Consider the following 57,671-nt stretch of genomic DNA (forward strand, 5'->3'; position numbering starts at 1 on the left):
TGGCGACGCGGGCGGCGGCGGCAACGGTCTTGTCGGCATGCGTGAGCGGGCCGCCGCGCTCGGTGGCACGATCGAGGCCGGTCCGCGTCCGGACGGCGGATTCCGCGTACGGGCCACGCTCCCGCTGAACCCCGACGACTGAACCCCGAGGTCTGAACCCCGAGGTCTGAACAACCCAGGGCCCGCGCCGGGCCCGAACGCCTAGGAGACACCGTGATCCGTGTACTGCTCGCCGACGACCAGTCGCTGGTACGGGCGGGCTTTCGCGCGCTGCTCGCCGCCCAGCCGGACATCGAGGTCGCGGGCGAGGCCGCGGACGGCGAGGAGGCGCTGCTCAGAGTGCGTGAACTGAGCCCCGATGTCGTGCTGATGGACATCAGGATGCCACTGCTCGACGGCCTCGCCGCCACCCGCCGGATCACCGAGGACGCCCGGCTCGACCAGGTGAAGGTGGTCATGCTCACCACCTTCGAACTCGACGAGTACGTCTTCGAGGCGATCCGCTCCGGCGCCTCCGGATTCCTTGTCAAGGACACCGAACCGGAGGAACTGCTGCGCGCGGTCAGGGCGGTGGTGGGCGGCGACGCGCTGCTGTCACCTGGAGTCACCCGCCGGCTCATCGCGGAGTTCGCGTCCCGCTCCAAGGCGCCGACGGGCCTCGCGGAGCTGGGCGCGCTCACCGAGCGGGAGCGGGAGGTGATGGCGCTGGTCGGGATCGGTCTCTCCAACGAGGAGATCGCCCGCCGACTGGTCGTCAGCCCCCTCACGGCCAAGACGCATGTCAGCAGGACAATGGTGAAGCTCGGCGCCCGCGACCGGGCCCAACTGGTCGTCCTCGCCTATGAGTCGGGGCTGGTACGGCCGGGCTGGCTCGGCTGATCGGTCCGCGTGCCCGGCTGCCGGCCCGGGAGTTGTCCCGGTGCGCCCGGTCCGGACCGCGGGAAGCGCCACAGGACCTGAACGACACGCCCCACGAACGCGAGACCCGCTGCTACGGCGGCGACCTGCCCGAACACGTCCGGCAGGTCGAAGTACCACGCGGGTCCCGCGATGACGCCGTACACCAGCGCCGCCGCGAACGCACCCGTCAGTACGGCGAAGCCGATCTCGACCGTGATGGCGTCCCGTTCCGCGTTGCCGCGCGTGGTTCCCCCGATCCGTGTCCCCATGGCCCGAGTCTGAACTCGCCCGGGTCCCGGGGCAAGACGCCACTCCACAGAGGAGTCCGCTCTCAGGCGCGGTGGGGGTGCGCCGAACCCTGCGTGTGACGCAGCAGCCGTACGAACGCCCCGATGGCCGCCGCCTGGATCAGCACCGAGAGCACGAGCGCGGGATAGAGGAATCCGGCGGACTCCGCGACCGCGTCGCCCAACAGCCCGCCGCCGACGAAGAACCCGAAGATGGTGGGCGCGGCGAGGAAGAACAGCCACACCCCGGCGAACGAGGCGTCCTCGTGGTGGACGAAGAGGGTGTCGGCCGCGACGAACACCGTCGCCGCGGCGACCAGGCCCAGATAGACCTGCGACGCGCGATTGCCGAAGGTCAGCCGCGCGAGTCCGGTGAGCCGTCCTGAGTTCATTGCTCGTTCTCCCCTGAAGTGGTGGTCCCTCCAGGGTGATTCAGCCCGAACGGATGTGCCTGAGTACGGCTACTCATCCGCCGGGCGCGCGAACTCAGGCCGGTTCCGCCGACGCGTTCCGCGCCGAGTAGCCGATGAGCGCGGCGGCGCCCGCCAGCAGGGCCACCGTGGTCAGGGCGAGCGGCAGCGTGAACCAGTCGGCGAGGAAGCCGATCGCGGGCGGCCCCAGCAGCATCCCGCCGTATCCCAGGGTGGAGGCGGCGGCGACCCCACCGGGTCCCGCCAGCGCCCCCGCGCGGCCGATGGCGACGGGAAAGATATTGGCGAGGCCGAGACCGGCCACGGCGAAGCCGGCCAGGGCCTGCCAGGCGGTGGGGGCGAGCGCGCCGACCAGCATGCCGAGCGCGGCCGTGACGCCTCCCGCGACGAGGGCGCGGGTCTGGCCGAGGCGCTCCAGCAGGACCGTACCGGACAGCCGACCCGCCGTCATGGCGAGGGCGAAGAGCGAGTAACCGGCCGCCGCCAGACCAGGGGTCGCGTCCAGGTCCTGGGTGAGATGGAGCGCGCTCCAGTCGGCCATGGCGCCCTCGCCGTACGCCGTGCACAGGGCGATCACACCGAAGAGAAGGACCAGGCGCCGGGTGCGACGGTCGAGCCGTCGAGGAGGGGACGCCGTCCCCGCCGCGGTCGCCCCCGGCCCCGTGCGCTCCGGGACGGGCGCCGGGTGCCGCAGCAGCGTGGGGCCGGTGACGGCGGTGACGAGCAGACCGGCCCCGGTCAGGAGGGACAGATGGACGGCGGGGGAGAGGCCGCCCGCGACCAGCCCGCCCAGTCCCGCCCCGATCATGCCGCCCAGGCTGAACGCGGCGTGGAAGCTGGAGATGACCGGGCGGCGCAGGGCGGCCACGAGGTCTACGGCCGCGCTGTTCATCGCGACGTTCAGGCCGCCGTAGGCGGCGCCGAACACCAGCAGCACCAGACCGAGGGTCAGGGCCGAGTGGGTCTGCGGCGGCAGCACGATGCTGAACGAGAGCAGTACGGCACACACCACCGTCACCGGATGGCTGCCGAAGCGCCGGCAGAGTCGGCCGGTGAACACCATCGTCACGACCGCGCCCGCGGAGATACCGAGCAGCGCGAGTCCGAGAGCGCTCGCCGAGGCTCCCGTCTGCTGCTTGATGGCGGGGATACGGACCACCCAGCCGGCGAACATGAAACCGTCGAGGGCGAAGAACACGGTCAGCGCGATACGGAGGCGGGACAGCGAGGACCGGGAGCCGGGTTCTCCGGCTCCCGGTCCTCGCGAGAAGGCCGTCGTTACTTTGTTTAGGTGCGGCACAAAGTGAGCATAGGGGCCCCGGCGCGTCCTCACAAGCCGTCGGCATCGCGCGACGGGCCGTCGGCATCGGTCGCGGATCATGGGAGACTCGCCCCCATGAACGGCAAGGGGACGACCGCCAGGACGAGGCTGGAGAGAGGCCGCGGCGCACTCGGTCCGGCACTGGAACTGGTGCACACCGGCCGAGCGCCCACCCGCGCGGTACTGACCGCGGAGCTGGGGGTCACCCGGGCCACGGCGGGTGCGGTCGCCGCGGAGCTGGAGGCCCTCGGTCTGATCCGGGTCGACTCCCGTCCCGGCGCCGGCGCCGGTTCCCAGGGCAGGCCCTCGCACCGGCTGTCCGTCGACGACAAGGGGCCCGTCGCGCTCGCGGCACAGGTCCACGCGGACGGCTTCCGGGCCGCGTTGGTCGGGCTCGGCGGCCGGATCGTCGCCACCGCGCCCGTGCGGAGCACGGTCACCGCCGATCCGGCACAGGTCCTGGGGGAGGTCGTGGAGGCCGGGGCGGGGCTGCTGCGCGCCACCGGGCTGCGCTGTGTCGGCGCGGGGCTCGCCGTACCGTCGGCGGTCGCCGAGCCGGAGGGCACGGCGCTCAACCCGCTGCACCTCGCCTGGCCCGCCGGGGCGCCGGTACGGGAGATCTTCGCCGAGCGGGTACGCGCGGCGGGCATCGAGGGCCCCGCGTTCACCGGCAACGACGTCAACCTCGCCGCGCTCGCCGAGCACCGGCACGGCGCGGGACGCGGCGCCCAGCATCTGCTCTGTGTCGCGACCGGACACCGGGGGGTCGGTGGCGCGCTGGTGCTCGACGGCAGGCTGCACACCGGCAGTGCGGGCCTCGCCCTTGAGGTCGGCCATCTCACGGTCAACCCCGAGGGCCGGCCCTGCTATTGCGGCAGCAAGGGCTGTCTCGATGTCGAGGCCGACCCGCTCGCCTTCCTCACCGCGGCCGGGCGGGCCCCCGGCCCCGAGGTCTCGCTGCTCCAGCAGGCCCGTGATCTGCTCCGTACGGAGCACGCGGACCCCGCCGTACGCGGAGCCACCGAGGAGCTGATCGACCGGCTGGGCCTCGGGCTGGCGGGGCTGGTCAATATCCTCAACCCCGACCGCATCATCCTCGGCGGACTCCACCGGGAACTGCTCGACGCGGACCCGGAACGGCTGCGCGCCGTCGTCGCTGACCGTAGTTTGTGGGGCCGCAGCGGCGGCGTACCCATCCTGCCCTGCACCCTCGACCACAACAGCCTGGTGGGCGCGGCCGAGGTGGCGTGGCAGCCGGTGCTGGACGATCCGCTCGGCGCGCTGGCTCCGTGACCGGCCGGAGGTGAGACGCGGGCGTCCGTACCGCGTTCGGGCTCATGGCGCGCCGAAAGGTGGCCGTGCCTGGGCGCGGTGGGCCGTTCGGGTGGTTCGGGGATCCGTGCCGGTCAGCTGAGCGCGGCCGATCTGGCCCAGGCGTGCCCGTACTCCCTGGTCATGGCGCCGAACTCGGCCCCGGGAAAGGGGCCGTCCGTCGTCGCGCCGTACACCGGGCGCAGGGGCAGGGCGCGTGCGGCGGGCGGCGCGGGGAGGGTGAACCAGATGCTCTTTCCCGTGTCCCCCCGGGCGCGTATGCCCCAGCTTTCGCTCACCGCCGCTATCAGGGCGAGACCGCGTCCGCCGGTATCGAACAGACTCGCGTCGCGGACCGTGGGGAGCCGTGGATCGTGATCGCTGACCGAGACTATGAGTCGTTCGAGCAATAGTTCGACATCGACAGTGCACCGTTTGTCCGGCTGTGCGTGCCGGTGGACGTTGGTGAGCAGCTCGGTGACACCGAGCGCCGCGTAGTCGATCAAGGGATCGAGATGCCAGTAGCGCAATTGCGCCGAAATTATTCTGCGGACCTGTCCGATCCGCGACGGCAGGGCTTGGAGCTCCACCGTGCAGTGCCTGCTGGGCTGGCTGATCACGGCCACGACTCCCCGAAATGAGGTCCCGAAGAAGACGAAGATCGGATCCGGCAGCGGACGCGCTGCTGATCCCGTCCGGCGGGGGGCTGAATCGTAGCGTCACCACCGGTCGACCCTGAGTGAGGTGAGATCAGAGTGAACCCAGGGGTCAGGCTTCGCAACTCGGGCAGACCGGACCGCCGTTCGCGGCGAATTTCCGGTTTATACCGGAAAAATTCCGGACAGATGCCCAGCGGATCGAGGCACCTTCCGCGAGGCTCAGGTTTTGCTGTGGCTCGCCCTGCTGACGGTGTCCATGAAGCGCCCGGCGAGCGCTGTCGCGTCGGGCCTGCGACCGCGCTGGCCCATGGTCAGCCGGTAGCGGATCCCGTTCACGGTGGCGACCGCGCTACCGCTGCCCGCGAACCACGGCTTGGCCGTGCTCACGGCCCGCAGGGGCGCGCTGTCGATCACCCGGCCGTAGCTGGTCAGCAGGGCCAGTCTGCCGTCCTGGATCAGGACCTGGCCGGCCCTGGTGAGTGAGCGGGGCCATCGCTCGATCCGTACCCCGCGCGCGCTGAACTCCGGCTCAGCCATGGCTCTTCAGCCCCCTCCGTACCCGTTCCCCGTGCCCAGGTCCCCTCAAGTCCCCTCCAGGCAGTGTGCACAAGTATGCGGGCGGGCACCAGAGCGCGTTTCCGGCGGGGGCCAGAAGTGATCGCTATGGCTGCCCAAAGTCAACGTTTGCGCAGGTGGTGGCGGTACCTTTGGGGAACGGGGACCGGTTCGACGGACGAGGAACGGTACGTATGACTGGACGGGACGGAACCGGCACGGACGGGACGACGACGCCCCCGGACGGCCGGGCGACGGCGACCGTCGACGTGGACCGCAGCGATCCCGCCTACCGGGCATGGCTCAAAGAAGCCGTACGGAAGGTCCAGGCCGACGCCAATCGTTCCGCCGATACCCACCTGTTGCTCTTCCCGCTGCCCGAGCGGTGGGGAATCGATCTGTATCTGAAGGACGAGTCGACCCATCCGACCGGCAGCCTCAAGCACCGGCTCGCCCGCTCGCTCTTCCTCTACGGGCTGTGCAACGGCTGGATCAGGCCCGGCGCACCGGTGATCGAGGCGTCCAGCGGCTCGACGGCCGTGTCCGAGGCGTACTTCGCGAAGCTGATCGGGGTGCCGTTCATCGCCGTGATGCCGCGCACGACCAGTGCGGAGAAGTGCCGGCTCATCGAATTCCACGGCGGGCGCTGCCACTTTGTCGACGACTCCCGGAAGCTGTACGAGGAGTCGGCCGAGCTGGCGGCCAGGACCGGCGGCCACTACATGGATCAGTTCACCTACGCGGAGCGCGCCACCGACTGGCGCGGCAACAACAACATCGCCGAATCGATCTACCAGCAGCTGAGGCTGGAGCGCTATCCGGTGCCCACGTGGATCGTCGCCACGGCAGGCACCGGCGGTACCTCCGCGACCATCGCGCGCTACGTCCACTACATGCAGTTCGACACCCGTATCTGCGTCCCCGACCCGGAGAACTCCTGCTTCTTCGACGGCTGGACCCGGCACGACGCGCAGGCGTGCAGCGAGCGCGGCTCCCGGATCGAGGGCATCGGCCGGCCCCGGATGGAGCCGAGCTTCGTACCCGGCGCCATCGACCGGATGATGAAGGTGCCCGACGCGGCGAGCGTCGCCGCCGTGCGCGCCCTGGAGCGGGCCATCGGACGCAAGGCGGGCGGCTCCACCGGCACCGGGCTGTGGAGCGCGCTGAAGATCGTCGCGGAGATGGTCGCGGAGGGGCGCCAGGGCAGTGTGGTCACCCTGCTCTGCGATCCGGGCGACCGCTATCTCGACAAGTACTACTCGGACGCGTGGCTGGCCGAACAGGGCCTGGACATCGCGCCGTACACGGCGACGCTCGACCGCTTCCTGGAGAGCGGCGTCTGGCCGGACTGACGGCCGCCGTACCGCGTCCGGTTCTCTCAGCCCACCGCCCGGAGGCTGCCCCCGCCGGTGAGCCGCGCCGACAGCCGTACGGAACCCTCTCGGGGCGCCCGTACCGCCAGCGTCGTCGCCGACGTCTTCGCCCGTACGCTGCCGGTGGCCTCGATCCGCGTGATGTCGCGGCTGCCCGCCGCGAGCAGGAACCACTTCCCGGAGGGCGAGCGCCAGCGCGTCCCGGCCAGGATGTGCGGCCCGAACCTGCCGCAGGACGCGGTGTTCTCAGCCTCGGCCACCACCGTTCCCGGCGTCGTGGGCACGGGCGCTGGCCGCTGGAACTGCACCAGGATCCGGCCCGGACCGCGCCAGGTGTCGGCGCGGGTGCAGACCCAGGTGGACCGGCCGGCCGATTCCGGGAGCGACTGCTCGGCGAACGCCCAGTTGTTGACGTCCCGTACGCCGGAACCGCGCAGGTCCCGCAGCGAGCACGCGGTACGTGCCCAGCTGAGCAGCGCCGGTTCGCCGGTCACCTCCCTCGGGCGGCGTGCGGGCGCGCCGGTGCCGGGTGGCGGGGTGTAGGTGAGATGCGCCGGGGCCGTCTCGCCGAGGTCCGTGACGAGGAACGAGTGCCGCTCCACGATCCTCTCCGAGGAGCGCAGCACCAGCGCCGGCCAGGCCACGCAGTCGCCGCCGGACGCCGGGGCCGCTACGGCGGCGGTCACGCCGTCGGCGCTGACCCCGAGGCTCCGGGCGGGGGCGTCGGGTGCCAGCAGATCCCGGGTGGCCGCCCCCGCGATCCACGGGGCGAGCAGATAGCGGGCCCCGTCCGGGGTACGGCTGACCGTGAGCGCGGCGGCGGTCGTCATGTCGGCCTGGTCGGCACGGGCGAAGTCCAGGGACGGCGCGTCGCGGTCGGGCATCGGCACCCCTCGGTTCTCCGAGTCCGGCAGGGACGCCGAGTCCGGCAGTGCGGCCCCCTCCGGCAGCGGTCCCCGCTTCGGCAGCGGCACCCGCTTCGAAACCGGCTCCGCGTACCGTACGATCCGCTGCCCGTCGTGGAGCAGGACCACCGCCGTCCCGTCCTGGTCGCCCGCGTACAGCAGCCGCGGCGGCTGCGTGGGCGGCGCCGCAGTGGTGCCCGGAGTGGCGGACACCCGCACGGCGGGCCCCGGGCCGCCCCAGACGCGCAGCGCGCGCTTCAGCAGCGCGGTGTCGTCCGTACGGCCGCCCCTGGCGGGCCAGACGGAGAAGTCGATCCGGGAGGTGCCGGTCCACGCCGCCTCCGGCGCGCGTTCCAGCAGCGCCGGATCGAGAGCGCGGGCGAGCGCCGCCGTACCGGTCGGACCATAGAGTGCGCCGTCGCCGTGGGCTCCGGCGACGGGTCGTTCCGGAGGGCCGTCCTCGGGCAGGGACACCGCGAGCACCGTCCCGGCCAGCGCGATCGCGACGGCCGCCCCGGCGATCCGCGACCGCTGTCTGCGCCGCAGCAGATCGGTCGGCCGGGTCTGCACCGTACAGGGGTCGAACTCCGAGGTACCGAGCAGCTTTCCGGCGCGGCCGTCCCGATGGGCCGCGAGCCGCTGCGCCGTACGCACGGCGGCGGCCGGGTCCGCCACCCCCGCGTCCTCAAGCAGCGCGCGGACCGCCTGTTCGGACAGACCCTCAAGCACGCGCAGGGCGAGCGCGGCGCGCGCCGGCGCGTTGACCGTGGACAGGGCCTGGTCCAGGGCGAGTTCGTCGGTGCCGCCGGCCCTGGGGAAGAGCCGCAGCCCCACGACGAGCGGCAGGCCGGTCCGCGGCCGGACCGCCCGTACTCGCCACCAGGGGGACGGCTGCTCATGGGTGAGCGCGGCACGCAGCACCTGACCCCGTAGCCAGGCGAAGGCGGAGCCGCTCGGCATGCGCTGACCGGGCACCCGCGCCCGCGAGTCGCTTTTGCGCGCGCCCGGCAGCACATGCTGGACGGTGGCGTGCGCGGTGAGGACGCGTCGATGACGGCCCAGCGCGGGAGGGAGGGTGAGATAGGCCAGCCGGACCAGCCGAGGGTAGTGCTCGACGAGGGCGGCCTCGGCGTCATCGACGCCTGGACGCGGGCCCGTTGCGGCGTTGTCGGTCGGCTGTCGGTGGCTCGGCATGGGGACGGTGCCCTTCCGCATGTGCTGACGCGTCGTCGCGTCTTCGCTCGGCGCTGCTCATCAGGCCAAACGAGCGAGGAGTGCGAAGGATGCGAAGGTCATCGTAGGAGTGACCATGTCCGTTCCATGAGGCGGAAGTTGACGCCCTCCCGGTTGACACCGCGCGTGGTGGACGGATCATCGGTGGTGGACAGATCATCGGCCCCGCAGCAGCCGGTCGACGACGCGGCCGAACACCGTCCGTCCGGCCCGTGCGGTCAACGGGGCGAGCGGCCCGGGCAGCAGACCGATCCGCAACTCCTCCTCCCAACGCACCCGCGTCGCGGCGCCCTCCTCCCGCACGTGGATCTCGGCCCAGCCCGTGATGGCCCGGCCGCGCTTCTCCAGCCGGCAGTGACCGGGCACGCCCGGCGCGGGCGGCTGCCAGCGGACGACCTCCATCGGATCGTCGAAGCCGGCCCGGCCGATTCCGGTGCGGGCGACGAAGACGGTTCCGACGCGGGTGGGGCCCGGGGTCAGCACGGCGATCCTCGTCAGCGGCACCTGGTCCGCGTGGGCCGGCCAGTCGGTGAGCCGCCGCCAGACCTCGTCGGCGGACAGCGGTGAGGTGCGGTCGATACGGAAGGCGCTCACCCGGCGATCGTAAGCCGCGCACCACGGACCGCACGCAGGCCCGCACGGATCGCCCGCATGCCCGCACGCACGCACGCCCCGCACGTATCGCCCGCACGCCCCGCACGCCCCGCACGTATCGCCCGCACGCCCCGCGTGGATCGCCCGATCCGTGCGCGTGCGCGGTCAGTCGTCCTGCGGAACAGACCCTTCCGCGGACTCGCCCGCCACCACCAGCCCCGGCAGATACTCGGCGATCTCCGCGCGGGCCGCGGCCGACAGCCCCGAGTCCGTCACCAGCGTGTCGACCTGCTCCAGCGTCGCGAAGGAACTCAGCCCGACGGTGCCCCACTTGGTGTGGTCGGCGACCACCACCCGGCGCGCGGACCGTACGAAATGCCGGTTGGTCTCCGCCTCCCCGAGGTTCGGGGTGGACAGCCCGGCCTCGGCGGAGATGCCGTGCACGCCGAGGAAGAGCACATCGAAGTGGAGCGAGCGGATCGCCTGGTCCGCCACCGGGCCGACCAGCGAGTCCGACGGCGTACGGACCCCTCCCGTGAGCACCNCACCCGGCGCGCGGACCGTACGAAATGCCGGTTGGTCTCCGCCTCCCCGAGGAAGAGCACATCGAAGTGGAGCGAGCGGATCGCCTGGTCCGCCACCGGGCCGACCAGCGAGTCCGACGGCGTACGGACCCCTCCCGTGAGCACCACCATGGCCGCCCCGGGCCGCTGCCCGCCCGCGCCCCCGACGGCCCGCTGGCCCGTGTGGAACACATCGGCGACTCGCGTCGAGTTGGTCACCACGGTCAGATCCGGTACGTCCAGCAGATGGTGGGCCAGGGCGTATGTGGTCGTACCGCCGGACAGCGCGATGGCGCTGCCGGGCACCGCCATGGCCGCCGCCGCACGCGCGATGTCCTCCTTGGCGGTCAGCTCAAGCGCCGACTTCGCCTCGAAGCCCGGTTCGTGGGTACTGGCCTCGATCACCGGCACCGCGCCGCCGTGCACCTTCTCGATGACACCCTGGCGGGACAGCGCGTCCAGATCCCGGCGCACGGTCATGTCGGAGACGCTGAGCCTGCGCGTCAGCTCGTTGACCCGGACCCCGCCGCGCCTGCGCACCTCGTCCAGGATCAGGGCACGGCGCTGCTCCGCGAGAAGATTCTGGTTGTCGCTCACCGCAGTGCCGGTCCTTCCGCGTCGTGTTCGATCGTCAGGGGCCTCATACTCCCACGCGGTTCCGGCGCCCGCCGCAGTGGTTGACGGGGCGGAGGGGAGGGGAGGTTCAGTGAGGGCCGGGGACGGCCCGCCGTCGTGCCGAGTCTTTCCGAGAGCGAGCCATCGAAGTGTCCCCAGAAACACCGGATCCGCAGCCGCGCAGTGGCGGAGCCGCGCTCGAACTTCTGGTCCACGGCGTCGGCGGGGCCACTCCCCAGAAGATGCTCGATGATCCGCGTACGGTCAGGATCACCGGGGACGAGACGGCCGCCGTGTACCGGCGCGCGGACGATGTGGACGCCGAACTCCACCCCGAGCGCTACGAAGGCCGGCCGGTCCCCGAGGCGTACTGCTGGTCCAATCTCACCTCGGGCAACGGCTCACGGGCCCTGTGGCTGCTGCTGCTCCCGTTCATGGTGATCAACCTCGCGCACTGGATGCGGCCGGCCACGAAGGGCCTGGGCAGGTCGCAGCGGCTGTACGGGGTGCTCGTACGGCTGGTCGCCCTCACGCTCACCGTGCTGTTGACGGCCGCGGCCTGCGAGGTCGCGCTCGATCTGACGGCGTGGCAGTGCGCGGGATCGGCGCGGTGTGTCGCGGACCGCTCCTGGCTCGGCTTCCTGTCGCCGGAGCGGGGCGGCTGGTGGTCGCAGCCGGGGCGCCGGCTGGCCCTCGCCGCCGTGGTGCCGACGGCGCTGGTGGTGTTGTTGTGGTACCTCTCCAACCGCACATGGACCGCGTACGAGGCCCAGCGCCCGCCCACCGACGGGGCTCCGGGCACCGAGGGGGCTCCGGGCACCGGCGAGGCTCCGGGCATCGGCGAGGCTCCGGCCGCAGGTGAAGGCGGGGCCGCGAGCGACGACCCGGTGACGGTACGGCCCGCCCTCGGTCGTCCCGGCTTCTGGTACGGACGCCGACTGGTCGCCCGTCTCCGCGCCGCCCACACCGCCGCCGGCTTTCTCACCATCGCCGCCGCGCTCACGGCCGCCGCCACCGACCACGACCGCGGCACCGGCGGCGGACCGCTCGATCCGCTCGGGCCGCTGCTCCAGGTAACGCAGGCCGGGTGCGCGGCCGTTGTGCTCTGGGTGGTGTGCAGCCGGGGCCGCAGCGAACGCAAGCGCGACGGCTCCCTCGACAAGCTGCTGATCAGCGCCCTGCCCGCCACGGTGCTCTGCGTGCTCGCGCTGGCCGTCGTCCACGCCGCCTGGTCCAGGCCCGGCTGGGTCTCCACCGGCGGGCTCCCCGGCAATCTGTCCTTCCTGGTGCTCGCCCTGGCACAGATCGCCCTGATCGTCGTGCTCGTCGTCACGGCTCATGTCCTGCACCGCCGCGCGCCGCACCGACGGGTCGCGATGCGCGGCCTGGGCGGACCCGCCGTCGCGATGCTCGCCTGCGCCCTGGGCGGGGTGATGACCGGCGGTGTCGCCCAGCGCGTCGCCGACTGGCTGGACGGGGACGCCACGCCCGGCACGGGCGACGGCGCGATCGTGGGCCCGCCGGTGCTGCTGAGCTGGCAGGCCTCGGTCATTCCCGTACTGCTCGTACTGCTGCTGGTCCCTGTCGCCGTCCTCGGTATCCGTACGGTTCGGGCCGCCCGCCGGCTGGCCCCGCAGGTGGAGCGGGAGTACGGGGAGGAGACCGCGGACGCCCTCCGCACCCGCCAGGTGGCGGGCGCCCGGGCCACGGCCGAGCTCACCGACTACGCACCCCGGCTCGTCGGGACCGTCTCCGGGGCCTCGCTGCTGCTCGGCGCGGGCGCCGTCGCCGGGTCCTGGCTGAGCGGACAGGTGCCGGGGGAGGCCGCGAGAGGCACCGACTCCTTCATCGAGTCCGTGGCCGACACCGCGCAGTCGATCGGCTCCTGGCTGGTCGGCCTGGGCTTCCTGCTGTTCGTCACCTGGGGCCGCCGCGCCTACCGGGACGCCTCCGCCCGGCGCACCATCGGCATCCTCTGGGACGTCGGTACGTTCTGGCCGCGTGCCGCCCACCCCTTCGCGCCGCCCTGCTACGCCGAACGCGCGGTCCCCGACCTCACCTGGCGGATCCTCTCCTGGACCGGTCGCACCGGCGGCCGGCTCGTCCTCTCCGGCCACTCCCAGGGCAGTGTGCTGGCCGCCGCGGCCGTCTGGCAGCTGCGGTCCGCCACCCGCCACCGGGTCGCGCTGCTGACCTACGGCTCACCGCTTGAGCGGCTCTACGGCCGCTGGTTCCCCGCGTACTTCGGCGCCGAGCAGCTGCGGCAGTTGAGCACGGAGGTGCACTGCTGGCGCAATCTGTGGCGGTCCACCGACCCGATCGGCGGCCCGGTCCGCGTCCCCGAGGACGGCGACCGCCCGGAGGTGGACCGCGGGCCGCTGAAGGACCCGCTCGCCTACGGCCGTACGATGCTCCACCCGCTGCCCGAGCCGATCCTCGGCCACTCCGACTACCAGGCGGACCCGGTCTTCGCGGCGGAACGCACCGCGCTGCTCGACCGGTTGCCGCCGGCCGCGGTGCCCACGCAGCGGACCGAGAAGGAGGCCGGGAAGGCGGCCGGGGCGCAGCGGGCTCAGGGCAGTTCGGGCAGATCGTCCGCGTAGAGCAGGGTCAGGTCGTCCGTGCTGGTCTCCGGCAGCTGGGCGACCCGGCCCGCGTGCCGCTCCACCATCGACTCGAACGTCTGGCGCGCGGTACGGCCGTTGCCGAAGGCGGGCCCCTTGGGCAGCGCCGTGAAGTACTTCAGCAGCGCCTCGGCCGTACCCTCGCCCAGCCGGTACTCCTGCTCCTCGGACTGCTGCTCCACGATCCGCAGCAGTTCCTCCGGCACATAGTCGCTGAAGGTGATGGTCCGTGAGAACCGGGACGCGACACCGGGGTTGACGGTCAGGAACCGCTCCATCTCGACGGTGTACCCGGCCACGATCACCACCACCGCTTCCCGGTGGTCCTCCATCAGCTTCACCAGCGTGTCGATGGCCTCCTTGCCGAAGTCCCGGCCCGAGTCCTCGGGGGAGAGGGCATAGGCCTCGTCGATGAACAGCACACCGCCGCGGGCCCGGTCGAACGCCTCCTGCGTACGGATCGCGGTCGAGCCGATGTGCTCGCCGACCAGATCGACCCGGGAGACCTCGACGAGATGGCCCCGTTCCAGCACTCCGAGGGAGTGCAGGATCTCGCCGTACAGCCGGGCCACCGTCGTCTTGCCGGTGCCGGGGGAGCCGGTGAAGACCAGATGGCGGCGGACGGACGCCGCCTTGAGGCCCGCTTCCTTGCGGCGGCGGCCGACCTCGATCATGTCGGTGAGCGCGCGCACCTCGCGCTTGACGCTGTCGAGGCCGACGAGCGAGTCGAGTTCGCCGAGGACGGCCTCGGAGGCACGGGCGGGAGCCGTCGCCTCGGGGGCGGCGTCCGAGGGCCCCGCGGTGGCGCTCCGGGACGGGGCCGCGCCGAGGAGTCCGGTGGACTGCGTCGCGGTCAGCACCGCCGACGGTTCCAGGGACGGCGTCGGCGGGGTCAGCACGCCGCTCTCGTCGCTGGTGCAGTCCTCGACGGTCGGCCCGTCCTCCGCGAAGTCGTACCCGCCGCGCGCGCACCGTTCCGTACGGCACCGGGTGAGCGTCGTACGGCAGCCGTCCATCACATGGAAGCCGTATCCGCCGCTCCCCGTCACCCGGCAGCTGTGGAACGTGCCCCGGCCTTCGGCCGAGACATAGAAACCGGCCTCGGCGGGGGAGGTGACCGTGCAGCGCTCGATGGTGGGATCGGCGCCCTTGGTGACGATGACCCCGGTCTGGACGCCGTCGATGGTGCAGGAGTTGAGGGTGCCGCCGCTGCCGTGGTCACGGAACCAGGCCCCGGTGGACGCCTCCCTGATCCGGCAGTCGTCGAGCTGCGCGGTGGCCCCGTCGCTCACGGACACCGCCGTGTTGCGCACCTGCGAGATATCCGTGTCCACGACATCGGCGCGCGAGCCGCGGTCGAGGACGAAGAGCGCGTCGGGCACGTCATGCACCCGGCAGGAGTCGAGCACGACGGTCGCGCCGTCGCTGACCCAGACGGCCGGGTAGTCGCCCGTACTGTCATGGATCTCGCACTGGTTGGCGTCGACGCGCGTGCCCGGGTCCCAGACGGAGAGACCGTTGCGGCCGAACCGGCGCACCGTCGAGCGGGTCAGCGTCAGCACCGAGCGGGAGCGCAGATCGACGGCGTTCTCCGGGATGTCGTGGATGTCGCAGTCGGAGAGGGTCAGTACGGCGTCGGTGTCCAGGGTTATCCCGTCCGCCGAGGTGCGGTGCACGGAGGAGTCGGTGAGATGGGCCGCGCCCCGGGACGCGATCTGTACGCCGGTGCCCTTGATCTCGTACACCTCGCAGCCGACCGCCTCCAGACCGCTGCCCTCGCCGGTGACGGACAGCCCCGAGCCGGAGGCGTGATGGATCCGGCAGCGCTCCAGCCGTGGATGCGCGCCGCCGCGCACGGAGACACCGGACTGTCCCGCGGCGACGATCTCGCAGTCCTCGAACACCCCGCCCGCTCCGTCGAGTACGCCGATACCGACCCCGGCCGGATTGTCGACGGTGCAGCGGCGGACCGTCGGGCGGGCCGCGCCGCGCACCTCGAGACCGGCCGCGGAACGCGTCACGATCCGCAGGTCCGACAGCTCGGGCGTGCCGTCCTCGACGAGCAGCGCGGGAGCCGCCGAGTCCTGTCCCTCCACATGGAGGTCCTGGACGGTGGCGGAGGCGCGCACGGTCAGCGGCACCCCGTCGGCGGGCGCGATGCGTACGGAGCCGAGCGAGCCCTCCTGGCCGCGCAGCGTGACCGCTCGCGTGACGATGAGATTCTCCCGGTAGGTGCCCGGGGCGATCGTGAGGACGTCACCGTCACCCGCGGCCTCCAGGGCCGCGGCGAGGGAGGCGTATTCGCCCGTGCGGCGCCGCCAACGCGATGTTCCGGTGTGCGTCACCTGGACCGTGCCCTGTGCCATGGCGCTGCTGTGCCCCCACCTCGTGCGTGTGCGCGTGCTCTGCCGTCCCGGGTACCGGCCCCGGACCCCGGCCGCAACGGCGACCGGGCGGCACCACCGTAGCGCGCGTGGAGGCGCCGAGTTGACGCGAACGACTGGTCTCAGCTGCCGGAAGGCATCGTCTCAGCTGCCCGCGTCGGTACGTCCCCAGTCGGGACCGGTCGCGGCCCAGGCCCGGTCGAGCCGTTGGTAGCGCCGCTGTACGAGCCGCCATACGATCAGCCGCCGGGCGCACTCGACGAGTCCCCCGGCCAGCGCCGTCGCGCCGAATCCGGCCAGAACCGCGTGAACGCGCGCACTCGTCGCGTCCATCGGGCCCCGGACCTGCTTGTTGGTCCGCTGGTCGGTCCACATGCCGAACGTGTCGCCGGCGCGCGGTTCCCGCAGCGGGGCGGAGACCGTGCCCTTGTGCGCGCTGCCGTCCGCCGCGTACCACGTGGCCGTCACGCGGGTGCCCGAGGAGTGATCCGAGACCGACTCGGCGTCGTAGGCGATATGGCGTTGGTCCGCCGCGCGGCCGACGACCACGGCGGTGGTGCGATGCCGCTGTTCGTGCTGGACGCGTACGGTGTTCCGCAGTGATGTGTCAAGGGTGTTGGCGAAGATCCAGCCAACGGTGGGCGTGGCGAGGGCGAAGAGCAGCACCGCCGTCAGCGCGACCCACGCCTCCGCGAGGTCGGTGCCCCGGCGCAGGGGATTGTGCCGCCAGCGCCAGATTCCCACGATGATGCGCACGGTCCCGCACCTCCTTCCCGTGTCCGTTTTAGCCGCGGGGAGCAGGGTTTACCCGTACGGGACGGCAAGAGAGAGCAAGCTCACCTCGATGCCCCGTGCATGTAATACGCCGGATGCCGGGTGGTGTTCCTGTGACGCACGGGTTTCGCGCGGGTGTTCACGCCGGGGCGAACGGCTGTCCGGTCCGCCCCGGATCCGGGTCCCGGGAAGACATCATTCGAGAATGGTCACCGGATCGCCCACCCGGAGCGTGCCGGTGGACTCGGGCACGAGATTCTGTCCGAAGACCAACTTGCCGTCGAAGCGCCGGTAGTGGCCGAGGGTGCGCAGCGGCTCCTTGCCGCGCTCGCCGGTGCGCTGGTCCGTGGTGGTGATGACACACCGGCCGCACGGTTTGGCGACCCGGAAGGTGACCTCACCGACGGCGATGCGCCGCCAGTCGTCCTCCTCCCAGGGGCTCGCTCCGGCCACTACGAGATTCGGCCGGAACCGCTCCATGGGAAGCGGTCCCTCGTCCGGATGATCCCCTTGCGTGATCAGGGAGTTGAGGCAGTCCAGCGACGCGGTCGTGGTCACCAGCAGCGGAAACCCGTCCGCGAAACTCACCGTCTCCCCGGGCCGCGCGTAGGCCGGGTCGACGGGCCGGCGGACGGCGGGATCGTCGAGATGCACGAGCCGGACCTCCACCCCGAGGTACCTGCTCAGTGTCCTGTGCACGTCGTGCCGCGTACCGTCCGCGTCGCGCGCGCCGGGACCCGCGAGCACCGACTCGACCTTGGTCCCGAAGATGTCCGCCACCACGGTCTCGTCCGCCCGGGGCACACCGATGACCAGCGGATCGATGCCCGGCACGGTCAGCCGGATCCCGCCGTCCGGCCGTGGCTCCGCGCGGGCCGGCGCCATGCGCGGCTGCTGGCGCTGTGTGACCGCCTTCCCCGTCGCGTCGATCAGCGCCCAGCGGCGGTCCCCGGCAAGCCCCCAGGGCTCCACATCCGCGCTGTCCGGCGTACAGCCCGCCATCGACTTGACCGGATGGACCCGCAGGGCGTGCAGAACGAGACGGGCTGGCTTCGGCATGAAGCCATCCTGCCAGCCGCCCGGGACGCACAGCGGGTCAGTACCCCCCGTCGGTACTCCCGTGCCCGTCGATTACGCCCGCGCGGTCGATACGGCCGAGCTGTCGACGCCCCCGCGCTGTCAGTACCCCCGCGGCTGGTAGGGCCGGTTGTACGGGTCCTCGTAGTGCGGAGGCTGCGCGGCGGGCACGGGACGCGGCGCCGCCGGGCGCATCGCCTCGTAGCCCGTACCGGGCATGGGACGCCCCGGCTGCGCCTGCTGCTGGGGCTGCTGGCCCGGGTAGCCGCGGGGCGGAGCCTGCTGCGGGATGTAGGGCGCCGGCGCGTGCTGGAGCGGCATGGGCCCCGGCGCCGGCTGCTGCTGGTAGCCGTTCCCGTACGAGGAGTACGAGGAATTCGACGGGGAGGGACCCGCCGGAAGGGCGGGCAGCGCGGCGGGCAGCGCCGGCAGATAGCTGTTGCCCGTGTCGTAGGCGGAAGGCACTCGGATCGGGGCGATCTGAGGCGTGCCCCGCTCCGCGACCAGGGAGTCGTAGATCGGGGTGTCCGGGAACGACGGCGCGGTGTAGTAACCGCCGCCGTAGGTGGCGCGGGGGGAGGTCATAGGACATAAGTTAAGCCCACCATGTGCCGGTTGGGGAGTCCGATAAGGGGGTTGTTTCGGGAGCTCTAGGTGACTTCGGATCCCCAATGCGAGCGAACATGGGAAAAACGGTCGTCCGATGGTGTTCGGATCGTGTAAAGGGCAAGCTGGCGGGGGGTTGCGGCGGATCCCAGGGGGTCCGTCCGGCGTTCCAGCGATTAGGTTGGCCGCACGTAATCTTCGGGACACCGCGACTCGCGATGGGGGCGAGCATGTCCATGCTTAAGGGAGCCAATCTTCCGGTACAGGCGCAGGCCGTCCGGGTCGAATTGGGATGGCGTTCGGGACCGGGGGTGCCGGACGTCGACGCCTCGGCGCTCCTGCTCGTGTCGGGAAAGGTGCGCTCGGACGCGGACTTCGTCTTCTACAACCAGCCGGCACACGCGTCCGGTGCGGTACGCCACGAGGGCAAGAAGACCGGCCCGGACGGTGTCACGGACACGCTCGCCGTCGATCTCGCCCGGGTCGAGCCCGCCGTCGAGCGGATCGTGCTGGCGGCCTCGGCGGACGGGGGCAATTTCGGCAGGGTGCCCGGCCTGCGGGTGAGAGTCCTGGACGCGACGTCCGGCGCCGAGATCGCGCGGTACGAGAGCCAGGACGCGACCGTCGAGACGGCTTTCCTCCTCGGTGAGCTCTACCGACGCCAGGGGAGCTGGAAGTTCCGGGCGGTGGGCCAGGGTTACGGCAGCGGACTGGCGGGCCTGGCAACGGACTTCGGTATCTCCGTCGATGACCAGCCGGCGCCGCGCACCGCCCCGGCGGCCCCGGCGCCCACGCGCCCGGCGCCCGTACGTTCCGAGCCCGTACGCCCCCCGAGGCCCGCCGCCCCTCCGGCTCCGGCCGCTCCGGCGCCGTCACCCGCGCCCGCGCCCGTACGGCTGAGCAAGGTGACACTGACGAAGGACGCCCCGTCCGTCTCCCTGACCAAGCAGGGCGGCACCTCGGGTGCGATGCGCGTCAACCTCAACTGGCAGATGCGCAAACAGTTCAGGGGCTGGGGCGCCAAACTCGGCCGGGCCGTCGCCAACCACAGCGATCTCGATCTCGACCTGTGCGCGCTCTATGAACTGAGCGACGGACGCAAAGGCGTTGTCCAGGCGCTCGGCAATGCCTTTGGCGCGCTCAACCAGCCGCCGTACATCCATCTCGACGGCGACGACAGGACCGGCGCGGTCTCCAGCGGTGAGAACCTCACCATCAACCTCGACCACAAGGACCGGCTGCGGCGCGTCGTCATCTTCGTGACCATCTACGAAGGCGCGCGCAGTTTCGCGGATCTCGACGCGAGCGTCACTCTCCAGCCGCAGCACGGCGCCGCGATCGACTTCGCGCTCGGGGAATGCACGGTGCCCTCGACGGTCTGCTCGCTGGCCCTGATCACCAATACCGGCTCCGACCTCGTCGTCCAGCGTGAAGCGCGCTTTCTCGTACCGGAACGCGGAGTCAGCCCGCAGCGCACCATCGATTACGCCTATGGCTGGGGCATGAACTGGACACCCGGCAGGAAGTGACCGAGGAGCGAAGGCCGGTCGAATCCTCGGTGGCGGTGGGTCCGGTGGCGGGGGGTCAGCGGTCCTGGGCGGTCTCGGGACGGGTGTACGTACGCCCCTTCCAGGCCGCGCCCCGGCCCCGGTAGTGCCGCACCGCCGAGTCGACCGTCATCAGCAGATAGAGCAGCGCGGTGAACGGCAGCAGCGGTGCCAGCCACGGCGACACCCGGTAATAGCGCAGTATCGGCAGATATGTCCCGGTCATCACCGCCCACGCGGTGAACCCCAGCCACCCCGCCGCCTCGTCACCACCGAACACTCCGGCGCAGAGGGCGACGGGCGGCGCCAGATAGACCACCCCCAGGCCCGCCACCGTGAGCAGGAGCAGCAGCGGATTGTGCCGGAGCTGCGCGTAGGCGCTGCGCGAGACCATCCGCCAGAGATCGGCCAGCCGCGGATAGGGGCGCACGCTGTCCACCCGCTCCGCCAGCCCCAGCCAGATCCGCCCCCCGCTGTGTCTGACCGCCCGTGCCAGTGACACATCGTCGATCACCGCCTGCCGGATCGACTCCGGCACCCGAGCGCGCTCGGCGGCCTCCGTGCGCAGCAGTACGCAGCCACCGGCCGCCGCCGTCGTGCGCGCGCCCGGGCTGTTGATCCAGCGGAACGGATAGAGCTGCGCGAAGAAGTACACGAACGCGGGCACGATCAGCTTCTCCCAGGCGCTCGCCACCCGGAGCCGCGCCATCTGCGAGACCATGTCCAGTTCATGCGTCCTGGCCGCCATGACCAGTTCCCGCAGACTGTCGGGCTCATGCGCGATATCGGCGTCCGTCAGCAGCAGATACTCGGGATCGCGGGCGCGGGCCAGTCCGATGCCGTGCCGCAGCGCCCACAGCTTTCCGGTCCAGCCGGGCTCCGGTTCACCGGGCGTGGCCACCGTCAGCGGCAGCCCCCCGTATCGCGCGGACAACTCCCGGGCCAGTCTGCCCGTACCGTCCTCGCTGCCGTCATCGATGAGGAATATCTCCGCCCGGCCCGGATAGACCTGCGCCAGCAGGGACGGCAGGGACTCGGGCAGTACGGCCGCCTCGTCCCGCGCGGGGACGACGAGAGCGACGGACGGCCACCGCTTCGGATCGTCGTGGTCGGCGTCCTCCGGGCGGCCCTCGGGGTCACGGCCGCCGTCGTCGTGGCACGCACCCTCACCGGCGATACCGTCCTCGTGCGCGGGCAGCCGTTGATCGGTTCGCCAGAAGAACCCCTGACCCAGCAACAGCCAGCCCCAAGCGGCCAGCGAACCCACGGCGATCCAGGCAACGGTGCTCATTCGCCGCAGTCTGCACCACATCGACCGGACCGCACATGCTGTCGACTATGGTGACTGGGTGAAGATCGCACTCATGGACTCCGGCATCGGTCTGCTGGCGGCGGCCGGTGCGGTACGCCGACTGTGCCCCGAGGCCGATCTGGTCCTCTCCTCGGACCCCGACGGAATGCCCTGGGGTCCCCGTTCCCCACGAGATGTCACCGAGCGCGCGCTGGTCGTCGCGCGGGCCGCGGCCCAACACCGCCCCGACGCGCTGATCGTCGCCTGCAACACCGCGTCCGTACACGCCCTGCCCGCGCTGCGTGCCGAGCTGGAGCCGCGACTGCCGGTCATCGGTACGGTCCCGGCGATCAAGCCCGCGGCGGCGGGCGGCGTGCCCTTCGCGATCTGGGCCACTCCGGCCACCACGGGCAGCCCGTACCAGCGCGGTCTGATCCGCGAATTCGCCGCGTCCGCCGAGGTCACCGAAGTGCCCTGCCCCGGACTCGCGGACGCGGTGGAGAACGCGGACGACGACGCCATCGACCGCGCGGTGGCCGCCGCCGCCGCGCTGACCCCCCGTGATGTAAGGGTCGTCGTCCTGGGCTGCACCCATTACGAACTGGTCGCCGAGCGTATCCGTACCGCCCTCGGGCACCGTGGCCTGGCGGCCATCGTCCTGCACGGCTCGGCCGGCGCGGTCGCCGCACAGGCGCTGCGCCGCATCGGTGGCGTACGGGCCGTCGCGGCAGGGGTGGCGGAAGGGGCGGAAGGTTTGGGCCCCGCATCGGCGGCTCAGGGGACTGCCGGAGTGAGCGTTCCGCGGAACGGGCCCCTCGGTGGACGCCTCACCGGGCGCCTCACCGTCCTGCTCGGCGGGCGCGAGTCGGCACTGCCGGAACCCGCGTTGGCGTACGCAGAGGGGCGGCTGCTCGCCGCCGTCAGTCAGGTGCACTGACCGAGCGGGAACCGAGGACCGGGCCGCCGGTCCCGAGGACCGGGCCGCCGGTCCTTGTGACGTAGCCCTCCATTCGGCGGTCATCAAGCTCCCCCTTGGGTGGAATTTGAGTACGCTGCTTGCCATGAGGGAGTACCCCCGGCAGGAGGGCCAAGGCGCCGAGCCCCTGCCCGAGACCTGGACCGGACGCGCCACGAACCGTGTGCAGTGGCTGCTCGCCGCCGCGGGCGCCGGGTGCGTCGCGCTCGGGGTGGAGCTGGCCGTGGACTCCAACTGGACGTCCGGGGTCGCCGCGCTGCTGATGTCCGTCATCGGCTGCGTGGCGGCGGGCCTGCTCATCCTCTTCGGCACCTTGGCCTTCGTCCATGTGGCGGTCAAGGTCGACGGCGACTTCCTGGAAGTGCGCTGCGGCCACATGGGACTGCCGCGGCGCCGTATCGAACTGGCGCATGTGGTGGACGCGGACTTCGTCCCCCGGGTCACCCCGCGCCAGTGGGGCGGCTGGGGATACCGCTGGCGTCCCGAGATGGGCACCGCCGTGGTGGTGCGCCGAGGCGAGGCACTTGTCCTCAAGTTGGGGGACGGCAGGACCTTCACGGTGACGGTGGACGACGCCGAGTCGGCGGTGCGGATCATCCGCAGCCGGCTGCTGCTGCTCCCCGGGCCCAACGCGGCAGGCGTCTGAGCCGTCCTCTTCGTCCCGGCCCCTCAGATCGGGTCGGCCGCCCTTCTCGCCATCGCCAGACCCGCGAGCAGGCTCGCGCCCGTCGTCACCGGTGTGAAGCTCAGCGCGCTGCCCACGCTCGCCAGCGCGGCCAGTGCCGTCAGGGTGGCGCCGGCCGTCAGGACCACCGGAGTGGAGCAGGGCGAGCGCCCCAGTCCGTACAGCAGCCAGCAGAACACCGCCCCGAGGAGCAGAACCCCCACCACGCCCTGCTCCGCGGCCTGCTGGAGCGGCGCCGAGTGCGGCTTGCCGTCGGTGTCCAGCGACTGCGAGAGGGTGGGGCTGAGGTCGCCGAAGCGGTCCGGGCCCGCGCCCAGCACCGGATTCTCCTTCGCCAGCTCGGCCGCGTCGTGCCACAGCCCCACCCGGTACTGGGTGAGCTGCCCCTCCAGCGAGACCGACAGCCCCTCGGGCAGCGCCCGCTCCGCCACCGCCCAGGACATACCGACGACCAACGCCGTCGCCAGCCCGAAACCGGCGAGGGCGAGCAGCCGGCGGCGCATTCTGGCCGCCGCCAGCGAGCACAGCAGCACCCCGAGGGTCGCGACGAACCCCACGAAGGAGCCGAGCAGCGACGCGGTGCCCGCGACCGCCAGCGCCAGCAGCCGCAGCGCGGTGCGTACGGCCGGCCGCCGGGCCGCCGTGGCCGCGCAGCAGGCCGCGCCCGCCGCCAGGACGAGCAGCGCGGTGACCGCGCCGGTGTCGCCGGACGGAGAGACGACGGCCACGGCCGCGCCGAATGTCTCATGGCTCGTGACGAGCGCCGCCACGAGCGCGCCGACCGATAGGGCGGACGCGGTGGCGACCGGCACCAGCGACCCGCTGATCCGGCCGAACACATACCCCGCGGTGACGGCGAGCACCGCCAGCAGGGCGCCCTCCGGCCTGCCGTCCCGCTCCGCCGCGCTGATCAGGGGCCACACGGCGCAGCCGCCCAGGACCAGCGCGCCCAGCATGTCGGGTCCCCGGCCTCGTTCCCCCACGGGGTTGTGGACGTGTTCCCGTACGGCTTCCCGTGTCGCGGAGTGCTCCGCCCGCGCAGCCATCCCGTCGACCCCCTGAGCCGTGACGGACCCCGTCCGATGACGGCCGGATCCGGCCAGAAGGTCGTCAGAGCCGACGCACACGGTAACCGCCATCGTGGGGATGTGTGGAGACATTGTGGAGGAACGTTACTGCGTACAGCCGACCACCCGGTAGACGGGGTCACCCGACGGATCTCGCCGCCCGGCATCACTCGATCGGACTACTCGGCGCAGACAGTTCGGCGGGCACCCGACGGGACGCCCGGCGGACCTCTCGGCGGGACGCTCGGCGCACCGGTCGACGCGGAGCTCGGCGGACCGCCCCATGGATCACCGCGCTCCCGGCGCACAGCCGATCACCGTAGACTCCGCCGGGTGAGCGCCACCATGACCACCGTAGAGCCCCCGCCACCCGCCCCCGCGTCCAGCGGCGGGCAGCGTCTGCTGCGGAGGCTCGCCAGGCCCGGCGCCGCGGTGGTGTCGGGCGTACTGCTCTATGTGAGCTTCCCGCCGCGCACCCTGTGGTGGCTGGCGCTGCCCGGCTTCGCCCTGCTCGCCTGGAGCCTGCACGGGCGGCGGGCCCGCGCGGGGTTCGGCCTCGGCTACCTCGCCGGCCTGGGCTTCCTGCTGCCGCTGCTGTTCTGGACGGGCGCCGAGGTCGGGCCGGGGCCCTGGCTCGGGCTCGTCGCGATCGAGGCGCTGTTCATCGGCTTCACCGGACTCGGGATCGCGGTCGTCAGCCGACTGCCCCTGTGGCCGGTCTGGGCCGCGGCCGTCTGGATCCTCGGGGAGGCGGTCCGCGCCCGGGTGCCGTTCGGCGGCTTCCCCTGGGGCAAGATCGCCTTCGGCCAGGCCGACAGTGTCTTCCTTCCTCTCGCCGCGCTCGGCGGCACACCGGTGCTCGGCTTCGCCGTCGTGCTGTGCGGCTTCGGACTGTACGAGGCGCTGCGTCAGACCCTCGCGTACCGCCGGACCGGAACGCTCCCGCGCCGGGCCATGGCCGCCGCCGCGGCCACCGTGTTCGTCCCGCTCGCCGTGGCGTTCGCCGCGCTGCCGCTCGTCGACGACTCCGCGGAGGACGGCACCGCGACCGTCGCCGCCGTCCAGGGCAATGTGCCCCGAGCCGGCCTGGAGTTCAACGCCCAGCGCCGCGCGGTCCTCGACAACCATGTACGCAGGACGCTCCAGCTCGCCGCCGATGTGAAGGCCGGCAAGGTGGCCAGGCCCGACTTCGTGCTGTGGCCGGAGAACTCCTCCGACATCGACCCGTACCGCAACGCCGACGCGCGCGACATCATCGACCAGGCCGCCAGGGCGATCGGGGTGCCCATCTCCGTCGGCGCCGTCGTCACCCCGGACACCGGACCGCTGCGCAACACGCAGATCCTGTGGGACCCGGAGCGCGGTCCGACCGACACCTACGACAAGCGGCAGATCCAGCCCTTCGGTGAGTTCCTGCCGATGCGCCCGCTCGTGAGGATGATCAGCCCCGGTTACGCCGACATGGTGCGGCGGGACTTCGGCCGTGGCACGAAGCCCGGAGTCTTCGACCTCGCGGGCACCGAGGTGGGGCTCGCGACCTGTTACGAGGCGGCCTTCGACTGGGCCGTACGGGACACCGTCACGCATGGCGCCCAGCTGATCTCCGTACCCAGCAACAACGCCACCTTCGACCGCAGCGAGATGACGTATCAGCAGCTGGCGATGTCGCGGGTGCGGGCGGTCGAGCACAGCAGGACCGTGATCGTCCCGGTCACCAGCGGTGTCAGCGCGATCATCCAGCCGGACGGGACGATCACCCAGCAGACCGGGATGTTCACCCCGGACGCGCTGGTCGCCGAGGTGCCGCTGCGCTCCTCGCTCACCCCCGCCACCCGACTGGGCACCCTGCCGGAAGGCGTGCTGGCGGCGGTCGCGGTGGCCGGACTCGGCTGGGTGGCCGTCCATTCCGTACGCAACCGGCGCCGGTCGGCGGGCGGTTAGGGTCGGAGCATGGGAACCCCTGACTTCATCCGAGAGATCCGGGCCACCGCCGGACACCAGCTCCTTCTGCTGCCCGGCGTCAGCGCGATCGTCTTCGACGACGAAGGGCGTGTGCTGCTCGGGCGGCGCGTCGACACCGGAGGCTGGTCGATCATCGGAGGGATCCCGGAGCCGGGGGAACAGCCCGCGGACACGGCGGTGCGCGAGGTGTACGAGGAGACCGCCGTGCGGTGTGTGGCGGAGCGGGTCGTGCTCGTCCAGGCGCTGAAGCCGGTCACTTACCCCAATGGTGACGAGTGCCAGTACATGGACATCACCTTCCGCTGCCGCGCCGTCGGCGGTGAGGCGCGGGTCAATGACGACGAGTCGCTGGACGTGGGGTGGTTCGCCGTGGACGCGTTGCCGGCGCTTCAGGAGTTCGCGCTCTTCCGGATCAAGCAGGCGCTCACCGATGAACCCACATGGTTCGAACCCACCACTTCAGGGTGAAGTGTGGGCGCTGACCATATCGGTCGGGGCCGACGCCGCTCCTTAAGGTGCGGAACATGACCGTGCCCACCACACCCGAATCCGTGCCGGGTCCGGGCCCCCGTACGCCGGGGTCCCGCACCGCCGACCGTCCCGCGCCCGCCTCCGACGGTGTTGTCACCGCTTCGCTCCTCCTCGATCTGGCGGGCCGCACCGCGCTGGTCACCGGCGCCGCGAGCGGCATCGGCCGGGCCTGCGCGCTGCGTCTGGCGGCGGCGGGGGCCCGGGTCAGAGCCGTGGACCGGGACGGCGAAGGGCTCGACTCGCTGGCCGGGGAGGCGAACGGGCTGCCCGGGGCCGTCGAACCGCGGGTCCTCGATCTCACCGACTTGGACGCGGCGGAGCGTGTGGCACGGGGGACGGACATCCTGGTCAACAACGCGGGACTGCAACTGGTCCGGCCCATCGAGGACTTTCCGCCTGAGGTGTTCCACACCGTCCTGACGGTCATGCTGGAGGCGCCTTTCCGGCTGATCAGGGGCGCGCTCCCGCACATGTACGGCCAGGGCTGGGGCCGGATCGTCAATATCTCCTCCGTACATGGGCTGCGCGCCTCCGCCTACAAGGCGGCCTATGTGGCGGCAAAACATGGCCTCGAAGGGCTCTCCAAGACCGCTGCCCTGGAAGGTGCCTCGCACGGGGTCACCTCCAACTGCGTCAATCCCGCGTATGTGCGCACCCCACTGGTCGAGAAGCAGATCGCCGACCAGGCGGAGAGCCATGGCATCCCCCGGGAGCGGGTCGTGGCCGATGTCCTCCTCCAGGACTCCGCGCTCAAGCGGCTCCTGGAACCGGACGAGGTGGCCGAGGCGGTCGCCTATCTGTGCACCCCCCAGGCGTCCTTCGTCACGGGCACCTCGCTCGCGCTCGACGGTGGCTGGACCGCGCACTGACCTCGGGCGGGCCCCACGGACAGGTCGCGGTCGGACCGCGGCCGGGGTCACCGGCGGGTGGCCCGGACGGGGGACCGGGTTCTCCACATCGCATCCGTTGTCCACAGGGCTGGCGCGGCCGGCAGTAGGGCGGGTAATCCTGTGTCCATGTCCCACGACATGACCCACGATCAGGCTTCCTACCTGGAGCTCCTCGCACGCGGCGCGGCGGCGGAGGCGTATGACCGACCCGCGCTGCTGGCCCGTGCCGAGGGCGCCGGGCCGGAGGCGCTCGCCGCGCTGGAGCACGCCAAACGGCTTGCACTGCGGGTGCGGGCCGAGCTGGCGGAGCGACGGCGGCGCGAGGCCGAGCTGTCGGCGCTCTTCGAGACCGCGCACGACCTGGCGGGGCTGCGCGATCTGGACGCCGTGCTGCGCGCGATCGTCCAGCGCGCGCGCTCGCTGCTCGGTACGGAGGTCGCCTATCTGTGCCTCAACGACCCCGAGGCGGGTGACACGTATATGCGGGTCACCGAGGGCTCGGTATCGGCCCGTTTCCAGCAGCTCCGCCTCGGCATGGGGGAGGGGCTGGGCGGGCTCGTCGCCCAGACGGCGCGCCCCTATGTCACCGACAGCTATTTCGACGACCCGCGCTTCCAGCACACCAGAACCATCGACTCCGGAGTCCGGGACGAGGGGCTGGTCGCCATCCTCGGTGTCCCGCTGATGCTCGGCAGCCAGGTCATCGGTGTGCTCTTCGCCGCGGACCGCCATGCCCGGGTCTTCGAGCGCGAACAGATCGCGCTGCTCGGCTCGTTCGCCGCGCACGCCGCCGTCGCCATCGACACCGCGAATCTGCTGGGGGAGACACGGACGGCGCTCGCGGAGCTGGAGAAGGCCAACGAGATCATCAAGGAGCACAGCGCGGTCATCGAACGCGCCTCGGACGTGCACGACCGGCTGACAGAACTGGTGCTGCGCGGCGGAGGCGTCCACGACGTGGCGAGCGCGCTCTCCGAAGTGCTCGACGGCACGGTGGAGTTCGCACACGCCGATTCCCGGTCCGTGACCGCGCTGGAACTGACGGGCACCGAAGGCCACGCCAAGCGCCACGGCGAGGTCTGGGGCGCGGCCGTGTCGGCGGGCGGCGAACTGCTCGGCGCCCTCGTCCTGCGCGGGCACCCCGGGCTCGACCCCGTCGACCAGCGCACCCTGGAGCGGGCCGCGATGGTCACCTCCCTGCTTCTGCTCGCCCGCCGCTCCGCCGGGGAAGCCGAACAGCGGGTACGGGGCGAGCTGCTGGACGACCTCCTCGACGCCCCCGACCGCGATCCGCGCCTGCTGCGTGAACGGGGCGCCCGGCTGCGCGCGGACCTCGACGCTCCGCATGTGGTGCTGGCCGCCCGGATCGACGGCCCTGTCCCCGGCGCGGGCGGCGCCCCGGGAGCCACCGAACGGGAGACGGCCGACCGGCGCCGCCTGTGGTCGGCCGCGTCCCATCTCGCCGCGACCGGACAGGGCCTGGCAGCCACCCGCGACGGCGGGACGGTTCTGCTGCTGCCGCTCGTCCCCGGCGACACCGCCGCAGATCTGGCGAGACGTACGGCCGGACAGCTCGGCGGCGCCCTTCGTGAGCCCGTCACCATAGGCGCGTCCACGGTCGTCGAGGCGCCCGCCGCGCGTCCGGGCGCGATAGCCGAGGCATACGCGGAGGCCCGGCGCTGTCTCGACGCCCTGCGGCTGCTCGGCCGCTCGGGCGACGGCGCCGCCGCCCAGGACCTCGGTTTCCTCGGTCTGCTGCTCTCCGACTCCCGCGACATCGAGGGCTTCGTGGACCGCACCATCGGTGAGGTCGTCGCATACGACCTGCGCCGGGGCACGGACCTCGTCCGCACCCTGGGCGCCTACTTCGCCTCCGGGATGAGCCCGGCCCGTACGAAGGACGAGCTGCACGTCCATGTCAACACCGTCGCCCAGCGCCTCGAACGCGTCGCCCGGCTGCTCGGCCCCGACTGGCAGTCACCGGCACGGGCCCTGGAGATCCAGCTGGCGCTGCGGCTGCACGCGATGTCGGAGGCCGTCGTACGGTGAACGGGAAGATCCACCGTACGACGGCCCCTCGGACTGATCGGATCTACTCCTCTAAACGCCGCTCCTGCGGGAACCGGCTTCATCGGCCCGACGGGGCGAGGGCACCCCGGTCCGGGCCGGCTCCGCCTCGACATCGGCCAGATCGCGGTGGCGGGTCTCCTTGGCACACGCGATGGCGACGACGGTGAGGAGCGCGGCGGCGATCACATACAGGGCGATCGGCGTCGAGCTGTCGTAGTCGGCGAGCAGTGCCGTGGCGATGAGCGGCGCCGGAGCACCGGCCGCGACCGAGGAGAACTGCGCGCCGATCGAGGCGCCGGAGTAGCGCATCCGGGTCGCGAACATCTCCGAGAAGAAGGCCGCCTGCGGCGCGTACATCGCGCCGTGCAGCACCAGACCGACGGTGACGGCCAGGAGCAGATTGCCGAAGCTCGCGCTGTCGATCAGTGCGAAGAACGGGAACATCCAGGCACCCACGCCGACGGCGCCGATCAGATACACGGGCCGGCGCCCGATCCGGTCCGACAGCGCGCCCCAGGCGGGGATCACCGCGAAGTGCACGGCGGAGGCGATGAGTACGGCGTTGAGAGCCGTCTGCTTGCTCAGCCCCGCCGAGGTCGTCGCGTACACGAGGATGAAGGCGGTGATCACGTAGTAGCTGATGTTCTCGGCCATCCGCGCGCCCATCGCCACCAGCACATCACGCCAGTGATGGCGCAGGACGGCGACGAGCGGCATCTTCTCCGCGGCGGCTTCGGCGGCCGACGCCGCCTTCCGCTCCTCGGCCCTGGCCAACGCCTCCTTGAAGACCGGTGATTCATCGACGGAGAGCCGGATCCACAGGCCGACGAGCACCAGCACCCCGGAGAGCAGGAACGGAATGCGCCATCCCCACGAGGTGAAGGCCGCGTCGGAGAGCAGCGCCGTGAGCGCCGACAGCACCCCGGTGGCGAGCAGTTGCCCTGCCGGCGCCCCGGTCTGCGGCCACGAGGCCCAGAACCCCCGGCGCTCGGCGTCCCCGTGCTCGGACACCAGCAGCACGGCCCCGCCCCACTCACCACCGAGCGCGAACCCCTGGATCAGCCGCAACACGGTCAGCAGCACCGGGGCCGCCGTACCGATGGTGGCGTGCGTGGGCATCAGCCCGATGGCGAATGTCGCCCCGCCCATCATCAGCAGACTCAGCACCAGCAGCTTCTTGCGCCCGATCCGGTCACCGTAATGCCCGAACACCAGCGCGCCGAGCGGCCGTGCGGCGAAGCCCACGGCGTAGGTCAGAAAGGACAGCAGCGTCCCGACGAGCGGATCGGACTCGGGAAAGAACAGCTTGTTGAAGACCAGCGCGGCGGCGGACCCGTAGAGGAAGAAGTCGTACCACTCGATGGTCGTGCCGATGAGGCTGGCGGCGACGATGCGCTTGAGGGAGCTGGGCGTTGGGGGAGCGGTTGCCGAGGCAGCCATGGTCACCACTTCCGGACGGGTCTCGGGGACGATTGTGTGTCGCCACACCGTAGAAACGCGCAGGTCAGCGGCACATGTGGCGAGACCACATAGTTTCAAGAGCTACTGTCCGTGCGACCACCATGACCGTGATGTTCGCGAGGACGGGTGAGGCTTGGCCTTCCGATGTCCCGAACCCCTGGATGACCGCGCCCTTCTGGTGCGGCCGCGGCTGACTGCTCATGAGCCCGCCGGTGGTCCGTGAGCGCACATGACGCTGCCCGAGAGCGCATGGGTCGGCCCGTCGCTCACCGTGTTCGTTCCCGGGCAACCGCCCATGCGCGGACGGACAGCCGTCGGATCGGCGGGTCTCCAGGGTGGAGGCGGGGCGCGTCCGCCATCGCTCCGGTTCGAGGGCCGGGCGGCCGTCCCTCTCTCCCGCCGACACAAGGAGTTCCATGACCAAGAGAGGGCTGCGTGCCGCGCGCCGGGCCATGACGGGCCGGGACCCGGGCGAACCGCACCGGGCCGCGACCTCGCTGGAACTCCTCTTCGACCTGTGCTTCGTCATCGCCGTGGCGCAGGCGTCCCACGGCCTGGGACACGCGATCGCCGAAGGGCACCACACCACGGGTGTGCTGCGCTACGCGGTCGTGTTCTTCACCGTCTGGTGGGCGTGGATGAACTTCACCTGGCTCGCCTCCGCCTATGACTCCGACGACGTGCCGTACCGGCTGACGGTGCTGCTCCAGATCGCCGGGTCCCTGGTCCTCGCGGCCGGTGTGGCGCGGGCCTTCGCGGACGGTGACCTGCTCCTGATCACCCTGGGCTATCTGCTGCTGCGGACGACACTGGCCGCGCTGTGGCTTCGCGTGGCGCGGTCCGACCCTGGGCACCGGCGGACCGCGCTGCGGTTCGCCGGCGGGGTGGCGGTCTGCCAGGCCGGCTGGGTGGGGCTGCTGTTCCTGCCCGAACGCGCGTGGCCGGCGGGTGTCGTCGCGATGATCATCGCGGAGACGGCCGTGCCCGTGTGGGCGCAGGCCGCCGGGATGACACCGTGGCATCCAGGCCACATCGCCGAGCGCTACGGGCTCTTCCTGCTCATCGTGCTCGGTGAGTCGGTCGCGGCGGCCGCCACCGCCGTACGGGAGGCGTTCGGCCAGGAGCACGACTCCGGGGCGCTCTACGCGCTCGCGACGGGCGGGCTGCTGACGGTGTTCGGCATGTGGTGGCTCTACTTCGCGCGTCCGGCGCGCACCCTGCTGGCCGGCACGCACCGGGTCAACCGCCGCAGGTTCACCTGGGCGTACGGCCACTATCTGGTCTTCGCGTCGGCGGCGGCCGAGGGGGCCGGGCTCGCCGCGTACGCGCAACTGCTCACCGGACACGGTCCGGCACCCACCCCGGCCGCCGGGGCCGCCGTCACCGTACCGCTCGCCGTCTTCCTGATCACGGTGTGGGCCGTGCACATACGGCCCCACCGCCGGGGTTCGGCGGGCGAGTGGGGGTACCCGGCCGTGGCCGCGGTGCTTCCGGGCGCCGCGTTCCTGCCCGCCCCGGCGCTCGCCGCAGGGCTGCTGTCGGCGGCGCTCGTCGTCGTGGTCGTGGTGACGGACTGGGTGGAGCCCGAGCACGTCGGTCGCGGTGAGGGCGGCCCGTCCGCCGCCTGAGCCGGACAACGGCCCCGTGGGCGGGATCGACGTTCCCGCCCACGAGGCCGCGGGGTCTCAGCCGGTCGCCCGCACGGCCTCGGCGATCAGGTCGGCCACCGTTCTCGGCTCGGAGAGGGCGACGGCGTGCGAGGCGTTGGCGACCTCCACCGTCGTCGCCCCGGCCCGCTCGGCGCCGAAGCGCTGCACCTCGGGGTTGATCCCGTGGTCCCCGCCGGCGACCAGAGCCCAGGACGGCCTGGTCTTCCACGCCGCCGCGGCGGCCGGCTCGGTGAAGGCGCCGGCGGCCAGCGGACGCTGGGTCACGGCGAGGACCTGGGCGGTGGCCTCGGGCACATCCGCCGCGAAGACCCGCGGGAACGCCTCGGTCGTGATGCTGACCTCGACGGCCGGGGCACCACCCTCGACCGGGTAGGTGGTCTGCCGCAGGTTGTCGACCAGCGGGGTCGCCGGGAAACGATCCTGGAGTTCGCCGAGGCTCTCGCCCTCCTCCAGTACGTACGCCGCCACGTAGACCAGTGCGACAACGTTCTCGGCGGTCCCGGCGACGGTGATCAGCGCACCGCCGTAGGAGTGGCCGACCAGGACAACGGGGCCGTCGATCTGCGCGGCGAAGGAGGCGAGATAGGCGGAGTCGGAGGCCAGTCCGCGCAGCGGGTTGGCCGGGGCCGCGACGGTGATGCCGCGTTGCTGGAGTTCGGCGATGACAGCGGACCAGCTCGCGGCGTCGGCGAACGCGCCGTGGACCAGAACGACCGTGGGTGTGCTCATGAGTGTGTCTCCTCGTGGTTCAGTCGATGTGCGGCGCGGTGTGCAGTGCGGTGCGCAGGGTGGTGACGGCCAGGGTGATCGCGGCCTCGGCGGCGTGTGTCCCGCGCAGTGCGTCGAGCATCACGAAGTCGTGGATGATGCCCTGGAACCGCACGGCGGTCACCGCCACGCCCGCCTGGCGCAGCTTGTTGGCGTACGCCTCGCCCTCGTCGCGCAGCACATCCGCCTCGGCGGTGATGATCAGCGCGGGCGGCAGCCCGGCCAGTTGCCGGATTGTCGCCCGCAGCGGCGAGGCGGTGATCCGCGCCCGCTCGGCCGGATCGGTGGTGTACTGGTCCCAGAACCACCGCATCCCGTCCCGGCGCAGGAAGTAGCCGCTCGCGAACCGGTGGTAGGAACCGGTGTCGAAACCGGCGTCGGTGACCGGGTAGAACAGCACCTGTTGGACCAGCCCGGGCCCGCCGCGGTCCTTGGCCATCAAGGTCAGCGCCGCGGCCATGTTCCCGCCGACCGAATCCCCGGTCACCGCCAGCCGTGAGCCGTCGAGACCCTTCGTGGCGCCCTCGGCGGCGATCCACCGCGCCACGGCGTAGTTCTGCTCGATCGCCACGGGGTAGCGTGCCTCCGGCGACAGGTGGTACTCGGGGAAGACCACCGCCGCCCCCGCGCCGACCGCCAGTTCGCGCACCAGGCGGTCGTGGGTGTGCGCGTTGCCGAACACCCAGCCCGCGCCGTGCAGGTAGAGGATCACCGGCAGCGACCCGGTCGTACCCGCGGGTTTGACGATCCGGGTGCGGACACTGCCCGTGGGACCGCCGGTGACGTCGATCCACTCCTCGTCGACGTCCGGCTTGGCCACATCACCGGACTGCGCCTCGTCCACCGCCTCGCGGCCCTCGGCGGGCGTCAGTTCGAACAGGTAGGGCGGGTCCGCGGTCGCCTTCACGAACGCGGCCGCCGCCGGCTCCAGCACCACCGGCCGGACCGGCTCCTCGGCTTCGGTCATCTGCTGCTCCCAGAGGTCGTACGACAGCACGCCGGGCCCTCCGGCGTGGGGGCACGCGGGAACGCGGTGCGCCCGGTGCCGTCGCTCGCACGCTAGATCCGCGTACCCCGGGCGCGTTGCCCGCCAGCGAACCCGTACTGCTCCCCCGGCGCACGGAACGCGCCCCCCGAGGCGACGCTCGCGCCAGTGCGCTGCGAGGACCGTTCCAGTGCACGCGCGGGAAAGCATCGCGGCCCGCCCGGCCTAACGTCGGTCGGGCCGGCAGACACAGTTCCCGCCGGAGGCCGCCCAGTTCGTGCGGCGGAGACCAGCGCCGCGCGTCGCCTCGAAGGTCACGTGCGTCCACTTCCCGAAGGGGGTTGCCCGAGGTGTCACCCATGCCCGTCGGCGGGCTCGTGCCGCGAGCCGATGACAAGGACGCCGCCGATCTCGTCGTGCGCAACGCGACCGTCCACACCGCCGATCCGCGCCGCCCGCAGGCGGAGGCGCTCGCCGTCCGGGACGGCGTGATCACGGTCGTCGGTGACGACAAGGACGTGGCCCCGCACGTCGGCACGCGGACCACGGTGATCGACGCCCTCGGCAGGCGGATGGTCCCCGGTCTCAACGACGCGCATCTGCATGTGATCCGCGGCGGCCTCAACTATGTGCTGGAGCTGCGCTGGGACGGTGTGCGTTCGCTGCGGCAGGGACTCGCCATGCTGCGCGAACAGGCCGCGCGGACGCCGAAGGGACAGTGGGTGCGGGTGGTCGGCGGGTGGTCCGCCGAGCAGTTCGCCGAGCGCCGGCTGCCGACCGTGGCCGAACTGAACGCGGCGGCCCCCGACACCCCGGTGTTCGTGCTGCACCTCTACCAGTCGGCCGTGCTCAACCGGGCCGCGCTGAAGGCCGCCGGCTTCGGCAAGGACACACCGGAGCCGAGGGGCGGGCAGATCGTGCGCGGCCGGGACGGGGAGCCGACGGGCATGCTGCTGGCGGCCCCCAGCGCGCTCATCCTCTACTCGACGCTCGCCAAGGCGCCGGTGCTGGAGGGCGAGGATCGCAAGACCTCGACGCGGCACTTCCTGCGGGAACTCAACCGGTTCGGGCTCACGTCCGCCATCGACGCCGCGGGCGGGTTCCAGAACTTCCCCGAGAACTACTCCACCGTCGTGGAACTGGCCGCCGAGGGCAGGCTGTCGCTGCGGATCGCCTACCACCTCTTCCCCCAGACCGCGGGTCAGGAGCTGGACGATCTCGCGCGCTGGATCGAGCTGATCCGCCCCGGTGACGGGGACGCCTGGCTGCGGCTCAACGGCGCGGGCGAGAACCTCACCTGGGCGGCGGCGGACTTCGAGAACTTCGCCCAGCCCCGGCCCGAACTCGCCCACTACGAGGTCGAGTTCGAAAAGGCGGTGCGGATGCTCATGGAGCACGGCTGGGGTTTCAGGCTGCACGCGACATACGACGAGACCATCCGCCGCGATCTCACGGTCTTCGAAAAGCTCGCCGCCGAGGGCCTGTTCCCGGCAGGCAACCGCTGGCTGTTCGACCACGCGGAGACCGTCTCGGCGGACAGCCTGGACCGGATCGTCGCCCTGGGCGGCGCGATGTCCGTGCAGAACCGGCTGTCGTTCCAGGGCGAGGCGTTCCTGCGCCGCTACGGCCCCGGCGCCGCCGCGGACGCCCCGCCGCTGCGCGAGATGCTCCAACGCGGACTGACCGTGGCCGCGGGTACGGATGCCACCCGGGTCTCCACCTACAACCCATGGGTGGCCCTGCACTGGCTGGTCAGTGGTCGTACCCTCGGCGGTGCGGCGCTGCGCCCGCCGTCGAACCGGGTGGACCGGACCACGGCGCTGGAGATGTTCACGCGTGCGGGCGCCGTGCTGACCGGCGAGGAGAACGTCAAGGGCACGCTGCGACCGGGCTGTTACGCGGATCTCGCCGTGCTGTCGGAGGACTACTTCGCGGTCGCCGAACCGGACATCGCCCATATCGAGTCGCTGCTGACCGTCACCGGCGGCCGGATCGTGTACGCCGCCGCCGAGTACGAGGGCCTGGACGAGGCGCTGCCCGCGGTCCGCCCCGGCTGGAGCCCCGTGGCGCACTACGGCGGCTACCAGTCCGGCAGGCCAGTGCCGGTCCCCGGCGTACGGCAGGCGCGACTGGTCGGCGACGCCGTCGCGGAGTCCGAGCGGCACCGGCTGTGGCGCGCGGACCGCGGGCTCGCCCCCGACCCGGCGGACGCGTTCTTCGACCCCTGCTTCGCCCTCTGACCCCTGGCGGGGCGACTCGCCACCCGATGCCCCCTGCCGGGCCCCCACCCCACAAGCCGCCGTCCACCGGACGGTGTTACCGCGGCGCGGACAGCGGTCCGCGCCACAACCTCCCACGGAAAGGCTGACCCTCATGGTCGACATCGCCGAGGTCACCGCGACTCCTGGCCCGGACCTGCTGACTCCCGACAACTGTGCGGTGCTCCTGGTGGACCACCAGCCCCAGATGTTCTTCGCCACGGGCAGTGGCGACCGCACCGCGATCATCAACGCGACCGTGGGCCTCGCCAAGGCGGCCCAGATCTTCGGTGTGCCCATGGTGTTGAGCACGGTGGCCGCCGAGTCGTTCTCCGGGCCGATCCTGCCGCAGCTCGCCGCGCTCGCCCCGAGCAACGAGATCATCGATCGCACCACGATGAACGCCTGGGAGGACGAAGCCTTCGTCGAGGCGGTCAAGGCGACCGGCCGCCCCAAACTGGTCATAGCCGGTCTGTGGACCGAGGTCTGTGTGGTCGGGCCCGTGCTCTCCGCGCTCTCCCAGGGCTACGAGGTCTATGTGGTCGCCGACGCGTCGGGCGGTGTCAGCCCCGAGGCCCACGAGCACGCCCTCCAGCGGATGGTGACCGGCGGTGCGGTGCCGGTCACCTGGGTGCAGGTGCTGCTGGAACTCCAGCGCGACTGGGCACGGACGGAGACGTACCAGGCGGTGACGGACCTGGTGAAGGAGCACGGCGGCGCCTACGGCCTCGGGGTCGTCTACGCGCAGGCCGTCATCGGCGAGCATGCCGCCGGCTGACCTCCGGTTCACGCGACTCCGAACCAGGAACGGGCGAAAGAACGATGGATGCTGGACTGTTGCTCCTGCGGCTGGTGGTGGGACTGCTCATCGCCGGTCACGGGGTGCAGAAGGTGAGCCACCTGCTGGGCGGCGAGGGATTGGCGGGCGGTACGGAGGAGTTCCGCCGCGACGGGTTCCGGGGCGGCCGGCTGACCGCCGTTGTCGCGGGAGGCAGCCAGATCGGGGCCGGCCTGTTCCTGTCCGCGGGGCTGCTGACCCCGCTGGCGGCGACGGCCGCCATGGGCGTGATGACGGTCGCGGGCACCGTCAAATGGTCCAAGGGCCTGTGGGTGCAGCACGACGGATACGAGTACCCCTTGGTCCTCGTCGTCGTGGCGGCTTCGCTGGCGCTGACCGGGCCGGGCCGCTGGTCCCTCGACCAGGCCCTCGGCCTGACGCCCTGGCCGCTGTGGATCGCTGTCGCCGCGATCGTGGCCGGACCGCTGAGCGGTCTGCTCACACGTGCCGTGCTGTACCGTCCGCCGGCCGCACCGGGAGGGGTTCGCCATGCGCGCACTGCTGACTGACGCCTACCGGACGCTGGTCCCGCCGCGGGACGACATCCACGGCCCGCTGCCGCCGCTGATGCTGACCCTGACCCTGATCACCGGGCTGGTGGACGCGGTGAGTTATCTGGGGCTCGGCAAGGTGTTCGTGGCCAATATGACCGGCAACGTGGTCTTCCTCGGCTTCGCCCTCACCGGCGCCGACGGGCTGTCCGCGCTCGCCTCGGTCGTGTCGCTGACGGCGTTCCTGGCGGGGGCGCTCGCCGGGGGCCGCCTGGGCATCCGGTTCGCCGGGAACCGAGGACGGCTGCTGGCCGCGATGACCGCGGTGCAGGCGGTCCTGGTCAGCGTCGCCGTCATCGCCGCCGCGAGCACCGGCGGCGAGGTCACCACCGCGGTCCGGTACACCCTGATCGTGTTCCTGGGAGTGGCGATGGGCGCCCAGAACGCGGTCGCCCGGCGACTCGGCGTCCCGGACCTCACCACGACCGTCCTGACGCTGACCTTGACGGGGCTTGCCGCCGACTCCACCACGGCCGGCGGCAAGGCCCCCCGCCCCGGGCGGCGGATCATGTCCGTGCTGGCCATGTTCCTCGGCGCGCTGGTGGGAGCCGTCCTCATCGAGTACGACCTGTTCGTTCCGCTGCTGGGCCTGATCCTGCTGCTTGTCGTCGGCACATCGCTGGCGGCGTACCGCTTGTCGGCCGACGGTACGTCGTGGACGCGCCCGCCTTCCTGACCGATCTCCCCGCCGTGGGCGGGCGGCCGGCCTCTCGGGTCCGNTGTCGTCGGCACATCGCTGGCGGCGTACCGCTTGTCGGCCGACGGTACGTCGTGGACGCGCCCGCCTTCCTGACCGATCTCCCCGCCGTGGACGGGCGGCCGGCCTCTCGGGTCCGGCCGCCCGTCCGCGTCTCCGTCCGCGGGACTCAGCCCTCCACGGTGCCGGCGCCCCGGCCGGACGTGTCGCGCCACTCGCTGGGCGACATCCCGTACGCGGCCCGGAACACCCGGCTGAAGTGGGGAGCGCTGATGAAGCCCCAGCGGCCCGCGACGGCCGCGATCGTCGGCTGCGATCCGCCGCGCCGCCGCAGCTCGCGGCGGCACTCCTCCAGACGGCGGCGCTGTATCCAGCGGCTGACGGTCAGATCCTGCTCCTGGAACAGCTTGTGCAGATAGCGGACGGAGATGTGGTTGGCCTCGGCGATCCTCTCGGGCGAGAGTTCGGCGTCGGTCAGGTGCACGTCGATGTGGTCCAGGATCCGGGGCAGCAGCGTCAGCTCGGCGCCGCAGCTCTCCGGTTCCTCACCGTCCAGTTGCTCGGCGGCGGCCGTGGCCAGCAGGTTCACCGCGTCTCGCACGAGTGTCTCGCCGACGGTGGGCTCGCGGTGCGCCGCGGTGTCGGCGAGCCCGGAGAGGAACGGCGACAGCAGAGCGCCAAGCCGCGAGCCGCGGGTCACGGGCGAGCGGTTGAGCCCGTGCAGGACCGGCTCCGCGAGGCCGAGCGAGGTACGCGGCACGAGGAACACCTTGGCGCGGAACACGTCGGGGAAGTCGAGCGATGTCGGCTGGTGGGCGTCGTAGAAGCAGATGTCACCGGGGTCGAGGGCGATCTCGGCCGGGGGCTGCAGACAGGGTGTGACGCTCCCGTGCACGCCCACGAAGAGGTACTCGCCACTGTCCCGTGCGACGAGTCGAACCGGACGCCCGACGAGGTCCGTCGCGGTGTCGCCGAGGGGCCTGGCGGTCCGCGGCAGGGTGGCCGGGGCGGCGTCCGTGATGACGATGTCCGGGCCCAAGGGCATCCGGCGCGTCACCGCCTGCCGGGAAGGGGCCCGCTCATCGGACCGGGGAACGGTGGTGGTGTGGGACATCGTCTGCCGTGCCTCCGAGGCCGGTTGGAACTGGGTGACCTGGAGTGGGGCACCTCGTGGCCCCACGGGTTCACCGGTGTGAGCCCGCGGGGCGGCGCCTGAGGGGGACGTCGTCCACTCCGCCCGGAGCGTAGGCAGGCGGGTGTGCAAGAAAAGTGACGCGGAATGTCACCGGGCCGCGGTGTGCTCCTCGGCCAGCTCATCGGCGAGCGACCACAGCAACGGGTGGAGGGTGTAACGGGCGGGCTCCTCCTCGGTGAGGAGGTGGCCGTCGGCCAGTTCTCCCAGGCGGGCGTGGACCTCGACGGCGGGCCGTCGGGTGAGTGCCGCGGCCGAGGCCGGCGTGATCCGGGGGCCGGGGTGCCGGGACAGCAGCCGGAAGAGCTCGGCGTGCTCGGGCGGCAGCGCCTGGTAGGAGCGCAGGAACGCGGCACGGACACCGGCGGGGAACGCGTCCAGCCCGCTGCCCGCCCGGAGCTCCCCGGCGAGGGCCGCCAGCGGGAAATGGTGGCGGCCGACGGCGCGGGCGGCGGTGGCGGCCAGCGCCAGCGGAAGGTTTCCGCAGCGGGCCGCGATCTCGCGGACCGCCACGGGTTCACCGGCCGCCCGCTCGGCGCCGATCCGCCGCGCGAGCAATTCCTCCGCCTCATGCGCGGACGGTGGCTCCAGCCTCAGCGGGCGGGCGCCGCAGGAGATCAGCGCGGGCAGCGCCTGCCTGCTGGTGACCAGGGCGAGGCATCCCGGTGTGGAGGGCAGCAGTCGACGCACCTGCTCGGGTCCAGCGGCGTCGTCGAGGACGACGAGGGCGCGGCGGCCGGCCATCAGGTCGCGGTAGAGGCCGGCCAGCGCGTCCTCGGTGTCCGGCAGCCGGCCGGCGGGTACGCCGAGCGACACGAGCATGCCCCGCAGCGCCTCCGCCGGGTCGAGCGGGCGCCGGACCGGGTCGAAGCCCCCCAGCTCGACGTGGAGCTGGCCGTCCGGGAAGCGGGCGGCGGCCTCATGGGCCCAGCGCACCGCGAGCGCGCTCTTGCCGACCCCGGGCATGCCGCCGACGACGACGGTCGCCGCGACACCGGCCGCGGTGTCGGCGGCGTCGGCCGCCTCGGTCAGCGCGGCGAGTGCGGCCGCGCGGCCGGAGAACACGGTGAGGTCGGGGGGCAACTGGGCGGGTCTGGCGTACGAGGCCACGGGGCGGCCCGGCTGCCGTACCTGCCGGCGCAGGACCCGGGTGTGGGCCTCGCCCAGTTCTGCGCCGGGGACGACGCCCAGGTCGGCGGCGAGCCGGCGGCGGACGGTCTCGTACGCGGCGAGCGCGTCCGTCTGCGCCCCGCACGCCGCCAGGCAGAGGACCAACCGGGCGTGCAAGGACTCGTTCAGGGGGTCGAGAGCGAGGGCTTTCCTGACGCTGGGCAGGATCCGTGCCGCGCCGCCGTGGCCCAGCGCGAGATCGGCCGCGGTGACCGTCGCATGGACGATCTCACGGTTCACGCCCGCGAACCGCGGGTGGGCGCGGGCCGCCTCGGGCACCCCCTGGGCGACCGTTCCGCGCCACTGGCTCAGCGCGTCGGTGAATTCCCGTACCGCGTCCTCCGGTCGCCCGGCCGCGACCTGCTGGGTGCCCCGCTTGACCAGGTCCCGGAAGCGCAGCAGGTCGACCTCGGCGGGCTCGGCGGCCAGCAGGTATCCGCCGCCGCGTCGCAGCACACGTCGTCCTGGAGTACGCGGCGGCAGGCCCGGTTCCAGCAGCCTGCGCAGGGAGACCGCGTACCGCCGCACCACGTTCGCCGCGGTCGCCGGGGGCCTTCCGGACCACAGCACCTCGACGATCTCGCCGAGCGGCACGGGCCGGCCGCTCCGCACCAGAAGCAGGGCGAGCAGAGCGCGCTGCTGCGGGAATCCGAGGTCGAGTTCGCTCTCCCCGCGCCATACCCGCAGGGGTCCCAGCACCTCGAACCGCACCATCGCCGCCAGCTCTCCGTCCCGGGCCGGGCGGGCCCTGCCCACCCCGTTCTCCGAAAGAGTAGGACGCGTTCGACACCACGGGCGCGGTGTGCGCCCACGGGCCACATCATGTGCGCGGCCGGACAAGGGGAAGTCCGTCAGATGCTCCCGCCGGTGCCTGTCAGGTGGTCCTCCGCCTGTCGGCAGCGCTGTTCGTCGAGCCGCGCGCTCACCTCGTCGGCGAAGGGATGGCCCAGCTCGGTGAAGAGGACGAGGGCCTCCTCCCAGGAGTCGCGGGCGGCCTCGATGCCACCGGTCGCGAGATGGGTGTCGCCCATCCGGTTCAGCGTCTCGGCCTCCAGATACGGCACTCCCAGCTCACGGTAGAGGAGGAGCGCGTTGCGGTAGCCGACGAGGGCCTGCGGGTGGCGCCCGAGATGGTGGTGGGCGTAGGCGATGCTGTCCCAGGTGGCGGCCTCTCCGTAGCGGTCGCCCAGATCCTGGAGCATGGTCAGCGCCCGGAAGCAGTGGCTCAGTGCCTCCCGGTACTGCCCCAGCCGGGCGTGATACCAGCCGACGGAGTTCAGCACGGAGGCCAGTCCCGCCTGGTGCCCGGCGGCGGTGAACAGGCCGAGCGCCAGCTGGTTGTGGCGCAGTGCGCCGGCGGTGTCGCCCTGCTGGTCGCTCTCCCAGCCGAGGCTGCGGTGGGCGTTGGCGCGGCCGATGTCGTCGTTCAGCCCGATGGCCAGTTCCAGGGCGGCCGCGAGGCGTGGCCGGGACTGCTCGTGCAGGCCCAACCGGCTCTCGGCGCGAGCCAGTCCGCGCAGGGCTCGGGCTGTTGTCCGCGGATCGTCCAGGCGCTGGGCCAGGTCGAGCGCGGTGCGATGGGCGGCCAGCCCGTCGTGCCAGTGGCCTCGGCGGTCGAAGAACGGCTCCAGGGACCAGACCAGTGTGCACGCGAGCCGGTCGTGGCCGGACGCGGTGGCCGCGGCGACGACGGCGAGCAGCACGGCGTACTCGGCGGACAGCCACGCCAGGGCGCTCCGGTCGTCGGACGGTGCGCCCTGGGGAGGGGCGGACGGCGGATCGGGTACGGGGTCGGCGGCGGGCGCCAGCAGCCCGCGGGCGGCGTGGGCGGTGGTCGCGTAGTGCCCGTACAGCCGGTGCGCGGCCTCCCGGAGTTCCGTCTCGGGGTGCTGGGCGTGGAGCAGTTCGGCCGCGTGGGCGCGCAGCAGATCGTGGAAGGCGTAGCGGCCTGGCGCGTGCTCGGTGATCAGATGGGCACCGACGAGTTCCGTGAGCAGCAGTCTGCTCGGCCGTACCGGACGACCGGCGAGGACGGACGCCGCCGACGCGGTGAAGTCCGGTCCGGGGTGCAGGGCGAGGAGCCGGAAGAGACGGGCGGCCTCGGTGGACAGGGCATTGGAGGACCACGAGAAGACGGTGCCGACGTCAACGGAGACGTCGGGCATGGCGAAGGCGTCGAGACTGCCGTGCGCCTCACGCAGTTCGGCGGCGATGGTGGACAGCGGAAAACGAGGATGGGCGGCGGCGCGGGCGGCGACGCAGGTCAGCGCCAGGGGCAGGCCCGCGCAGCGCCGGATGAACTCGTCCACGGCCCGGGGTTCGGCCGTGACGCGGTCGGTGCCGAGGCGATGGGCGAGCAGGCTCCGCGCCTCCTTGTCGCCGAACGGTGGCAGGGCCAGCGGGTGGGCACCGTGCGCGGCGACCAGCCCGGACAGCTCGTTGCGGCTGGTGACGAGGGTGAGACAGCCAGGGGTTCCGGGCAGCAGCGGACGTACGTGCTCGGTGTCGTGGGCGTTGTCCAGCACTACGAGGACGCGCCGGCCGGCCAGCACACTGCGGTAGAGCCCGGCCTGTGCGTCCGGGCAGCGCGGGATGCGTTCGGGCGGCACGCCCAGCGCGTCCAGAAAGCCGCGTACGGCGTCCTCCGACCGCACAACCGCGCCGGAGGGGTCGTATCCGCGCAGGTTCATATAGAGCTGACCGTCGGGGAACCGCTCGGCGATCCGGTGGGCCAGGTGCACGGCGAAGGTGCTCTTGCCGACGCCCGCCATACCGCTGATCGCCGCGATCGTCGCCGTACCGGGTGCGCCGGCGTCGTTGGTGCAGAGTGTGAACGCCCGCTCCAGCTCGGCCCGGCGTCCGATGAACGTGGGCAGGTCGTGCGGCAGTTGGGCGGGGGAGGGCAGGAGGGGCGCCCGTGACCAGGACGCGGCCGCGGTGGGCGGTGCGGTGGGAAGGGCGTCCAGGAGCACCGCGCGGTGCACGTCGAGGAGTTCGGGCCCGGGGTCGATGCCCAGTTCGGTCGCGAGCCGTGCCGAGACCGTCTCGTGGGTGCTCAGCGCCTCCGTACGCCGGCCGGTGGCCCCCAGGGCGAGAATCAGCCGGGCCTGGACCGGCTCGTCCAGTGGGTGGTCCGCCGCGGCCTTGCGCAGTTCGGGGAGAACGGCGCCGGGCAGGCCGGCCGCGACCGCCGCGTCCGCGGCTTCACGTACGGCCATGAGGCGCTCGTGGGCCAGCGCGTCCAGCGGCAGGTGTGCCCGGGTCTCGGGGGCGAGTCCGGCCGCCACCGGTCCGCGCCACAGCCCCAGCGCCTCGGTGAAGAGGTCCAGCGTCCGCGTCGGCGGGGTCTCACCCGCGACCTGCCGGGCCGCCTCGCACAGCCGCCGGAACTCCAGCAGGTCCAGGGTGTCGGGGTCCGTCATCAGCTGGTAGCCACCGGAAGCCCGGACCAGCCAGCGTCCGGCCGCCCGCACCGGGAGGCCGGGCTCCAGCAGTCGGCGCAGCGAGCCGACATGGCGGCGAATCACGTTGACGGCGCTGTGCGGCGGCCGGGTACCCCAGAGCGCGGCGACCAGATCGCTCACCGGGACGGGCTGTCCCGCCCGGACCAGCAACAGGGCCAGCAGTGCTCGCTCCTGAGGGCGACCGAGACTCAGCTCCCTGCCCGCCCTCCAGACCTGGACCGGCCCCAGGACCGCGAACCGCACTGGTTCCACTCGTTCAGTCTCCTCTCGGAACGCCAGTGTCAAGACCCTCAACCGTACGTCAAGCGGTTGGTACCTCAGTGTTACCGGACTTGACGACCGGAGCGGGCTCCGGTCGTCCGTGACCCCGATCACCGGACCACAGAGGCCATTTCGCGCCGCGGCCACAGGGCGCTCACAGACAAGAACCGAGACTGTCCCGGACAAGATGCCCGGTCGGCGGCAGTGTTCGAGCCCGAACTGCCGCGCAGTACCGGCGGGCGGTGAAGATCCGATCAATCGTGCCGGCCGATTCGCGTGCCCCGCACTGCCGTTGAGGGCTGTCCCCGCCAGGGGAGAGGGCAAGGGGGACATTTTGTCATGGACAAAAACTAATCTTCGGATAGTTCAGCGCCGACCCTTGACCCCCCTAGACCTCCGATGTTCACTACGCCTGACGGCGCCGCCATCTCGTCGCAAATGACCGCTTCGCTCAGCCAGCGCCCTCGCGCTCCCCGAGAGAGGACCGGATAGTGCGCACTGTGTCCCGCGCCCTGATCGCGCTCGTTCTGGCGGCCATGTCGCTCGTCGCCGTACCGCAGGCCCCGCCCGCCGAGGCGGCGCCCGCCTCGACCGCCGACCCGGCCGTGGCCCAGACCCGGGCCGGTGCCCAGGCCGGGACCCGCGCCCCGGCCGGTGCTGCCGCGCCCCTCACCAAGGTCCTGGTCTTCTCCAAGACCGCCGGATTCCGGCACTCGGCCATCCCGGCCGGAATCGCCGCCGTCCAGAAGCTCGGCGCGGCCAACGGGTTCACCGTCACCGCCACGGAGGACGCGGGCGCGTTCACCGCCGCCAACCTGGCGCAGTACCAGGCGGTGATCTGGCTCTCCACCACCGGCGATGTGCTGAACCCCGCGCAGCAGACCGCCTTCGAGTCGTATGTCGCGAACGGCGGCGGTTACGTCGGTGTGCACGCCGCGGCCGACACCGAGTACGACTGGCCCTGGTACGGCGGGCTCGTCGGCGCGTACTTCGCCTCGCACCCCGCCACCCAGCGGGCCACCGTCACGGTCGAGGACCGCGCGTCCGTCTCCACCTCGCATCTGCCGCAGCGCTGGACCCGCACCGACGAGTGGTACAACTACCGCGCCAATCCGCGCTCGGCGGTGAAGGTGCTCGCGAGCCTGGACGAGACGTCGTACTCCGGAGGCACCATGGGCGATCATCCGATCACCTGGTGCCAGGACTACCGGGGCGGACGGTCCTGGTACACCGGGCTCGGCCACACCGAGGAGTCGTACGCGGACCCCGCCTTCACCACCATGCTCCTCGGCGGCATCCAGACCGCGGCGCGCGCCAAGGCCGCCGACTGCCGTCCGGAGACCGGCTACACGCCGCTGTTCGACGGCAGCCAGGCCAGCCTCGACAAGTGGCGGCAGGCGGGCGCGGGCAGTTTCAGCCTCGCCGACGGCACGCTCTCCTCGATCGGTGGCATGGGCCTGCTCTGGTATCCGGTGACCCCGTTCGCCAACTACTCGCTCAAGGCCGACTGGATGATGCCGGGCGACGACAACGGCGGCGTCTTCATCGGCTTCCCCGACCCGCAGGGCGATCCCTGGAAGCCGGTCGACCTCGGCCACGAGATCCAGATCGACGCGTCCGACGGCGACCCGACCCGCACCACGGGGAGCGTCTACAGCTTCCAGGCTCCCGACACGGCCGCGCGGGCGGCGGCGCTCAACCCGCCCGGGACCTGGAACAGTTACGAGATCGCGGTGCACGGCCGGCACGTCGAGATCTGGCTCAACGGCGTCAAGATCAACGACTACACCAGCAACCGTGACATCGCCCTCGGGCACATAGGGCTCCAGAACGACGGCGCGGGCCTGGACATCAACTACCGCAACGTCCGTATCAAGCAGGACGGCGCGCCGGCCACCGATCTGGCGCGGGGCAGGCCCGTCACGGTCACCAGCGTCGAGCCGGGCAGCACGCATGTGGGTGCCAACGCGGTGGACGGCGACTCCGGCACCCGCTGGGCCAGCGCGTACTCCGACCCGCAGTCGATCACCGTCGACCTCGGCGGCGTCCATGCGCTCCAGCAGGTCCGGCTCAACTGGGAGACCGCGTACGCCACGGCGTACACGGTCCTGACGTCGACGGACAACGTCATCTGGCGCACCGTCAGTACGGTCACGGCGGGCAACGGGGGTCTCGACGAGATCGCCGTGAGCGGCACCGGACGGTACGTACGCGTTCAGGGCACCACACGCGCGACGCAGTACGGCTACTCCCTCTGGGATCTGTCCGTGTACGGCACCAGTCAGTAACGAGTCACCACTCGATCGATCCGCCCGGACGACCCGGGGCGTGACAGCACGTCTGTCGCGCCCCGGGCCGCCGGGCACCCCCCACCCCGCGATCGGCCACTGGAGGTTCCGTGTTGTCGCGCGCTGTCGCCCACCTGACCGCCTTGCTGACTCTGACCGCACTTCTGCTCGCGCCCAGTGCCGTGGCAGCCGACCCGGAGGCGGACGGGAGACCCGCGGCCACCACCGCCGTGACGACCAACTCCGTGACGCCCGCCGACCGCGATGCCGCCGCTCCGCCGCCCACCAGTGGCTTCGAGAAGGTCAAGCTCGACGGCGGTCTCGGCATGGGCGAGCCGATCGAACTCGCCGTACTGCCCGACGGCAAGGTCCTCTACATCAACCGCGGCACCAGCGCCGCCGGCGGCCAGGTCCGCCTCTACAACCCCGTCACCAAGTCCACGACGGTCGCGCTGACCATCCCCCTGGACGCCCGCTTCGAGGACGGGCTGATCGGCATCACCCTGCACCCGAGGTTCGCCACCACCGGCTGGGTGATGCTGTTCTACTCGCCCAAGAGCACCCCTCTGGTGAACCGGATATCCCGGTTCACCTTCAGCCAGAGCACCAACACCATCGCCCCGGCCAGCGAAGACATGATCATCGAGTGGCCGACCGAACGCGACATGTGCTGCCACTCGGCCGGCTCCATGTCCTGGGACACGGCGGGCAACCTCTACTTCGCGGTCGGTGACAACACCAACTCCGGCGGTGACGCGCAGGGCATGGCCCCGATCGACGAACGCCCTTCGCGGCACGCGCAGTTCGACGCCCAGCGCACCTCGGGCAACGCGAACGATCTGCGCGGCAAGATCAACCGTATCCACCCGGAGGACAACGGCACGTACACCGTCCCCGACGGCAACCTCTTCGCCAAGGGCACCGCGGGCACCCGCCCCGAGGTCTATGTGATGGGCGTGCGCAACCCGTATCGCGTCTGGGTCGACAAGAAGGCGAACAACACCCTGTACTGGGGCGAGGTCGGCCCCGACGCCGGAGCGACCATCCCCGCGCGCGGCCCGGCGGCGTACGACGAGTTCAACCGCGCGACCGGCCCAGGCAACTACGGCTGGCCGTACTGCGGCGGCCCCGATGTGGCGTACAACGACTGGGACTTCGCGGCCAACCAGCCGCGCGGCTGGTTCCCCTGCGGCGGCGGCACCGGCCCGGTCAACAACTCCCCGCGCAACACCGGAATCCAGCAACTGCCGCCCACCAAGCCGTCGTTGGTGTGGGAGCAGCACGGCGGCAGCAAGGAGTGGCCGCAGCTCGACAACCCCGGCGGCTGCGGTTCGCCCAACCACACCGAGGTCTACCACTACGACGCGAATCTCAACTCCGACGTCAAATGGCCTCAGTACTACGACAACAAGCTGCTGATCTCCGAGTACTGCCGTAACTGGATCAAGGAGGTGCAGTTCGGCAACGGCAACGCGTCCACCGGTACGCCGACGGCCATCGAGCCGGTTCTGGACGGTATGGGGTTCGTCCACCCGATCGACATGGAGTTCGGTCCCGACGGCTCGCTGTATCTCCTCGAATACGGCAGCGGCTATTTCTCGGGCGCCGAGGACGCCGGCCTCTACAAGATCAACTATGTGCAGGGCGGCCGGTCGCCCCTCGCCAAGGCCTCCGTGAACAAGGACAACGGACCCGCACCGCTGGCCGTGACGTTCTCCAGCGCGGGCAGCAGCGACCCGGACAACGACCCGCTCAGCTACGCGTGGGACTTCACCGACAACGGCAGCACCGACTCCACCGCCGCCAACCCGTCCTTCACCTATCCGTCGAACGGCAGCTTCCAGGCGAGACTCACGGTCAGCGACGGCACCGGCCGCACCGGCACCGCGACGATCCCGGTCGTGGTCGGCAACACCCGCCCCACGCTGACGATCTCGGGGCCACCGGCGGGCGGCGTGTTCGAATGGAACGAGAACGTCACCGTCACCGCGTCGGCGACCGACCCCGAGGACGGCACGACCGGCCCGATCGACTGCTCGAAGGTGATCGTACGGATCGCCCTGGGCCACCAGGAGCACGCACACGAGGTCGCCGAAGGCACCGGATGCGCCACGACGTTCAACACCGGACCGATCCACTCCGGCCTGGACGCCACGCAGTTCTATGTGGTGCGGGCCAGTTACACGGACAAGGGCGCCGCCGGCACCGTAGCGCTGACCGGGGAGAAGGAGCTCAGCCTCTGGCCCAAGAAGTGGCAGGCGGAGCACTTCGCGCAGCTCTCCGGCCCCCAGATCATCACGGCCGTCGGCGCCGAGGGCGGCAAACGCCTGGGCGACGTGCAGAACAACGAGTGGGTCAAGTACCACCCGGTGAGCCTCAAGGGCGTCACCGGCATCCGGGCCCGTGTCTCCTCCGACAAGGCGGGGAACGTGGCGACCTTCCGGTACGACTCCGTCACCGGCCCGGTGGTCGCGCGGGTGACCGTGCCCAACACCGGTGGCTGGGAGACATACACCGAGGTGAACGCGGACGTCACGAACGCCGTGGAGCAGCCGCGCGATCTCTTCGTGGTCTTCACCGGCGGCTCCGGAGCCATTCTCGACCTCGACAGCTACACCTTCACCGGGCCCGGCATCAGCCGTCCCGGCTCCATGACCGCCCGTGGGAGGGACGCACAGTGACCACCGCGAGATCCGACCGACCAGCGGGATCGTCCGCGAGTACGAGACATACGAGGACACGCACGAGGACACGCACGAGGACACACGTGAGCACACGCATGGGCGCACGCGGGAGAACACGCGGCGGGCGTCTGCTGGGCGCGCTCCTCGTCCTCGTCTGCGTGGTGAGCGGCCTGTCGGGCGTCTCACCGGCCGCGGCCTCACCCACCGACGCCGCCTTCAACTCCTCGACCGGCGCGCTGAACGTGGACTACGCGAACTACATGTCCAAGCACGACATCGTCTACAACCGGCCGACCACCGAACCCAAGCACGGTCTCACGGTCGGCAACGGCCGTACCGGCGCGATGGCCTGGCAGAACAACGGCTTCAACATGCAGGTGTCCGGTGTGGACACCTCACAGCAGACCGCCTTCGGCGCCGGGCTGCTCAACCTGTCCACCACCCCGGCGATGGACAGCGGCTACTCCACCTTCCAGCAGCGCCTCTCCCTCTACGACGGCACCCTCACCACCAAGTACGACAACAACCGCACCATCACGGTGATGGGCAAGCCCAACTCGGAGGTCATGGGCATCCATGTGGAGGACACCCGCTCCGGGGTCTCCGCGATCAACCTGGATCTGAGCCTGTGGGACGTCGCCGGGCTCGGCAACAGCGGTGACGTGCCGAACATCGAGACCTGGCGGACGGTGTCCACCTACGCGGACTCCACCGGCGCCGGACTCAGCCGCGGCCAGGCGGACCCGCAGAACTTCGGCTACACCCTCGGCGCGACCGTGGAGGGCGCCGCGTACACCGCGCGTGTCATCGACGGCCGTAAGGTGCGGCTCTCGATCACACCGGACTCCAGCTACACCATCTGGTTCACCGCGAGCAGCCGTCTCAATGCCCCGGGCCACGACTCGGTCGCGGAGGCCAAGCGGGCGCTCGCGGAGGTCAAGGCCGCCGGATACACCGGCACCAACAACAGCTACCTCAACTGGTGGCACGCGTTCTGGCAGAAGTCGTTCGTCCAGTACTCCAACGGGTCCCGTGAAGCGGACTACATGGAGAACGTCTACTACCTCTCCACCTATATGATCGCGGCGGCCGGATACGGAAACTATCCCGCCCACTTCATCAACGGCGTCTTCCGGGCCACCGGGGACGCCACGAAATGGAGCAACGCGTACTGGTACTGGAATCAACGGGACATCTACAACTCGTTCCTCGCCTCCAACCACACCGATCTCATGGCGGGGTTCAACAAGCTCTACAGCCGCAATTTCGACGCGCTGAAGGCGTACACCAGAACCCGGTACAACGTGGACGGCATCTGGGTGCCGGAGACGATGGGCTGGGACGGCAACGCGCGCGGTACGGTCAACAGCGACTACACCAACAACATCTGGTCGACCGGCACCGAGGCCGCGTACAACATGTACCTCCAGTACACGTACACGAACGACACCGAATACCTGCGGAACACGGCCTATCCGTTCATGCGCGAGGTCGCCAAGTTCTACCAGGCGAAGCTGTCGTTCAACAGCTCGACCGGCAAGTACTACGTGGCCACGTCCCACGCGCACGAGACGTACTGGAACGTGCCGAACGCGATCACCGACCTGGCGGCCGTACGCACCCTGTTCCCGCTCGCCATCAAGGCGAGCAACCAGCTGGGCCTGGACGCCTCACTGCGGCCGCAGTGGCAGAACATCCTGGACAACCTGATCGCCTATCCCTCCGACACGAACGCGAACACCTATCTGCCGCACACGCCCCCGATCGCGCAGACGCGTAACAACGAGAATGTCGCGGCCGAACTGATCTGGCCGTACGACCTCACCGGTATCGGCTATCCCGACCAGCAGAAGGCGATCAACACCTGGAACGTCAGGCCGTTCCCGTACGGAAACGTATGGGCCAACGACGCGATCCAGGCCGCCAGACTCGGGCTCGGAAATCAGACGCTCCAGGGTCTGAAGACCATGCTGCAGAAGTACCAGAACTACCCGAACGGCATGACCAGCAACACCAACGGTGTCTTCGAATATCTCGGCGTACATCTGGCCGCGACGAACGAGTCGCTCCTCCAGTCGTACAACGACAAGATCCGGGTCTTTCCCGCCGTGCCCACCGACTCCACCTTCGTCGGCAAATTCAGCCTGCTGGCCAAGGGCGGATTCATGGTCAGTTCGGAGAGGGAGGCAGGCGAGGTCAAGTACGTCGGACTGAAGAGCCAGTTCGGCAACGCGGCCCGCGTCGTCAACCCGTGGGGAACCCAGGAGGTCAGGGTCCGCAGGACCTCGGACAACGCCATCGTGACGACGTCCAGCAGCGCCGAGATCACATTCAACACCGGCGCGAACCAGGTGTACGTCGTCGAGCGGACCGCCAAGCCGCTCAGCTCCTACAGCCAGACGCAGCTCACCGGCACCGCGAACCAGGGCATGAAGTCCCTGGCCGGCACCAGCTCCACGCTGGGGTCGAACGCGACCGCCGACCCGATGGTGAACAACACCGCGCTGACGTACGACAACAACTGGCATCTCACGACCGGCCGCGGTTACGGCGACTTCAACGACGACACCCACCACAGCAATACGGTGGACGCGGTCGCCTCGTACACCTTCACCGGCACCGGGATCCAGTATCTGTCCGAACGCAACGGCGACATGGGGACGGTCGACGTCTATCTCGACAATGTCTTCCAGGCCACGGTGAACCTCAGAGCCGACGGCGCCAGACAGGTCCAGCAGGTCGTCTGGCAGAAACAGGGACTCGCCGGCGGCTCGCACACGATCAGGATCGTGAACCGGAGTACATCCGTGGGGATGGTGGACGCGTTGCGTATCACTCCCTGACCCGCAACCTGGCGGGCCGCCCATGACCGTGGCCCCGCGCGGAGGACGCCGCGCGGGGCCACCTCGGTGGTCCGGCGGGTGCTAGATCCACCGGACAGGCCCTAGTCGCGTGGCGGTGCCAAGGTCGCGAGGGTGGGGCCGTCGGGGCGGACGGTGATGCCGTACAGCGTCTTCGTGGGGATGGAGTGGAAGGCCGGGGTGTGGACCGGCAGCAGGTGTTCGAGGAGGACGGTCGATTCGCGGAGCGCGAATTGCAGACCGAGGCAGGCTCGGGGACCGATGCCGAAGGGGAGGTAGGCGCCGGGGTGGGCGGGGCGGCCGTCCGGAGTGAGGAAGCGGTTGGGGTCGAAGTGGCCCGGGTCCGGCCATAGTTCGGGGTCGCGGTGGGTGAGGTACGGGCAGACCAGAATGTCGGTGCCCGCCTCGATGGTGTGGCCGGCGATGGTGTCGCCCTCGATGGCGTGGCGGGGGAGGATCCAGACGGACGGGTAGAGGCGGAGTGCTTCGTGGACCAGAGCCTGGAGGGCCTGGCGGCGTTCCGCTGAGCCTTCGCCGCCCGCTGCGAGTGCGTGTTCGCGGGCGGTGGGGTGCTGGTCGAGGAGCAGGTAGAGCCAGGTCAGGGTGGTGGCGGTGGTCTCGTGCCCGGCCGCGAGCAGTGTGACCAGCTCGTCGCGGATCAGCCGGTCGGTGTACTCGGGGCGCTCGGCGGCGGCGTCGATCAGGACGTGCAGCAGGCCGGGGCCGTGGGGACCGGCCCGCCCACTGCGCGCCGCCTCGATGGCGCCCCGGGCGACCGCGTCGATCCGGGCGAGATCGGCGGCGACGGCGTCCCGGGCGTCGGTGGCAGCGGCGGGCAGAGTCGGAAGGGTGGCGGCCACGGCGGCCACGGCGTCCAGTTCGTGCTCGGTTCCGTCATCGAGGGCGTGCCCGGTGAGAGAGCGCCAGATGGCGTCCAGGGCGAAGCGGCGCATCTCCCGCGCGACATCGAGGCTCTGCCCGGTGCGGGCGTACCGTGCCCAGCGCGCGGCGGTGGTCCGGGCGGCCTCGATGATCCGCTGTTCGTAGCGGCGCATGCCGGTGCCGGTGAACTGGGACTGCAACAAGCGGCGTTGGCCCTTCCACGCAGCCCCGGTGGCGGCGAGGACTCCGTCGCCGATCAGCAGACGGGCGCGATGGGAGCGCTTGACGTACCGCTCCGGATGCCGGGCGAGTACGTGCTGGACGGCCCCCGGGTCGGTGACGAGAACGGTGGGGGCCGACCCGAGGCGGAACGCGGCGACGCCCCCGAACCGCTCGCGCACCTGGGAAAGGAGCTCGACCAGTTGACCTCCCCCCGACCGCCATCGCTCGACGAGTTCAGGCTCGGCCTCGGGGACCGGCCGTCCCGTCGCGGGAGCGTGTGAGAGGGAGCCGGGACCGGCTTCGGTGTCCATGGTCTTCTCCTGGTCAGCCGCTGTGCTTGCCCGTGTTCGGAGCAGTGGCACCACGGACTGTACGAGAGCGGGCGCACTCGGTGACAGCCCGCCTCGCCCTGGCGACCGTGGCCGCCATGGTCCGGCCGTACCGTCCCGTCGCCTCGCGCGGGCGAACGGGACGGCACACGCATCGGCGGTCAGTAGACCCTGGCGCCGTAGGCGTTGAGGGCCTTGACAAGGGGCTGGAAGAAGGTGGTGCCCCCGCTCGTGCAGTTGCCGCTGCCGATGGAGGTCAGACCGAGTCCCGTGCTTCCCGCGTACAGCGGGCCGCCGCTGTCACCGGGCTCCGAGCAGATATTGGTGCGGATCATTCCGGTGAGGGTGCCATTGGCGGAACTCACGGTGTAGTTGAGCCCGTTGACCTGTCCGCAGCGCACCCCGGTCGTGCTGCCGCTGGCGCAGGCCCTCAGCCCCAATGTCGGGTTGGCGGCAGCGGTGATGTCCTGGACGGTGCCGTTGTGGAGGTAGACGACACCCTGGGTGTCCGTGGGAGTCGTGGAGTATCTGGCGATCCCGAAATCATTGCCGGGGAAGGAATTGCCGACGATCTGGCCGAGCGGGTCCGGCGGGTTCGGGTCGTCCGGCGGCCATGTCTTCTCGTACAGGATCCGACCGATGTCGTAGCAGTGTCCGGCTGTCAGCCAGTAGTACGCGGTGCCGATACGCACATTGAATCCAAGGGTGCACGGCACCCATCTCAGATCAAAGGTCGCCTGCCCGGGAAGTGGGCCGCGAGGCTCCAGGTGTCCTTGGGTACGTTCGATCAGCAGCGCGCCGGCGAGGTCCCCGGCCGCGTGCTTGAGCTTCGCGATCTCGGCCCGGCTCACGCTCTCGTCCACCATCACCCGGACCCGGCCGGACTGCTGGTCGACGGCCCAAGCGGTGCCGGTGATATGCGAGTTGAGCAGAGTGTCGCCCGCTGCGGCGAGTTCGGCGGTGCTGAAGGCCCGAGCGGCCTGGGGCCGCGCCTGATCCTGGGCCGTGGCGTTCGGTGTGAGGACGATGGTCAGGGCGAACAGACCGGCCAACGCCGCCAGCAGCCGCCATCGCCCGGATCGGGTCGCGGATCTGACTGCGGGTCCGGGTCTGGTTCTGGGTCTGCGTCTGAACGGACGCATGCGCTCATTTTCCATGTGTACCTCCGGCCATGAAGGGCGGGACAGGACTGGGGTGCTGAGCGGTACGGCGGTGAAGCCGGGCATCAGACTCCCACACGCCCACACCGTGAGCAGCGGTTGTTTCCGGACTGCGGCGACCGCCGCTCCGGCATCAGAGATGCTCCGGAGCCCCAGCGGCAGAGCCGGTCCACGTGTCGCCTCACGCACCGGGAACACCGACGGCACGTTCGTCCCCGCCGGTCGTAGATGCTGGTCCACGCGCGCGATCCGCCTCGGCCGGGGTGGGGAAGCTCGCCCTCCGGAGCGTCCGGCCGGATGTCTCGATTGCGTACGGCGTGGCGGCTGTTCCCTGCCGGGAGGCGTACTAGCTCCAGCGCAGCGCCGCCCTGCGCTGCCAGTACTCGGGGGCCGGTTCCGCCACGACCGCGAGCCGGGCGAGCTGGTCGGCGTCGAGGCGTACCTCGTCGGCCGTGACATTGCCGGCGAGCTGGGCGGAGGTGGCGGCGCCGGAGAGCACGATGTCGGCCCATGGCTGGTGAAGGACGGCGGCGAGGGCGACAGCGTCGGGGGAGGCGCCGGTCTCCGCGGCGAGATCCGCGAGGACGGGCGGCAGACCCTCGTTGGCGAGACGGCCGTTGGCCAGGGCTTCCTTGACGATGACGGAGCAGCCCGCGTCGTGTGCTTCCGCGAGGGCGGCTCCGGCGGAGGGTTCCAGCAGGTTGTGGGTGGCCTGGACACTGCTGAACAGCCGGTTGCCGTCGACGGTGACCGCGAGCGCGGCGCGGATGGCGGCCGGCTGCTCGGGGCCGCTGGTGGACAGGCCGATGGTGACGCCCTCGGCGGCGAGTCCGGCGAGCCGTTCGTGGAGAGCGCGATCGGTGAGCGCGGAGCTGTCGGGGGTGACGGAGTGGATCTGATAGAGGTCGAGGCGTTCGCCGAGGAGCGCGCGGGTCTCGGCGATCTGGCGGTCGAAGGTGGCCACGCTGTGGTCCTTGACCTCATGTACCTCCGCGTCGGTCCGCCAGCCGGCCGTGTAGGTGTAACCCCACTTGCTGCCGATCACGGCATCGCGGATCTCCGGCCGACCCCCTAGCCATGCGGCGAGGAATTCTTCCGCTCTGCCATAGGAACGGGCGGCGTCGAAGTACCGCACGCCCAAGGCGTAGGCCGTGTCGAGCACTTCGTGGGCCCGCGCGCGCATCGCGTCGACGGTCCGGTCGACGGGCAGGTCCCTGTCCCGGCCGAGGTTGATGTAGCCGGGACGGCCGACCGCCGCGATGCCGAGTCCGATCCGGGTGTGCGCGGCTGCGGCGGGACGTTCGAATGCCACGATCGGTTGCCCTCTGTCGTGCGGAGTACGGGGTACGGGGTGTGGTGGAGCACGGGGCCCTTGCGGTCGCTCCGGTGCGGTGGGCACGTGACACACCACCGCTCGGGAACATGGGGAACACTGGTCCGCGCACGCGAGATTCCATGCTACCGAGAACGCGCCCGGCCCGCGGTCCGGAAACCGGCCGAGGAGTTCGAGCGCCGTCCGGGGCGTCGTGTCAGCCCCGACGGGGCAGCTCGTCAGGTCGCGGGGCGATGACGGTGATGCCGGTCCCCGACCCCTCACTCAGCGCCGCCAGCGCGGCAGGCGCCTCGTCCAGCCCGATGACCGAGTTGACCAGCAGATCGGGGCGCAGCCTGCCGGTGCTCACCTGCCCCATCATCTCCGGGTACGCGTGGGCCGCCATCCCATGGCTGCCGAGGATTTCGAGTTCCAGCGCGACGACACGGTTCACGGGTACGGCCGCGCCGTCCGACGGCAGCAGCCCGACCTGCACATGCCTGCCCCGTGGCCGCAGACTCTCCACGGACGCCGAACAGGTCGCCACGGAGCCGAGCGCGTCGAGCGAGACATGCGCGCCGCCGCCCGTCGCCTCCCGTACAGCGGCCGCGACGCCGCCGGTCACCGCGGTGGCGTCCACGCACGCCTCGGCGCCGAACGTCCTGGCCAGCTCCAGCGCCCCGGGTGCGACATCGACCGCGACGACCCTGGCACCGCAGGCCACCGCGATCATCACCGCGGACAGACCGACTCCGCCGCACCCGTGTACGGCCAGCCACTCGCCGGCCCGGACGCGGCCCCTGGCCACCACGGCCCGGTAGGCCGTGGCGAACCGGCAGCCGAGCGCCGCCGCGGTGAGGGAGGACATGTCCTCGGGCACGGCGACGAGATTGACGTCGGCCCGGTGCACCGGAACGTACTCGGCGAACGATCCCCAGTGGGTGAAGCCCGGCTGCTCCTGGCGCCGGCAGATCTGCTGATCGCCCGCCGCGCACGCGGGACAGCTCCCGCAGGCGCAGACGAAGGGTACGGTGACCCGGTCACCCACGCGCCAGTTGGTGACCGCCGCGCCCACCGCCTCGATCCGGCCCGCGAGTTCATGGCCGGGCACATGCGGCAGGGTGATCCCGGCGTCGTGGCCCATCCAGCCGTGCCAGTCGCTGCGGCACAGTCCCGTCGCCCCCACCCGCACCACCACTCCGTCGGACGGCGGCACCGGATCGGTCACCTCCCGCACCTCCGGCAGCCGCCCGAACTCCTCGAACACCACAGCGCGCACGGGCACCACTCTCCCTTGTCGTCCACCGGCCCACCACTACCACCACGGCTACCGCCACCGCTACGGCTACCGCTTCCGGGCCGGGAGGTCGTCGCGCTCGTCGGCGCG

At 71.6% G+C, this 57,671-nt stretch carries 46 protein-coding genes (2 of these 46 only partly in view); 20 read left to right on the forward strand and 26 right to left on the reverse strand.

Going from position 1 to position 57,671, the window contains the following annotated elements; all coding sequences use genetic code 11:
• Positions 1-142: the final stretch of a sensor histidine kinase gene (locus M1203_RS08295; RefSeq protein WP_249948882.1), read on the forward strand. The gene continues 1,178 nt to the left of window position 1, outside the view; the window shows 142 of its 1,320 coding nt (coding positions 1,179-1,320); its start codon lies off the left edge, out of view; the stop codon is at positions 140-142.
• A 71-nt stretch (positions 143-213) separates the two neighbouring features.
• Positions 214-879: a response regulator transcription factor gene (locus M1203_RS08300; RefSeq protein ID WP_249948883.1), complete on the forward strand. Its 666-nt coding sequence runs from the start codon at positions 214-216 to the stop codon at positions 877-879.
• On the opposite strand, the gene M1203_RS08305 is transcribed toward M1203_RS08300, so the two are convergent.
• From M1203_RS08305 to M1203_RS08315, 3 genes are all read right to left on the reverse strand, one after another.
• Positions 840-1,169, reverse strand: a complete 330-nt coding sequence (locus M1203_RS08305) for a DUF6332 family protein (protein WP_249948884.1) — start codon at positions 1,167-1,169, stop codon at positions 840-842. The genes M1203_RS08300 and M1203_RS08305 overlap by 40 nt on opposite strands.
• A 62-nt stretch (positions 1,170-1,231) precedes the next feature.
• Entirely contained in the window at positions 1,232-1,579 is a 348-nt protein-coding gene (locus tag M1203_RS08310; protein WP_249948885.1) for an SCO4225 family membrane protein, read from the reverse strand.
• 94 nt (positions 1,580-1,673) lie between these two features.
• Entirely contained in the window at positions 1,674-2,918 is a 1,245-nt protein-coding gene (locus M1203_RS08315) for an MFS transporter (protein WP_249948886.1), read from the reverse strand.
• 96 nt (positions 2,919-3,014) lie between these two features.
• Here M1203_RS08315 and M1203_RS08320 point away from each other — a divergent pair, with 96 nt between their 5' ends.
• Positions 3,015-4,232 (forward strand): ROK family protein, encoded by a 1,218-nt coding sequence (locus M1203_RS08320; protein ID WP_249948887.1) that lies wholly within the window; start codon positions 3,015-3,017, stop codon positions 4,230-4,232.
• 113 nt (positions 4,233-4,345) lie between these two features.
• Here M1203_RS08320 and M1203_RS08325 read toward each other — a convergent pair whose 3' ends face one another.
• Both M1203_RS08325 and M1203_RS08330 read right to left on the reverse strand, forming a co-directional pair.
• A complete protein-coding gene (locus M1203_RS08325) occupies positions 4,346-4,870 on the reverse strand; it encodes an ATP-binding protein (RefSeq protein WP_249948888.1) in 525 nt (174 codons plus the stop codon).
• A 258-nt stretch (positions 4,871-5,128) separates the two neighbouring features.
• Positions 5,129-5,446 carry a hypothetical protein gene (locus M1203_RS08330; protein ID WP_249948889.1) on the reverse strand — a complete coding sequence of 106 codons (318 nt, stop codon included), beginning with the start codon at positions 5,444-5,446 and terminating at the stop codon, positions 5,129-5,131.
• A gap of 212 nt (positions 5,447-5,658) precedes the next feature.
• Between M1203_RS08330 and M1203_RS08335 the strand changes: the two genes are divergently transcribed.
• Positions 5,659-6,816, forward strand: coding sequence for a PLP-dependent cysteine synthase family protein (locus M1203_RS08335; RefSeq protein WP_249948890.1), 1,158 nt, complete (start codon positions 5,659-5,661; stop codon positions 6,814-6,816).
• Positions 6,817-6,842: 26 nt separating this feature from the next.
• Here M1203_RS08335 and M1203_RS08340 read toward each other — a convergent pair whose 3' ends face one another.
• The 4 genes from M1203_RS08340 to M1203_RS08355 form a co-directional block, all read right to left on the reverse strand.
• Positions 6,843-8,936, reverse strand: a complete 2,094-nt coding sequence (locus M1203_RS08340; RefSeq protein ID WP_249948891.1) for a hypothetical protein — start codon at positions 8,934-8,936, stop codon at positions 6,843-6,845.
• A gap of 195 nt (positions 8,937-9,131) precedes the next feature.
• Complete coding sequence (locus tag M1203_RS08345; protein ID WP_249948892.1) at positions 9,132-9,569, reverse strand: SRPBCC family protein; 438 nt, start codon at positions 9,567-9,569, stop codon at positions 9,132-9,134.
• Positions 9,570-9,734: 165 nt separating this feature from the next.
• A complete protein-coding gene (locus tag M1203_RS08350; protein ID WP_374402535.1) occupies positions 9,735-9,986 on the reverse strand; it encodes a hypothetical protein in 252 nt (83 codons plus the stop codon).
• Positions 9,881-10,729 carry a DeoR/GlpR family DNA-binding transcription regulator gene (locus tag M1203_RS08355; RefSeq protein WP_374402400.1) on the reverse strand — a complete coding sequence of 283 codons (849 nt, stop codon included), beginning with the start codon at positions 10,727-10,729 and terminating at the stop codon, positions 9,881-9,883. Before M1203_RS08355 ends, M1203_RS08350 begins: the two co-directional genes overlap by 106 nt.
• 167 nt (positions 10,730-10,896) lie before the next feature.
• Between M1203_RS08355 and M1203_RS08360 the strand changes: the two genes are divergently transcribed.
• Positions 10,897-13,350 (forward strand): hypothetical protein, encoded by a 2,454-nt coding sequence (locus M1203_RS08360; protein ID WP_249948894.1) that lies wholly within the window; start codon positions 10,897-10,899, stop codon positions 13,348-13,350.
• Here M1203_RS08360 and M1203_RS08365 read toward each other — a convergent pair.
• The 4 genes from M1203_RS08365 to M1203_RS08380 form a co-directional block, all read right to left on the reverse strand.
• The gene (locus M1203_RS08365) at positions 13,320-15,737 is read right to left on the reverse strand and encodes a right-handed parallel beta-helix repeat-containing protein (RefSeq protein WP_249948895.1); all 2,418 of its coding nucleotides are present in this window, start codon (positions 15,735-15,737) and stop codon (positions 13,320-13,322) included. The two genes, M1203_RS08360 and M1203_RS08365, sit on opposite strands and share 31 nt — an antisense overlap.
• 162 nt (positions 15,738-15,899) lie before the next feature.
• Positions 15,900-16,511 (reverse strand): hypothetical protein, encoded by a 612-nt coding sequence (locus tag M1203_RS08370; RefSeq protein WP_249948896.1) that lies wholly within the window; start codon positions 16,509-16,511, stop codon positions 15,900-15,902.
• Between the two features lie 213 nt (positions 16,512-16,724).
• On the reverse strand, positions 16,725-17,588 hold the full coding sequence (locus M1203_RS08375) for an MOSC domain-containing protein (protein WP_249948897.1): 864 nt from the start codon (positions 17,586-17,588) through the stop codon (positions 16,725-16,727).
• Positions 17,589-17,708: 120 nt separating this feature from the next.
• The gene (locus M1203_RS08380; protein ID WP_249948898.1) at positions 17,709-18,191 is read right to left on the reverse strand and encodes a DUF6643 family protein; all 483 of its coding nucleotides are present in this window, start codon (positions 18,189-18,191) and stop codon (positions 17,709-17,711) included.
• Positions 18,192-18,442: 251 nt separating this feature from the next.
• Between M1203_RS08380 and M1203_RS08385 the strand changes: the two genes are divergently transcribed.
• Entirely contained in the window at positions 18,443-19,741 is a 1,299-nt protein-coding gene (locus M1203_RS08385; RefSeq protein WP_249948899.1) for a TerD family protein, read from the forward strand.
• Between the two features lie 55 nt (positions 19,742-19,796).
• On the opposite strand, the gene M1203_RS08390 is transcribed toward M1203_RS08385, so the two are convergent.
• Positions 19,797-21,050, reverse strand: coding sequence for a glycosyltransferase (locus tag M1203_RS08390; protein ID WP_249948900.1), 1,254 nt, complete (start codon positions 21,048-21,050; stop codon positions 19,797-19,799).
• Between the two features lie 58 nt (positions 21,051-21,108).
• Here M1203_RS08390 and M1203_RS08395 point away from each other — a divergent pair, with 58 nt between their 5' ends.
• Both M1203_RS08395 and M1203_RS08400 read left to right on the forward strand, forming a co-directional pair.
• The gene (locus tag M1203_RS08395; RefSeq protein ID WP_249948901.1) at positions 21,109-21,987 is read left to right on the forward strand and encodes a glutamate racemase; all 879 of its coding nucleotides are present in this window, start codon (positions 21,109-21,111) and stop codon (positions 21,985-21,987) included.
• A gap of 124 nt (positions 21,988-22,111) precedes the next feature.
• Positions 22,112-22,672, forward strand: coding sequence for a hypothetical protein (locus tag M1203_RS08400; protein WP_249948902.1), 561 nt, complete (start codon positions 22,112-22,114; stop codon positions 22,670-22,672).
• A 23-nt stretch (positions 22,673-22,695) separates the two neighbouring features.
• Here M1203_RS08400 and M1203_RS08405 read toward each other — a convergent pair whose 3' ends face one another.
• The gene (locus M1203_RS08405) at positions 22,696-23,757 is read right to left on the reverse strand and encodes an O-antigen ligase family protein (RefSeq protein ID WP_374402408.1); all 1,062 of its coding nucleotides are present in this window, start codon (positions 23,755-23,757) and stop codon (positions 22,696-22,698) included.
• Between the two features lie 354 nt (positions 23,758-24,111).
• Here M1203_RS08405 and lnt point away from each other — a divergent pair, with 354 nt between their 5' ends.
• The 4 genes from lnt (at position 24,112) to M1203_RS08425 (ending at position 29,210) form a co-directional block, all read left to right on the forward strand.
• The gene (gene lnt, locus M1203_RS08410) at positions 24,112-25,719 is read left to right on the forward strand and encodes an apolipoprotein N-acyltransferase (protein ID WP_249948903.1); all 1,608 of its coding nucleotides are present in this window, start codon (positions 24,112-24,114) and stop codon (positions 25,717-25,719) included.
• 9 nt (positions 25,720-25,728) lie between these two features.
• Positions 25,729-26,208 (forward strand): NUDIX domain-containing protein, encoded by a 480-nt coding sequence (locus M1203_RS08415; protein ID WP_249948904.1) that lies wholly within the window; start codon positions 25,729-25,731, stop codon positions 26,206-26,208.
• Between the two features lie 56 nt (positions 26,209-26,264).
• Positions 26,265-27,140 (forward strand): 3-hydroxybutyrate dehydrogenase, encoded by an 876-nt coding sequence (locus M1203_RS08420; protein WP_249948905.1) that lies wholly within the window; start codon positions 26,265-26,267, stop codon positions 27,138-27,140.
• Positions 27,141-27,287: 147 nt separating this feature from the next.
• Complete coding sequence (locus M1203_RS08425) at positions 27,288-29,210, forward strand: GAF domain-containing protein (protein ID WP_249948906.1); 1,923 nt, start codon at positions 27,288-27,290, stop codon at positions 29,208-29,210.
• Between the two features lie 51 nt (positions 29,211-29,261).
• Here the strand turns inward: M1203_RS08425 and M1203_RS08430 are convergent, their stop codons facing one another.
• A complete protein-coding gene (locus M1203_RS08430) occupies positions 29,262-30,671 on the reverse strand; it encodes an MFS transporter (RefSeq protein WP_249948907.1) in 1,410 nt (469 codons plus the stop codon).
• A gap of 437 nt (positions 30,672-31,108) precedes the next feature.
• On the opposite strand from M1203_RS08430, the gene M1203_RS08435 reads away from it, so the two are divergent.
• Complete coding sequence (locus M1203_RS08435; protein WP_249948908.1) at positions 31,109-32,320, forward strand: low temperature requirement protein A; 1,212 nt, start codon at positions 31,109-31,111, stop codon at positions 32,318-32,320.
• Positions 32,321-32,377: 57 nt separating this feature from the next.
• Here M1203_RS08435 and M1203_RS08440 read toward each other — a convergent pair whose 3' ends face one another.
• Together M1203_RS08440 and M1203_RS08445 are read right to left on the reverse strand one after the other, a co-directional pair.
• On the reverse strand, positions 32,378-33,091 hold the full coding sequence (locus M1203_RS08440; RefSeq protein ID WP_249948909.1) for an alpha/beta fold hydrolase: 714 nt from the start codon (positions 33,089-33,091) through the stop codon (positions 32,378-32,380).
• A gap of 19 nt (positions 33,092-33,110) precedes the next feature.
• A complete protein-coding gene (locus M1203_RS08445; protein WP_249949077.1) occupies positions 33,111-34,097 on the reverse strand; it encodes an alpha/beta hydrolase in 987 nt (328 codons plus the stop codon).
• Between the two features lie 377 nt (positions 34,098-34,474).
• Between M1203_RS08445 and M1203_RS08450 the strand changes: the two genes are divergently transcribed.
• The 4 genes from M1203_RS08450 (at position 34,475) to M1203_RS08465 (ending at position 38,438) form a co-directional block, all read left to right on the forward strand.
• The gene (locus M1203_RS08450; RefSeq protein ID WP_249948910.1) at positions 34,475-36,355 is read left to right on the forward strand and encodes an amidohydrolase; all 1,881 of its coding nucleotides are present in this window, start codon (positions 34,475-34,477) and stop codon (positions 36,353-36,355) included.
• 133 nt (positions 36,356-36,488) lie between these two features.
• The gene (locus M1203_RS08455) at positions 36,489-37,151 is read left to right on the forward strand and encodes a hydrolase (protein WP_249948911.1); all 663 of its coding nucleotides are present in this window, start codon (positions 36,489-36,491) and stop codon (positions 37,149-37,151) included.
• Between the two features lie 44 nt (positions 37,152-37,195).
• Positions 37,196-37,720 (forward strand): DoxX family protein, encoded by a 525-nt coding sequence (locus M1203_RS08460; RefSeq protein ID WP_249948912.1) that lies wholly within the window; start codon positions 37,196-37,198, stop codon positions 37,718-37,720.
• The gene (locus M1203_RS08465; protein ID WP_249948913.1) at positions 37,701-38,438 is read left to right on the forward strand and encodes a YoaK family protein; all 738 of its coding nucleotides are present in this window, start codon (positions 37,701-37,703) and stop codon (positions 38,436-38,438) included. Before M1203_RS08460 ends, M1203_RS08465 begins: the two co-directional genes overlap by 20 nt.
• A 190-nt stretch (positions 38,439-38,628) precedes the next feature.
• On the opposite strand, the gene M1203_RS08470 is transcribed toward M1203_RS08465, so the two are convergent.
• The 3 genes from M1203_RS08470 to M1203_RS08480 all read right to left on the reverse strand — a co-directional run bounded on the left by M1203_RS08470 (position 38,629) and on the right by M1203_RS08480 (position 44,537).
• On the reverse strand, positions 38,629-39,573 hold the full coding sequence (locus M1203_RS08470) for a helix-turn-helix domain-containing protein (protein ID WP_249948914.1): 945 nt from the start codon (positions 39,571-39,573) through the stop codon (positions 38,629-38,631).
• 168 nt (positions 39,574-39,741) lie between these two features.
• Positions 39,742-41,577, reverse strand: coding sequence for an AfsR/SARP family transcriptional regulator (locus tag M1203_RS08475; RefSeq protein WP_249948915.1), 1,836 nt, complete (start codon positions 41,575-41,577; stop codon positions 39,742-39,744).
• A 95-nt stretch (positions 41,578-41,672) separates the two neighbouring features.
• A complete protein-coding gene (locus tag M1203_RS08480; protein WP_249948916.1) occupies positions 41,673-44,537 on the reverse strand; it encodes a BTAD domain-containing putative transcriptional regulator in 2,865 nt (954 codons plus the stop codon).
• A 500-nt stretch (positions 44,538-45,037) separates the two neighbouring features.
• Here M1203_RS08480 and M1203_RS08485 point away from each other — a divergent pair, with 500 nt between their 5' ends.
• The 3 genes from M1203_RS08485 to M1203_RS08495 all read left to right on the forward strand — a co-directional run bounded on the left by M1203_RS08485 (position 45,038) and on the right by M1203_RS08495 (position 52,361).
• Entirely contained in the window at positions 45,038-46,834 is a 1,797-nt protein-coding gene (locus M1203_RS08485) for a ThuA domain-containing protein (RefSeq protein ID WP_374402418.1), read from the forward strand.
• Between the two features lie 110 nt (positions 46,835-46,944).
• Positions 46,945-49,515, forward strand: a complete 2,571-nt coding sequence (locus M1203_RS08490) for a PQQ-dependent sugar dehydrogenase (RefSeq protein WP_249948917.1) — start codon at positions 46,945-46,947, stop codon at positions 49,513-49,515.
• Positions 49,516-49,601: 86 nt separating this feature from the next.
• A complete protein-coding gene (locus M1203_RS08495) occupies positions 49,602-52,361 on the forward strand; it encodes a glycoside hydrolase family 95-like protein (protein WP_249948918.1) in 2,760 nt (919 codons plus the stop codon).
• A gap of 101 nt (positions 52,362-52,462) precedes the next feature.
• On the opposite strand, the gene M1203_RS08500 is transcribed toward M1203_RS08495, so the two are convergent.
• The 5 genes from M1203_RS08500 to M1203_RS08520 form a co-directional block, all read right to left on the reverse strand.
• Positions 52,463-53,794 (reverse strand): cytochrome P450, encoded by a 1,332-nt coding sequence (locus tag M1203_RS08500; RefSeq protein ID WP_249948919.1) that lies wholly within the window; start codon positions 53,792-53,794, stop codon positions 52,463-52,465.
• A 179-nt stretch (positions 53,795-53,973) separates the two neighbouring features.
• The gene (locus tag M1203_RS08505; protein ID WP_374402424.1) at positions 53,974-54,954 is read right to left on the reverse strand and encodes a S1 family peptidase; all 981 of its coding nucleotides are present in this window, start codon (positions 54,952-54,954) and stop codon (positions 53,974-53,976) included.
• 364 nt (positions 54,955-55,318) lie between these two features.
• The gene (locus M1203_RS08510) at positions 55,319-56,284 is read right to left on the reverse strand and encodes an aldo/keto reductase (RefSeq protein WP_249948921.1); all 966 of its coding nucleotides are present in this window, start codon (positions 56,282-56,284) and stop codon (positions 55,319-55,321) included.
• A 217-nt stretch (positions 56,285-56,501) separates the two neighbouring features.
• A complete protein-coding gene (locus tag M1203_RS08515; protein ID WP_249948922.1) occupies positions 56,502-57,563 on the reverse strand; it encodes a zinc-dependent alcohol dehydrogenase family protein in 1,062 nt (353 codons plus the stop codon).
• A 66-nt stretch (positions 57,564-57,629) separates the two neighbouring features.
• On the reverse strand, positions 57,630-57,671 hold the 3' end of the coding sequence (locus M1203_RS08520) for a helix-turn-helix transcriptional regulator (protein WP_249948923.1). It continues 852 nt past the right edge of the window; the window shows 42 of its 894 coding nt (coding positions 853-894); its start codon lies off the right edge, out of view; it ends in the stop codon at positions 57,630-57,632.

The sequence above is a fragment of the Streptomyces sp. 35G-GA-8 genome (genome assembly GCF_023534745.1).
In the GTDB taxonomy this organism is placed as follows: Bacteria; Actinomycetota; Actinomycetes; order Streptomycetales; family Streptomycetaceae; genus Streptomyces.

What these genes read in the sequence shown, in the direction of transcription:
- M1203_RS08320 (WP_249948887.1), top strand. Translation starts at nt 3,015, where the DNA reads ATGAACGGCAAGGGGACGACCGCCAGGACGAGGCTGGAGAGAGGCCGC.
- M1203_RS08445 (WP_249949077.1), bottom strand. Translation starts at nt 34,097, where the DNA reads ATGACCGAAGCCGAGGAGCCGGTCCGGCCGGTGGTGCTGGAGCCGGCG.
- M1203_RS08390 (WP_249948900.1), bottom strand. Translation starts at nt 21,050, where the DNA reads ATGAGCACCGTTGCCTGGATCGCCGTGGGTTCGCTGGCCGCTTGGGGC.
- M1203_RS08375 (WP_249948897.1), bottom strand. Translation starts at nt 17,588, where the DNA reads ATGCCGAAGCCAGCCCGTCTCGTTCTGCACGCCCTGCGGGTCCATCCG.
- M1203_RS08305 (WP_249948884.1), bottom strand. Translation starts at nt 1,169, where the DNA reads ATGGGGACACGGATCGGGGGAACCACGCGCGGCAACGCGGAACGGGAC.
- M1203_RS08330 (WP_249948889.1), bottom strand. Translation starts at nt 5,446, where the DNA reads ATGGCTGAGCCGGAGTTCAGCGCGCGCGGGGTACGGATCGAGCGATGG.
- M1203_RS08420 (WP_249948905.1), top strand. Translation starts at nt 26,265, where the DNA reads ATGACCGTGCCCACCACACCCGAATCCGTGCCGGGTCCGGGCCCCCGT.
- M1203_RS08310 (WP_249948885.1), bottom strand. Translation starts at nt 1,579, where the DNA reads ATGAACTCAGGACGGCTCACCGGACTCGCGCGGCTGACCTTCGGCAAT.
- M1203_RS08440 (WP_249948909.1), bottom strand. Translation starts at nt 33,091, where the DNA reads ATGAGCACACCCACGGTCGTTCTGGTCCACGGCGCGTTCGCCGACGCC.
- M1203_RS08335 (WP_249948890.1), top strand. Translation starts at nt 5,659, where the DNA reads ATGACTGGACGGGACGGAACCGGCACGGACGGGACGACGACGCCCCCG.
- M1203_RS08340 (WP_249948891.1), bottom strand. Translation starts at nt 8,936, where the DNA reads ATGCCGAGCCACCGACAGCCGACCGACAACGCCGCAACGGGCCCGCGT.
- M1203_RS08435 (WP_249948908.1), top strand. Translation starts at nt 31,109, where the DNA reads ATGACCAAGAGAGGGCTGCGTGCCGCGCGCCGGGCCATGACGGGCCGG.
- M1203_RS08470 (WP_249948914.1), bottom strand. Translation starts at nt 39,573, where the DNA reads ATGTCCCACACCACCACCGTTCCCCGGTCCGATGAGCGGGCCCCTTCC.
- M1203_RS08400 (WP_249948902.1), top strand. Translation starts at nt 22,112, where the DNA reads ATGAGGGAGTACCCCCGGCAGGAGGGCCAAGGCGCCGAGCCCCTGCCC.
- M1203_RS08365 (WP_249948895.1), bottom strand. Translation starts at nt 15,737, where the DNA reads ATGGCACAGGGCACGGTCCAGGTGACGCACACCGGAACATCGCGTTGG.
- M1203_RS08380 (WP_249948898.1), bottom strand. Translation starts at nt 18,191, where the DNA reads ATGACCTCCCCCCGCGCCACCTACGGCGGCGGTTACTACACCGCGCCG.
- M1203_RS08385 (WP_249948899.1), top strand. Translation starts at nt 18,443, where the DNA reads ATGTCCATGCTTAAGGGAGCCAATCTTCCGGTACAGGCGCAGGCCGTC.
- M1203_RS08505 (WP_374402424.1), bottom strand. Translation starts at nt 54,954, where the DNA reads ATGCGTCCGTTCAGACGCAGACCCAGAACCAGACCCGGACCCGCAGTC.
- M1203_RS08465 (WP_249948913.1), top strand. Translation starts at nt 37,701, where the DNA reads ATGCGCGCACTGCTGACTGACGCCTACCGGACGCTGGTCCCGCCGCGG.
- M1203_RS08430 (WP_249948907.1), bottom strand. Translation starts at nt 30,671, where the DNA reads ATGGCTGCCTCGGCAACCGCTCCCCCAACGCCCAGCTCCCTCAAGCGC.
- M1203_RS08460 (WP_249948912.1), top strand. Translation starts at nt 37,196, where the DNA reads ATGGATGCTGGACTGTTGCTCCTGCGGCTGGTGGTGGGACTGCTCATC.
- M1203_RS08415 (WP_249948904.1), top strand. Translation starts at nt 25,729, where the DNA reads ATGGGAACCCCTGACTTCATCCGAGAGATCCGGGCCACCGCCGGACAC.
- M1203_RS08500 (WP_249948919.1), bottom strand. Translation starts at nt 53,794, where the DNA reads ATGGACACCGAAGCCGGTCCCGGCTCCCTCTCACACGCTCCCGCGACG.
- M1203_RS08405 (WP_374402408.1), bottom strand. Translation starts at nt 23,757, where the DNA reads ATGGCTGCGCGGGCGGAGCACTCCGCGACACGGGAAGCCGTACGGGAA.
- M1203_RS08425 (WP_249948906.1), top strand. Translation starts at nt 27,288, where the DNA reads ATGTCCCACGACATGACCCACGATCAGGCTTCCTACCTGGAGCTCCTC.
- M1203_RS08455 (WP_249948911.1), top strand. Translation starts at nt 36,489, where the DNA reads ATGGTCGACATCGCCGAGGTCACCGCGACTCCTGGCCCGGACCTGCTG.
- M1203_RS08450 (WP_249948910.1), top strand. Translation starts at nt 34,475, where the DNA reads ATGCCCGTCGGCGGGCTCGTGCCGCGAGCCGATGACAAGGACGCCGCC.